Annotated in this window: 55 protein-coding genes and 1 tRNA gene (2 of these 56 running past the window's edge); 32 read left to right on the top strand and 24 right to left on the bottom strand. The window is 52.1% G+C overall.

Features of this window, described 5'->3' with window-relative positions:
- Together B9Z32_RS07300 and B9Z32_RS07305 are read left to right on the top strand one after the other, a co-directional pair.
- A protein-coding gene (locus B9Z32_RS07300) for an RsmB/NOP family class I SAM-dependent RNA methyltransferase (RefSeq protein WP_108420589.1) crosses the window boundary here: on the top strand, positions 1 to 655 show its 3' portion. Its footprint begins 602 nt before the window's first position; 655 of the gene's 1,257 nt are visible here — the last part of the coding sequence; the start codon falls outside the window, past its left edge; the stop codon is at positions 653 to 655.
- Positions 656 to 769: 114 nt separating this feature from the next.
- Positions 770 to 1,975: a fatty acid desaturase gene (locus B9Z32_RS07305; RefSeq protein ID WP_108420590.1), complete on the top strand. Its 1,206-nt coding sequence runs from the start codon at positions 770 to 772 to the stop codon at positions 1,973 to 1,975.
- 240 nt (positions 1,976 to 2,215) lie between these two features.
- Here the strand turns inward: B9Z32_RS07305 and rpmG are convergent, their stop codons facing one another.
- From rpmG to trxB, 3 genes are all read right to left on the bottom strand, one after another.
- The gene (rpmG, locus tag B9Z32_RS07310) at positions 2,216 to 2,386 is read right to left on the bottom strand and encodes a 50S ribosomal protein L33 (RefSeq protein ID WP_019425810.1); all 171 of its coding nucleotides are present in this window, start codon (positions 2,384 to 2,386) and stop codon (positions 2,216 to 2,218) included.
- 20 nt (positions 2,387 to 2,406) lie between these two features.
- A complete protein-coding gene (gene rpmB, locus B9Z32_RS07315) occupies positions 2,407 to 2,640 on the bottom strand; it encodes a 50S ribosomal protein L28 (RefSeq protein ID WP_055361356.1) in 234 nt (77 codons plus the stop codon).
- A gap of 232 nt (positions 2,641 to 2,872) precedes the next feature.
- Complete coding sequence (trxB, locus tag B9Z32_RS07320; protein WP_108420591.1) at positions 2,873 to 3,838, bottom strand: thioredoxin-disulfide reductase; 966 nt, start codon at positions 3,836 to 3,838, stop codon at positions 2,873 to 2,875.
- A 105-nt stretch (positions 3,839 to 3,943) separates the two neighbouring features.
- Between trxB and B9Z32_RS07325 the strand changes: the two genes are divergently transcribed.
- From B9Z32_RS07325 to B9Z32_RS07355, 7 genes are read left to right on the top strand one after another with little or no spacing between them, the layout of a single operon-like run.
- Entirely contained in the window at positions 3,944 to 6,370 is a 2,427-nt protein-coding gene (locus tag B9Z32_RS07325) for a DNA translocase FtsK (RefSeq protein ID WP_108420592.1), read from the top strand.
- A 25-nt stretch (positions 6,371 to 6,395) separates the two neighbouring features.
- Entirely contained in the window at positions 6,396 to 7,076 is a 681-nt protein-coding gene (gene lolA / locus B9Z32_RS07330; protein ID WP_108420593.1) for an outer membrane lipoprotein chaperone LolA, read from the top strand.
- Positions 7,073 to 8,377, top strand: a complete 1,305-nt coding sequence (locus B9Z32_RS07335; RefSeq protein ID WP_108420594.1) for a replication-associated recombination protein A — start codon at positions 7,073 to 7,075, stop codon at positions 8,375 to 8,377. The genes lolA and B9Z32_RS07335 overlap by 4 nt, the downstream gene beginning before the upstream one ends.
- A 9-nt stretch (positions 8,378 to 8,386) precedes the next feature.
- Positions 8,387 to 9,316 (top strand): branched-chain amino acid ABC transporter permease, encoded by a 930-nt coding sequence (locus tag B9Z32_RS07340; protein ID WP_108420595.1) that lies wholly within the window; start codon positions 8,387 to 8,389, stop codon positions 9,314 to 9,316.
- Between the two features lie 19 nt (positions 9,317 to 9,335).
- Positions 9,336 to 10,421, top strand: a complete 1,086-nt coding sequence (locus tag B9Z32_RS07345; protein ID WP_108420596.1) for an ABC transporter ATP-binding protein — start codon at positions 9,336 to 9,338, stop codon at positions 10,419 to 10,421.
- A 1-nt stretch (position 10,422) separates the two neighbouring features.
- The gene (locus B9Z32_RS07350) at positions 10,423 to 11,211 is read left to right on the top strand and encodes an ABC transporter ATP-binding protein (RefSeq protein ID WP_108420597.1); all 789 of its coding nucleotides are present in this window, start codon (positions 10,423 to 10,425) and stop codon (positions 11,209 to 11,211) included.
- 1 nt (position 11,212) lies between these two features.
- Positions 11,213 to 11,929 carry an ABC transporter ATP-binding protein gene (locus tag B9Z32_RS07355; protein ID WP_108420598.1) on the top strand — a complete coding sequence of 239 codons (717 nt, stop codon included), beginning with the start codon at positions 11,213 to 11,215 and terminating at the stop codon, positions 11,927 to 11,929.
- A gap of 49 nt (positions 11,930 to 11,978) precedes the next feature.
- On the opposite strand, the gene B9Z32_RS07360 is transcribed toward B9Z32_RS07355, so the two are convergent.
- Together B9Z32_RS07360 and B9Z32_RS07365 are read right to left on the bottom strand one after the other, a co-directional pair.
- Positions 11,979 to 12,974, bottom strand: a complete 996-nt coding sequence (locus B9Z32_RS07360; RefSeq protein ID WP_108420599.1) for a tripartite tricarboxylate transporter substrate binding protein — start codon at positions 12,972 to 12,974, stop codon at positions 11,979 to 11,981.
- A complete protein-coding gene (locus B9Z32_RS07365; protein ID WP_108420600.1) occupies positions 12,974 to 14,020 on the bottom strand; it encodes a CDP-6-deoxy-delta-3,4-glucoseen reductase in 1,047 nt (348 codons plus the stop codon). Before B9Z32_RS07365 ends, B9Z32_RS07360 begins: the two co-directional genes overlap by 1 nt.
- Positions 14,021 to 14,065: 45 nt before the next feature.
- Between B9Z32_RS07365 and B9Z32_RS07370 the strand changes: the two genes are divergently transcribed.
- A complete protein-coding gene (locus B9Z32_RS07370) occupies positions 14,066 to 15,019 on the top strand; it encodes an SDR family oxidoreductase (protein WP_108420601.1) in 954 nt (317 codons plus the stop codon).
- A gap of 10 nt (positions 15,020 to 15,029) precedes the next feature.
- On the opposite strand, the gene B9Z32_RS07375 is transcribed toward B9Z32_RS07370, so the two are convergent.
- From B9Z32_RS07375 to B9Z32_RS07385, 3 genes are all read right to left on the bottom strand, one after another.
- Positions 15,030 to 15,554 (bottom strand): hypothetical protein, encoded by a 525-nt coding sequence (locus B9Z32_RS07375; protein ID WP_158268188.1) that lies wholly within the window; start codon positions 15,552 to 15,554, stop codon positions 15,030 to 15,032.
- Between the two features lie 66 nt (positions 15,555 to 15,620).
- Positions 15,621 to 15,705 (bottom strand) — tRNA-Leu (locus tag B9Z32_RS07380).
- 60 nt (positions 15,706 to 15,765) lie between these two features.
- Positions 15,766 to 15,951 carry a hypothetical protein gene (locus B9Z32_RS07385; protein WP_146179469.1) on the bottom strand — a complete coding sequence of 62 codons (186 nt, stop codon included), beginning with the start codon at positions 15,949 to 15,951 and terminating at the stop codon, positions 15,766 to 15,768.
- Between the two features lie 89 nt (positions 15,952 to 16,040).
- Between B9Z32_RS07385 and B9Z32_RS07390 the strand changes: the two genes are divergently transcribed.
- Positions 16,041 to 17,804, top strand: a complete 1,764-nt coding sequence (locus tag B9Z32_RS07390; RefSeq protein WP_108420604.1) for a cation:proton antiporter — start codon at positions 16,041 to 16,043, stop codon at positions 17,802 to 17,804.
- A gap of 49 nt (positions 17,805 to 17,853) precedes the next feature.
- On the opposite strand, the gene B9Z32_RS07395 is transcribed toward B9Z32_RS07390, so the two are convergent.
- Both B9Z32_RS07395 and B9Z32_RS07400 read right to left on the bottom strand, forming a co-directional pair.
- Entirely contained in the window at positions 17,854 to 18,666 is an 813-nt protein-coding gene (locus B9Z32_RS07395; protein WP_108420605.1) for a DUF6671 family protein, read from the bottom strand.
- Between the two features lie 11 nt (positions 18,667 to 18,677).
- Positions 18,678 to 19,637, bottom strand: coding sequence for a sodium-dependent bicarbonate transport family permease (locus tag B9Z32_RS07400; RefSeq protein ID WP_108420606.1), 960 nt, complete (start codon positions 19,635 to 19,637; stop codon positions 18,678 to 18,680).
- A gap of 101 nt (positions 19,638 to 19,738) precedes the next feature.
- Here B9Z32_RS07400 and B9Z32_RS07405 point away from each other — a divergent pair, with 101 nt between their 5' ends.
- Positions 19,739 to 20,623: a LysR family transcriptional regulator gene (locus B9Z32_RS07405; protein WP_108420607.1), complete on the top strand. Its 885-nt coding sequence runs from the start codon at positions 19,739 to 19,741 to the stop codon at positions 20,621 to 20,623.
- 27 nt (positions 20,624 to 20,650) lie between these two features.
- Here B9Z32_RS07405 and B9Z32_RS07410 read toward each other — a convergent pair whose 3' ends face one another.
- Positions 20,651 to 21,607 (bottom strand): TerC family protein, encoded by a 957-nt coding sequence (locus B9Z32_RS07410; RefSeq protein ID WP_108420608.1) that lies wholly within the window; start codon positions 21,605 to 21,607, stop codon positions 20,651 to 20,653.
- A 279-nt stretch (positions 21,608 to 21,886) separates the two neighbouring features.
- On the opposite strand from B9Z32_RS07410, the gene B9Z32_RS07415 reads away from it, so the two are divergent.
- Positions 21,887 to 22,846, top strand: coding sequence for a hypothetical protein (locus B9Z32_RS07415; protein ID WP_108420609.1), 960 nt, complete (start codon positions 21,887 to 21,889; stop codon positions 22,844 to 22,846).
- 46 nt (positions 22,847 to 22,892) lie between these two features.
- Here B9Z32_RS07415 and B9Z32_RS07420 read toward each other — a convergent pair whose 3' ends face one another.
- The gene (locus B9Z32_RS07420) at positions 22,893 to 23,537 is read right to left on the bottom strand and encodes a hypothetical protein (RefSeq protein WP_108420610.1); all 645 of its coding nucleotides are present in this window, start codon (positions 23,535 to 23,537) and stop codon (positions 22,893 to 22,895) included.
- Positions 23,538 to 23,667: 130 nt separating this feature from the next.
- Between B9Z32_RS07420 and cysM the strand changes: the two genes are divergently transcribed.
- Genes cysM through B9Z32_RS07435 form a run of 3 tightly spaced genes read left to right on the top strand, consistent with a single transcriptional unit; the run spans position 23,668 to position 25,375 of the window.
- Entirely contained in the window at positions 23,668 to 24,570 is a 903-nt protein-coding gene (gene cysM / locus B9Z32_RS07425; RefSeq protein WP_108420611.1) for a cysteine synthase CysM, read from the top strand.
- Complete coding sequence (locus B9Z32_RS07430) at positions 24,567 to 25,112, top strand: NUDIX domain-containing protein (RefSeq protein WP_108420612.1); 546 nt, start codon at positions 24,567 to 24,569, stop codon at positions 25,110 to 25,112. The genes cysM and B9Z32_RS07430 overlap by 4 nt, the downstream gene beginning before the upstream one ends.
- A 35-nt stretch (positions 25,113 to 25,147) precedes the next feature.
- The gene (locus tag B9Z32_RS07435) at positions 25,148 to 25,375 is read left to right on the top strand and encodes a sulfurtransferase TusA family protein (RefSeq protein ID WP_199219975.1); all 228 of its coding nucleotides are present in this window, start codon (positions 25,148 to 25,150) and stop codon (positions 25,373 to 25,375) included.
- Positions 25,376 to 25,380: 5 nt separating this feature from the next.
- Here the strand turns inward: B9Z32_RS07435 and galU are convergent, their stop codons facing one another.
- From galU to B9Z32_RS07455, 4 genes are all read right to left on the bottom strand, one after another.
- On the bottom strand, positions 25,381 to 26,268 hold the full coding sequence (galU, locus tag B9Z32_RS07440; protein ID WP_108420614.1) for a UTP--glucose-1-phosphate uridylyltransferase GalU: 888 nt from the start codon (positions 26,266 to 26,268) through the stop codon (positions 25,381 to 25,383).
- 63 nt (positions 26,269 to 26,331) lie between these two features.
- Complete coding sequence (locus B9Z32_RS07445; RefSeq protein ID WP_108420615.1) at positions 26,332 to 29,298, bottom strand: valine--tRNA ligase; 2,967 nt, start codon at positions 29,296 to 29,298, stop codon at positions 26,332 to 26,334.
- 105 nt (positions 29,299 to 29,403) lie between these two features.
- A complete protein-coding gene (locus B9Z32_RS07450; RefSeq protein ID WP_108420616.1) occupies positions 29,404 to 29,586 on the bottom strand; it encodes a DUF2783 domain-containing protein in 183 nt (60 codons plus the stop codon).
- 17 nt (positions 29,587 to 29,603) lie between these two features.
- The gene (locus B9Z32_RS07455) at positions 29,604 to 31,313 is read right to left on the bottom strand and encodes an FAD-dependent monooxygenase (protein ID WP_108420617.1); all 1,710 of its coding nucleotides are present in this window, start codon (positions 31,311 to 31,313) and stop codon (positions 29,604 to 29,606) included.
- Between the two features lie 186 nt (positions 31,314 to 31,499).
- On the opposite strand from B9Z32_RS07455, the gene yaaA reads away from it, so the two are divergent.
- Both yaaA and queF read left to right on the top strand, forming a co-directional pair.
- Positions 31,500 to 32,282, top strand: coding sequence for a peroxide stress protein YaaA (yaaA, locus tag B9Z32_RS07460; protein ID WP_108420618.1), 783 nt, complete (start codon positions 31,500 to 31,502; stop codon positions 32,280 to 32,282).
- Positions 32,279 to 33,124: an NADPH-dependent 7-cyano-7-deazaguanine reductase QueF gene (gene queF / locus B9Z32_RS07465; RefSeq protein WP_108420619.1), complete on the top strand. Its 846-nt coding sequence runs from the start codon at positions 32,279 to 32,281 to the stop codon at positions 33,122 to 33,124. The genes yaaA and queF overlap by 4 nt, the downstream gene beginning before the upstream one ends.
- A gap of 23 nt (positions 33,125 to 33,147) precedes the next feature.
- Here the strand turns inward: queF and B9Z32_RS07470 are convergent, their stop codons facing one another.
- The 5 genes from B9Z32_RS07470 to argH form a co-directional block, all read right to left on the bottom strand.
- On the bottom strand, positions 33,148 to 33,990 hold the full coding sequence (locus B9Z32_RS07470) for an enoyl-CoA hydratase-related protein (protein ID WP_108420620.1): 843 nt from the start codon (positions 33,988 to 33,990) through the stop codon (positions 33,148 to 33,150).
- Complete coding sequence (gene dinB, locus B9Z32_RS07475; protein ID WP_108420621.1) at positions 33,953 to 35,197, bottom strand: DNA polymerase IV; 1,245 nt, start codon at positions 35,195 to 35,197, stop codon at positions 33,953 to 33,955. Before dinB ends, B9Z32_RS07470 begins: the two co-directional genes overlap by 38 nt.
- A gap of 69 nt (positions 35,198 to 35,266) precedes the next feature.
- The gene (locus tag B9Z32_RS07480; protein ID WP_108420622.1) at positions 35,267 to 36,421 is read right to left on the bottom strand and encodes an alpha-hydroxy acid oxidase; all 1,155 of its coding nucleotides are present in this window, start codon (positions 36,419 to 36,421) and stop codon (positions 35,267 to 35,269) included.
- Positions 36,422 to 36,472: 51 nt separating this feature from the next.
- Positions 36,473 to 36,988: a hemerythrin domain-containing protein gene (locus tag B9Z32_RS07485; protein ID WP_233248124.1), complete on the bottom strand. Its 516-nt coding sequence runs from the start codon at positions 36,986 to 36,988 to the stop codon at positions 36,473 to 36,475.
- 9 nt (positions 36,989 to 36,997) lie between these two features.
- Positions 36,998 to 38,452, bottom strand: coding sequence for an argininosuccinate lyase (gene argH / locus B9Z32_RS07490; RefSeq protein WP_108420624.1), 1,455 nt, complete (start codon positions 38,450 to 38,452; stop codon positions 36,998 to 37,000).
- 100 nt (positions 38,453 to 38,552) lie between these two features.
- On the opposite strand from argH, the gene hemC reads away from it, so the two are divergent.
- From hemC to B9Z32_RS07510, 4 genes are read left to right on the top strand one after another with little or no spacing between them, the layout of a single operon-like run.
- The gene (hemC, locus tag B9Z32_RS07495; RefSeq protein ID WP_108421072.1) at positions 38,553 to 39,470 is read left to right on the top strand and encodes a hydroxymethylbilane synthase; all 918 of its coding nucleotides are present in this window, start codon (positions 38,553 to 38,555) and stop codon (positions 39,468 to 39,470) included.
- 19 nt (positions 39,471 to 39,489) lie between these two features.
- Positions 39,490 to 40,272: a uroporphyrinogen-III synthase gene (locus tag B9Z32_RS07500; protein ID WP_158268189.1), complete on the top strand. Its 783-nt coding sequence runs from the start codon at positions 39,490 to 39,492 to the stop codon at positions 40,270 to 40,272.
- Entirely contained in the window at positions 40,269 to 41,360 is a 1,092-nt protein-coding gene (locus B9Z32_RS07505) for a uroporphyrinogen-III C-methyltransferase (protein ID WP_108420626.1), read from the top strand. Before B9Z32_RS07500 ends, B9Z32_RS07505 begins: the two co-directional genes overlap by 4 nt.
- A 6-nt stretch (positions 41,361 to 41,366) precedes the next feature.
- A complete protein-coding gene (locus tag B9Z32_RS07510) occupies positions 41,367 to 42,653 on the top strand; it encodes a heme biosynthesis protein HemY (protein ID WP_108420627.1) in 1,287 nt (428 codons plus the stop codon).
- Between the two features lie 51 nt (positions 42,654 to 42,704).
- Here B9Z32_RS07510 and B9Z32_RS07515 read toward each other — a convergent pair whose 3' ends face one another.
- Positions 42,705 to 45,596 carry an Rne/Rng family ribonuclease gene (locus tag B9Z32_RS07515; protein WP_108420628.1) on the bottom strand — a complete coding sequence of 964 codons (2,892 nt, stop codon included), beginning with the start codon at positions 45,594 to 45,596 and terminating at the stop codon, positions 42,705 to 42,707.
- Positions 45,597 to 46,124: 528 nt separating this feature from the next.
- Here B9Z32_RS07515 and B9Z32_RS07525 point away from each other — a divergent pair.
- From B9Z32_RS07525 to B9Z32_RS07540, 4 genes are read left to right on the top strand one after another with little or no spacing between them, the layout of a single operon-like run.
- Positions 46,125 to 47,144 (top strand): RluA family pseudouridine synthase, encoded by a 1,020-nt coding sequence (locus tag B9Z32_RS07525; protein WP_108420630.1) that lies wholly within the window; start codon positions 46,125 to 46,127, stop codon positions 47,142 to 47,144.
- Positions 47,110 to 47,784 carry an HAD family hydrolase gene (locus tag B9Z32_RS07530; RefSeq protein WP_108420631.1) on the top strand — a complete coding sequence of 225 codons (675 nt, stop codon included), beginning with the start codon at positions 47,110 to 47,112 and terminating at the stop codon, positions 47,782 to 47,784. Before B9Z32_RS07525 ends, B9Z32_RS07530 begins: the two co-directional genes overlap by 35 nt.
- Before the next feature lie 45 nt (positions 47,785 to 47,829).
- Complete coding sequence (locus B9Z32_RS07535) at positions 47,830 to 48,198, top strand: Rieske 2Fe-2S domain-containing protein (RefSeq protein WP_108420632.1); 369 nt, start codon at positions 47,830 to 47,832, stop codon at positions 48,196 to 48,198.
- On the top strand, positions 48,195 to 49,217 hold the full coding sequence (locus B9Z32_RS07540) for a S49 family peptidase (protein WP_108420633.1): 1,023 nt from the start codon (positions 48,195 to 48,197) through the stop codon (positions 49,215 to 49,217). The genes B9Z32_RS07535 and B9Z32_RS07540 overlap by 4 nt, the downstream gene beginning before the upstream one ends.
- Before the next feature lie 42 nt (positions 49,218 to 49,259).
- Here the strand turns inward: B9Z32_RS07540 and B9Z32_RS07545 are convergent, their stop codons facing one another.
- Both B9Z32_RS07545 and B9Z32_RS07550 read right to left on the bottom strand, forming a co-directional pair.
- Entirely contained in the window at positions 49,260 to 50,048 is a 789-nt protein-coding gene (locus B9Z32_RS07545) for an SAM-dependent methyltransferase (RefSeq protein WP_108420634.1), read from the bottom strand.
- A complete protein-coding gene (locus B9Z32_RS07550; protein ID WP_108420635.1) occupies positions 50,045 to 50,662 on the bottom strand; it encodes a nucleoside triphosphate pyrophosphatase in 618 nt (205 codons plus the stop codon). The genes B9Z32_RS07545 and B9Z32_RS07550 overlap by 4 nt, the downstream gene beginning before the upstream one ends.
- A gap of 25 nt (positions 50,663 to 50,687) precedes the next feature.
- On the opposite strand from B9Z32_RS07550, the gene B9Z32_RS07555 reads away from it, so the two are divergent.
- The 6 genes from B9Z32_RS07555 to fabG all read left to right on the top strand — a co-directional run.
- Positions 50,688 to 51,257, top strand: coding sequence for a DUF177 domain-containing protein (locus tag B9Z32_RS07555; protein ID WP_108420636.1), 570 nt, complete (start codon positions 50,688 to 50,690; stop codon positions 51,255 to 51,257).
- A 186-nt stretch (positions 51,258 to 51,443) separates the two neighbouring features.
- Positions 51,444 to 51,626, top strand: coding sequence for a 50S ribosomal protein L32 (gene rpmF, locus B9Z32_RS07560; protein WP_005794249.1), 183 nt, complete (start codon positions 51,444 to 51,446; stop codon positions 51,624 to 51,626).
- 74 nt (positions 51,627 to 51,700) lie between these two features.
- Positions 51,701 to 52,771, top strand: a complete 1,071-nt coding sequence (gene plsX / locus B9Z32_RS07565) for a phosphate acyltransferase PlsX (RefSeq protein ID WP_108420637.1) — start codon at positions 51,701 to 51,703, stop codon at positions 52,769 to 52,771.
- Positions 52,768 to 53,745 (top strand): beta-ketoacyl-ACP synthase III, encoded by a 978-nt coding sequence (locus B9Z32_RS07570; RefSeq protein WP_108420638.1) that lies wholly within the window; start codon positions 52,768 to 52,770, stop codon positions 53,743 to 53,745. Before plsX ends, B9Z32_RS07570 begins: the two co-directional genes overlap by 4 nt.
- A gap of 18 nt (positions 53,746 to 53,763) precedes the next feature.
- Positions 53,764 to 54,714 carry an ACP S-malonyltransferase gene (fabD, locus tag B9Z32_RS07575; RefSeq protein ID WP_108420639.1) on the top strand — a complete coding sequence of 317 codons (951 nt, stop codon included), beginning with the start codon at positions 53,764 to 53,766 and terminating at the stop codon, positions 54,712 to 54,714.
- Positions 54,711 to 55,255: the 5' portion of a 3-oxoacyl-ACP reductase FabG gene (fabG, locus tag B9Z32_RS07580; protein ID WP_108420640.1), read on the top strand. It continues 211 nt past the right edge of the window; the window shows 545 of its 756 coding nt (coding positions 1-545); it begins with the start codon at positions 54,711 to 54,713; its stop codon lies off the right edge, out of view. The genes fabD and fabG overlap by 4 nt, the downstream gene beginning before the upstream one ends.

Raw genomic sequence — 55,255 nt, forward strand, 5'->3', positions numbered from 1 at the left:
TGAAGTCCAAGACGAAGGCTCACAGTTGTTGGCACTTTTGCTCGACGCTCATCGCGGTGAAATGGTGGTCGATTTTTGCGCAGGCGCGGGCGGCAAAACACTGGCCATTGGGGCCTCGATGCGCAATACAGGCCGCCTCTATGCCATGGACACCTCGGCACATCGCTTGGATGCTTTAAAGCCTCGCTTGGCGCGAAGCCAGTTGTCCAATGTGCATCCTGCTGCCATTGCCCATGAGCGTGATGACCGGATCAAACGCTTGGCAGGGAAAATTGATCGGGTGTTGGTTGACGCCCCATGCTCTGGCTTGGGCACTCTGCGTCGCAACCCCGATTTGAAATGGCGGCAAAAGCCAGAGGGCATCGCCAGTGTGGCGGCTACTCAAACGGCTATTTTGGACAGCGCAGCACGCTTGCTTAAATCGGGTGGGCGCTTGGTTTACGCCACTTGCAGTGTGCTGCCACAAGAAAATGAAGACATTGCCAATGCGTTTTCAAATTCACACCCCGACTTCGTTGTCTTGCCTGTCATGGATGAACTCACTCGCTTGAAAGTAGCCAATGCTCAAAGCTTGTGCCAAGGCGATTTTTTGCGACTCTGGCCACATCGCCAAGGCACCGATGGATTCTTTGCCGCTGTATGGGTTCGAAAGTGAATTCTAAAGCGCTAACTTTTGACCTTATTCCATGAAATAACTGTCAATATCAACTCGAAAAACTTAAAATAACAGGATTGCCTGAAAGGGCATCCTCAATTAGAAAGCGACTGCATGTTGTTCATCGACTCGGCTGTATTTGACGCAACCATTGACTGGCTGGCCAATGGCCTTTTGGACTTTTCCGGCTGGCAAATTTTGTTTGTCATTTTGGGCCTGACGCACGTCACCATTGCCAGCGTGACCATTTTCCTGCACCGTCACCAGGCACACAGGTCTTTGGATTTGCACCCCATTGCATCGCACTTTTTCCGCTTTTGGCTTTGGATGACCACAGGACAAGTCACCAAAGAGTGGGCGGCCATTCACCGCAAGCACCACGCCAAGTGCGAACAAGCCGAAGACCCACACAGCCCGCATGTGCACGGCATCAGAACCGTGCTTTTCAAGGGTGCTGAGTTGTATCGAAAAGAATCCAAAAACAAAGAAACGCTCAGCCGCTACGGTCATGGCACGCCCGACGACTGGATGGAGCGCAATGTTTATTCGCGTTTTTCATGGCAAGGCGTGGCACTGATGTTGATCATCGATGTGGCCTTGTTTGGCGCTTTGGGCCTCACTGTGTGGGCTGTGCAAATGGCTTGGATTCCCATTACTGCGGCCGGCATCATCAATGGTGCTGCTCACTACTGGGGCTATCGCAATTTTGAAGCGCATGACGCCAGCGCAAACATTTCACCTTGGGGCATTCTCATTGGCGGCGAAGAGTTGCACAACAACCATCACACCTACCCAACATCGGCCAAGTTGTCGGTCAAGCCCTATGAGTTCGATCTGGGTTGGGTCTACATCTGCATCTTGCAATTCTTCGGCTTGGCCACTGTGAAAAAGAAGCCGCCTGTTTTGGCTTATGGCGAAGTTCGCCCCGTGGCCGATGAAAAAACCTTGGAAGCACTCATCGCCAACCGCTATGAAGTGATGGCCGGTTATGCCCGTCAAATGCGCACGGTGTTTCGTCAGGAAGTGGCCAACGCCAAGTTGGACGCCAGCATTTTGAAAGTCGCTTCACGTTGGATTCACCGCGATGGCGACAAGGTGCCAGCAGAAGCACAAGCGCCCTTGAGTGCTACTTTGGCGGCCTACCCTGTGCTCGACAAAATGTTGGCCATGCGTGAAGAGCTGCGTCAAATTTGGCTCAACACATCCCACAACCGCGAACAACTTGCCCTTGATTTGCAAGCATGGTGCAAACGCGCTGAAGACAGCGGCATTGCAGCGTTGCAAGAGTTCTCCACCAAACTTCGCGCTGCCCGCGCTTAATCGGTCGGGGTAGCTAATTTAATTGGGGTCAGATCAACATTAATTTCCATTTAAAGGGGATAAAGACTAAGGGGGGCTGAACGATTTCTGGTACTCCAGTATGAGGAAGCCCCCCTTAGTCTTTATCCCCTTTAAATGACCAAATTAATGTTGATCTGACCCCAATTAAATGACCCCAATTAAATTTCTCCAGCAACAAAAAAGCCCGCAACAGCGGGCTTTTTTATGGGTCAAACTGAATTACTTCAGTTTGATTTCCTTGTACTCAACGTGCTTGCGAGCTTTTGGGTCGAACTTCATGATCGACATTTTCTCGGGCATTGTTTTCTTGTTCTTGCTGGTTGTGTAAAAGTGACCAGTTCCAGCTGTAGATTCCAGCTTGATTTTTTCGCGTCCGCCTTTGCTTGCCATGATGGTGCTCCTGTGGGGGTTTAGGCTTGACCGCGTTCGCGCAGGTCTGCGAGAACGGCATCAATGCCATTTTTGTCGATCAGGCGCAAAGCAGCGCTGGAAACGCGCAGGCGCACCCAACGGTTTTCGCTTTCTACCCAGAAACGACGGTATTGCAGGTTCGGCAGGAACCGGCGCTTGGTTTTGTTGTTGGCGTGGGAAACATTGTTTCCGACCATGGGGCCTTTGCCCGTTACGTCGCAGACACGTGCCATGTGGACACTCCGATACTTTTATCAACAGCTGGTGCCTGATCAGCTTTGCGATAACAGCTTGATTTGATTCAATCTAAGCAGCGTGCAAAACTTAAGGCGCTCCAGCCTCACCTCGCCAGAAGGGTGGCGGTAACCCATTTTGTAGAGATCCCAAGAAGGAGTACTCGACAAAGCCTTGGATTATAGCCAGCTTTTTAGGAGCTGGCCAAGTCCAAATTGGTAAAAAGATGGTTTAAGCGCCTTCTTGTTCCAAAAAGCGCTGAGCATCCAAGGCCGCCATACAGCCCGTACCTGCGCTGGTAATGGCCTGACGGTAAACGTGATCTTGCACGTCACCGGCAGCAAATACGCCGGGCACGCTGGTCATGGTGGCAAAGCCCTTGAGGCCGCTTTGGGTCACGATGTACCCATTGTCCATGGTCAATTGGCCCTGGAAAATCTCGGTGTTGGGGGCATGGCCAATGGCAATGAAGCAGCCTTTGAGTTCCAAATCTTGCAAGGAGCCGTCTTTGGTGGACTTCAAACGCACGCCTGTGACGCCGGTGTTGTCGCCCAGCACTTCTTCCAAGGTTTGGAAGGTTTGCAACACAATTTTGCCTGCGGCCACTTTGTCCATCAATTTATCGACCAAGATGGGCTCCGCTTTGAACTTGTCGCGGCGGTGAATGAGGTACACCTTGCTGGCAATGTTGGACAGGTACAAAGCCTCTTCCACAGCGGTATTGCCACCGCCCACCACGCAGCAGACCTGCTCTTTGTAAAAGAAACCATCGCAAGTTGCGCAACCTGAGACACCGCGTCCCATGAAGGCCGTCTCGGAATCGATGCCAAGGTATTTGGCTGAGGCGCCGGTGGCAATGATGAGGGAATCACAGGTGTAAACACCGCTGTCACCTGTCAAGGTAAAGGGACGCTTGCTGAAGTCGACTTTGTTGATGTGGTCAAACACAATTTGGGTGTTGAAGCGCTCAGCATGCTCCAAAAAGCGTTGCATCAGGTCGGGGCCTTGCACGCCATGGACGTCGGCTGGCCAGTTGTCCACTTCCGTGGTGGTCATGAGTTGGCCGCCTTGAGCAATGCCGGTAATGAGCAAAGGTTTCAAGTTGGCGCGGGCAGCATACACAGCGGCGGTATAGCCGGCAGGCCCTGAACCTAGGATCAAAACTTTGGCATGTTGAGTGGGAACGAGATTGGACATATTGTGGAAACCTGATGAATTCGGGAAAACGCTAAAACGCCATTGTAAGAAGCTTGTGAAATGTCTGTTTGTGGAGGTCTATCGGGTAAGCTTGAGGGTTAGACCATGACCTACTCACTTCGCACCCTCACCAACCCAACCGGCAGCACCGAATCAGACTCCAAAGGCGAGTTCAACGGGGGCATTGGCTTGATGCGCTTTACTCAGGAAATCGTTCTTTTCTTGGGGGCGGCTGCCTTGTTGCTGTTGGTTTTGTCCATGTTCAGCTTCAGTCCCAAAGATCCTTCTTGGTCGGGTTCAGGTTTGGGTGGCCCTGTGCGCAACTGGATGGGGCTGGTGGGTGCCTGGTTGGCCGATGGCATGTACTTTTGCTTTGGTTACTCAGCGTGGTGGTTGGTGGCCATTCTGGGCCGTTTTTGGCTCATTGCGTGGGCCAATTGGTTGCGCACAGATGAGTCCGCTCAAAGTTCTTCATACAAGGAATCTGAGTCCAATTGGAAAACCCGTCTTATTTTTTGGGTGGGCTTGTTCGTGCTCATGTCGTCTAGCTGTGCTCTTGAGTGGGCGCGGCTCACGCGCTGGGACGCCATGTTGCCAGGCACCAGTGGTGGCGCCCTAGGGTATGCCGTGGGGCACTTCTCTTTGAAGTGGTTGGGCTTCAATGGTTCAAGCCTGATTGAAATTGTGTGCATTGCCTTGGGCATGGGTTGGGCCTTTGGTTTTTCTTGGGGGCAAGTGTGTGAATCATTGGGCGCCAAGATCGATGGCCTGATGCAATCACGTCAGGTTAAGCGCGAGATGGAGGAAGACTTGGCCATGGGCCAACAAGCTCTGCGCGAGCGTGAACAACTTCAATCTAAATTACCGGTTGAACCGCAACTGCATCCCTTCGGAAATGAATTCGAAGAGAAGCCTTTGTTTGCAGCAGCAGGCGTGGCTGCACCTGTATTTGCTGAACCTGTTGCACCGATGGTCATTGAGCCTACCGTGACAGCCGTGCCGCGCAGTGAACGTGTGGTCAAAGAACGCCAAAAACCTTTGTTCAATGAGTTGCCAGATAGCAAACTGCCACAAGTTGATTTGCTTGACAGCCTCACGCAGCGCCAAGAGGGTGTGGCACCAGAAACACTCGAAATGACCAGCCGCATGATTGAAAAGCGCCTGAAAGATTTTGGCGTTGAAGTGCGCGTGGTGGCCGCTGCGCCAGGCCCTGTCATTACCCGCTACGAGATTGAGCCTGCCACCGGTGTGAAGGGCTCGCAAGTGGTCAATTTGGCCAAAGACTTGGCACGCTCACTCAGCCTGATTTCTATTCGCGTGGTTGAAACCATACCGGGCAAAAACTACATGGCCTTGGAATTGCCCAATGCCAAGCGCCAGTCCATCAAGCTGAGCGAAATTTTGGGCTCGCAGGTTTACAACGAAGCCAAGTCAATGCTCACCATGGGTTTGGGCAAAGACATTGTGGGCAACCCCGTGGTGGCCGATTTGGCCAAGATGCCTCACGTGTTGGTAGCAGGTACCACGGGCTCTGGTAAGTCAGTGGGTATCAACGCCATGATTTTGTCTTTGCTTTACAAAGCCGAAGCGCGTGATGTTCGCTTGCTCATGATCGATCCCAAAATGCTTGAGATGTCGGTTTACGAAGGCATTCCGCATTTGCTGGCGCCTGTGGTCACCGACATGCGACAAGCCGCTCACGGCCTCAATTGGTGCGTGGGTGAAATGGAACGCCGTTACAAGTTGATGAGCAAAATGGGTGTGCGCAACTTGGCGGGTTACAACACCAAAATTGACGACGCCGCAGAACGTGAAGAGTTCATTTTGAATCCGTTCAGCCTGACACCCGATGACCCCGAGCCGCTCAAGCGTTTGCCGCACATCGTGGTGGTGATCGATGAATTGGCAGACTTGATGATGGTGGTGGGCAAGAAAATTGAAGAACTCATTGCGCGCTTGGCACAGAAAGCACGTGCGGCTGGCATCCATTTGATTTTGGCCACACAACGCCCTAGCGTAGATGTGATTACAGGCTTGATCAAAGCCAACATTCCGACGCGAATTGCTTTCCAAGTTTCTAGCAAAATTGATAGCCGAACTATTTTGGACCAGATGGGTGCAGAAGCATTGCTTGGTATGGGCGATATGCTTTACATGCCTTCAGGAACGGGTTTCCCCATTCGCGTGCACGGCGCCTTTGTGAGCGACGAAGAAGTTCACCGTGTGGTGAGTTATTTGAAAACGCAAGGTGAGCCAGACTACATTGAGGGCGTGCTGGAAGGTGGCACCACCGATGGCGAAGACACCGGTTATGGCGACAGTGCCGATACTGAAAAAGACCCCATGTACGACCAAGCCGTCGAGGTGGTTTTGAAAAATCGCAAAGCCAGTATTTCATTGGTGCAACGCCACTTGAAAATTGGCTACAACCGTGCTGCACGTCTGGTTGAAGAAATGGAAAAAGCAGGGCTGGTCAGTTCCATGAGCAGCAGTGGTCAGCGTGAAATATTGGTGCCAGCGCGCACCGAATAAACCTTCTATCCATTGCACCTGCAACATGAAACTCAAGTTTCAAATTCTTTGTATCTGCGTCGCATGGCTGGGCCATGCGTCTCTCGCATTTGCACAATCCAATGCAGATGCCATTGAGTCTCTCAGACAGTTTTTGCTGCTCACCAACAGTGGTCGCGCCCAATTTACGCAGGTGGTGAGCTCGCCCGCTAAAGCCGGTCAAACCCCACGCCTCAAAACTTCGTCTGGTACTTTTGAGTTTCAAAAACCGCAGCAGTTTCGCTTTGCTTATCAAAAACCATTTGTGCAAACCATAGTGGCAGATGGTCAATCGCTGTGGCTTTATGACGCCGATTTGAACCAAGTCACTGTGCGCAAACAAAGCCAAATGCTGGGGCAAACTCCCGCTGCATTGATTGCTTCATCGGGCGACTTGAAAGCCCTGCAGGCAGAGTTCAATTTAGCGGCAGACCCCGACGCCGAAGGCTTGCATTGGGTTCGGGCAACGCCCAAGCAATCGGACGGTGCTGTTCAATGGCTTCGCGTCGGACTTACCGCCGCCAATGCGGCCAGCCAGAACGTCCCTGTTTTGTCGGCCTTGGAAATTGTCGATGGCTTGGGCCAAACCTCTCGCTTGAATTTTCAGAAATTTGAAGTCAACGTGAAGTTAACTTCGGATACTTTTCAATTCAAAGTGCCGACAGGTGCGCAGGTGATTCGGCCATGAACGCCAGTGTTCATTTGCAGCAACCCTTGGCAGAGCGGTTGCGGCCCCGGCACTTGGGCGAAGTCATTGGCCAACAACACCTCATTGGTGAGGGCTTGGCGCTCAGGTTGGCGTTTGAATCGGGACAGCCGCACAGTTGTATTTTGTGGGGCCCGCCAGGGGTTGGTAAAACAACCATCGCACGGCTCATGGCCGATGCATTCGACGCCCAATTCATCAGTATCAGTGCGGTGCTGGGGGGCGTGAAAGACATTCGAGAAGCGGTTGAACAAGCGCAAGTGGCTTTGAATGGTTTGCAGCCCCAAAGAACCATTGTGTTTGTCGATGAGGTTCACCGTTTCAACAAAAGCCAACAAGATGCATTTTTGCCGCACGTCGAAAGTGGCTTGTTCACATTCATCGGCGCCACCACCGAAAACCCCTCTTTTGAAGTCAACTCTGCCTTGCTTTCTAGAGCTGCTGTGTATGTCTTACAGGCACTCAATGAAGAAGACTTGAAAAAAATTGTGCAACGTGCACATGCCATTGGCGCCATGCCTCCATTGGAAGCCGAAGCCGAGCAACGGCTCATTGCTTATGCAGATGGCGATGCCCGGCGCTTGCTCAATACTCTTGAAACCTTGTCGGTTGCCGCCCAACGCGAAAAACTCGAAAAGATTTCAGACACCTGGTTGTTGAAAGTGCTGGGTGAACGCATGCGCCGCTACGACAAAGGCGGCGAGCAGTTCTATGATTCCATCAGTGCGCTGCACAAATCTGTGAGGGGCTCAGACCCTGACGCAGCGTTGTATTGGTTCACGCGCATGTTGGACGGCGGCGCAGACCCTCGCTACATGGCCAGACGCCTCATTCGCATGGCTGCAGAAGACATTGGCCTGGCCGATCCTCGCGCGCTGCGCTTGGCGCTGGATGCGGCTGAGGTGTATGAGCGCTTGGGAAGTCCCGAAGGTGAATTGGCTTTGGCAGAGTGCGTCATTTATTTGGCTGTCGCCGCCAAATCCAATGCGGTTTACAAAGCTTTCAAAGAAGCCAAAGCCTTGATCAAGAAAGAGGGTACACGTCCTGTGCCCATGCACTTGCGCAATGCACCGACGCAACTCATGAAGAACTTGGATTACGGCAAAGACTATCGCTATGCCCATGACGAGGAGGGCGGCTTTGCAGCGGGCGAAAATTACTTGCCAGAAGGCATGCCGGCACCCGGGTTTTACCGACCCGTCGATCGGGGTTTAGAGCTCAAAATTGCAGAAAAAATGGCAAGCTTGCGAGCATTGAATCAAGCAAAAACTGCCAACAAATAGGAGTTTGTGATGGATGTCTTTCTTCAACAAGTCATCAACGGCTTGGTCCAAGGCAGCATGTATGCCCTGATCGCCTTGGGTTACACCATGGTGTATGGCATTATCAATTTGATCAACTTTGCCCATGGTGAAGTGCTCATGGTGGCCGCGCTTACCAGTTGGTCCATCATTGCGCTCATGCAAGACGCCACACCTGGGCTGCCAGGTTGGTTGATGCTGCTCATCTCCTTGGTCATTGCCAGTACCGTGGCTGCTTCACTCAATTTTGCAATTGAAAAGATTGCTTACAGGCCCCTGCGCAACAGCCCCAAGTTGGCCCCTCTCATCACGGCCATTGGCGTGAGCATCTTGCTGCAAACCTTGGCCATGATCATCTGGAAGCCAAACTACAAGCCATTTCCCACCTTGCTCTCGACAACCCCCATCAACGTGGGAGGCGCCGTTATTTCTAGCACCCAAATTATGATTTTGGGGGTCACTGCTGTTTCCTTGGCGGCCTTGATGTGGTTGGTCAATACCACCAAACTAGGGCGTGCCATGCGGGCCACCTCAGAGAACCCTCGCGTCGCTGCTTTGATGGGTGTGAAGCCCGACATGGTCATTTCAGCCACCTTCATCATTGGGGCCATCTTGGCCGCCATTGCCGGCGTTATGTTTGCCTCCAACTACGGCACAGTGCACCACAGCATGGGTTTCTTGCCTGGCTTGAAAGCGTTTACAGCGGCTGTGTTTGGCGGCATTGGCAACTTAACGGGTGCGGTAGTGGGCGGTATTTTGCTGGGCCTCATTGAGTCCATTGGCTCTGGCTATATCGGGATCCTCACAGGTGGCGTTTTAGGCAGTCACTATGCTGATATTTTTGCTTTCATTGTGCTCATCATTGTGCTCACTCTGCGGCCTTCAGGCCTGATGGGTGAGCGCATTGCCGATCGAGCTTGATCACTCTGGATGCGTCACCATGATCTACTCTAAAAATCACAAAACTCTGGCCATTGGTGTGGCCCTGCTCATCTTGCCTTTGGTGTTGCAGCAGTTTGGTAATGCATGGGTGCGCATTGCAGACATGGCTTTGCTGTATGTTTTATTGGCCATTGGCCTGAACATCGTGGTGGGCTATGCGGGCTTGCTTGATTTGGGTTACGTTGCGTTCTTCGCTGTGGGCGCCTACATGTATGGGCTTTTGGCATCGCCGCATTTGTTTGAAACGTTTCCAGCCATCGCGGCCATGTTCCCTGGCGGATTGCACATGCCGTTGTGGGTCATAGTGCCTTTGGCCGCCGCTTTGGCGGGCTTGTTTGGCATGCTGCTCGGTGCGCCCACTTTGAAATTGCGCGGCGACTACTTGGCCATTGTCACCTTGGGTTTTGGCGAAATCATTCGTGTGTTTTTGAACAACTTAGATCAACCCGTCAACATCACCAACGGCCCTAAAGGACTGAACCAAATAGATCCCATCCATGTCTTTGGCGTCAATCTTGGTAAAAAAATTGAATTTTTTGGCTTTGAAATTCCATCGGTGAGTCTTTACTACTATCTCTTTTTGTTTTTGGTGCTGGTCACTGTTTTGATTTCCCATCGCCTTGAAGTCTCTCGCATTGGCCGAGCATGGATGGCCATTCGGGAAGATGAAATAGCAGCCAAAGCCATGGGACTGAACACGCGCAATTTGAAGCTCATGGCTTTTGGCATGGGTGCTACGTTTGGCGGTGTTGCGGGTGCCATGTTTGCGGGCTTCCAAGGCTTTATTTCGCCAGAGTCGTTCAGCCTCATGGAGTCAGTCATGATTGTGGCTATGGTGGTGTTGGGAGGTTTGGGGCACTTGCCCGGTGTTGTATTGGGTGCTGTGCTCTTGTCTGCATTGCCCGAAATTTTGCGTTATGTGGCGGGCCCCTTGCAGTCCATGACCGATGGCCGCATTGACGCCGCCATTTTGCGCCAATTGCTCATTGCACTGGCCATGATTGTGATCATGCTCATGCGGCCACGCGGTTTGTGGCCATCGCGTGAGCATGGCAAGTCTCTTCAAGCCAAAGAGGGGGCCTGACATGGGCACACAACATCAAAGCCATGTTCCGGTTTTGAAAGTCGCTGGTATTTCCAAGCGCTTTGGTGGCCTGCAAGCCTTGTCTGATGTGGGCATGATCATTGAGCGTGGCCAAGTCTATGGTCTCATCGGGCCAAACGGCGCAGGCAAAACCACCTTCTTCAATGTGATCACAGGCCTTTACACGCCCGACAGCGGCAGCTTCGAATTGGCTGGCAAACCGTATCAACCCACAGCGGTTCACGAAGTGGCCAAAGCTGGCATTGCGCGAACCTTCCAAAACATTCGCTTGTTTGCCGAAATGACCGCGCTTGAAAACGTCATGGTGGGCCGCCACGTGCGCACTTCATCGGGCTTGTTGGGGGCTATTTTTAGAACAGACAATTTCAAGCAAGAGGAAGCCGAAATTACGCACCGTGCCCAAGAATTGTTGGACTATGTGGGCATTGGGAAATATGCCGACTACCGAGCGCGCACCTTGTCTTACGGCGATCAGCGCCGCTTAGAAATTGCACGTGCTTTGGCCACCGATCCCCAACTCATTGCGCTTGACGAGCCTGCAGCAGGCATGAACGCTACCGAAAAAATTCAATTGCGCGAGCTCATCGATCAGATCCGCAAAGATAACCGCACCATCTTGCTCATTGAGCACGATGTGAAGCTGGTCATGGGTTTGTGCGACCGCGTCACCGTGCTCGACTATGGCAAACAAATTGCCGAGGGAACACCGGCAGATGTCCAGAAAAATGAAAAAGTGATTGAAGCCTATTTGGGCACTGGAGGACATTGACATGGCGGCCACATTGTTGAAAGTCAAAGGTTTGCAAGTGGCCTATGGCGGCATTCAGGCTGTCAAGGGCATTGATTTTGAAGTGCATGAAGGTGAATTGGTGTCGCTCATTGGCTCTAACGGTGCAGGCAAAACCAGCACCATGAAAGCCATCACAGGCAGCTTGCCAATTCATGCGGGTGACATTGAATATTTGGGCAAAAGCATTGTGGGTCAGGGCCCTTGGGATTTGGTGAAGCAAGGCTTGGCCATGGTGCCCGAAGGTCGAGGTGTGTTTACGCGCATGTCCATCACTGAAAATTTGCTGATGGGTGCCTACATACGCAATGACAAAGCGGCTATTCAAGACGACATGGAAAAAGTGTTCCACACCTTTCCAAGATTGCGAGAACGCAAAGACCAATTGGCGGGCACGATGTCGGGTGGCGAGCAACAAATGTTGGCCATGGGCCGCGCACTCATGAGTCGGCCTAGGGTTTTGCTGTTGGATGAGCCCTCCATGGGTTTGTCCCCCATCATGGTGGACAAAATTTTTGAAGTGGTACGCGATGTCTTTGCGCAGGGCGTGACCGTTTTGCTGGTGGAGCAAAACGCCTCGCGAGCCTTGGCTTTGGCCAGTCGAGGCTATGTGATGGAGTCGGGGCTTATTTCAATGTCTGGGCCAGGCCAAGAGTTGTTGAACAATCCTAAAGTGAGAGCGGCTTACTTGGGCGAATAAAGCTGGGCTGGACCAAGGCTAAACAACCCCAAACAGCCTAGTAATAGTATCAATCGACCTTCGCTCCACTGGCTTTCACCACGGGCTCATACTTTGTCAATTCCCGTTTCATGAATGCAGCAAACTGATCGGGCGTGCTGCTGACAGGCTCAGCCATGAGCATGCCAAAACGGGCTTTGGTTTCCGGGGCTGCCAATGCTGCTGAAAATGCCTGATGCAAACGCGAGACCATGGCAGGCGGGGTATTGGCTGGTGCCACCAACCCCCACCACGTGTCTACCTCAAAGCCTTTGAGTGTTTCTGCCATGGCGGGAATGTCTGGCAAAGCGCTGGCGCGTTGTGCTGTGGTCACGGCCAAGGCTTTGAGCTTGCCCGCTTTGATATTGGGTGCTGCTGTGGCCAAGTTGTCGAAGTTGAAATCGACTTGGCCTGACAACAAAGCAAGCTGTGCAGGATTGCCGCCATTGAAGGGAATGTGCACTGCAAAAATGCCTGCATCGCGCTTGAAAATTTCTGCGGCCAAATGGCCTGCGCTGCCATTGCCGCCCGATCCAATATTGAGCTTGCCTGGGTTGGCTTTGCCATAGGCAATCAAGTCGCTCAATGTGTTGATTTTCAAACGCTGTGCGGTATCGGCATTCATGACCAACACATTGGGCACCCGCACCATTTGAGTGATGGGTGCGAAATCTGTAGCGGCATTAAAGGGTATCTTGCTAAAGAGCCAAGGATTGATGGCATGCGTGGCCACAGCGGCAATGCCGATGGTGTAACCATCGGCAGGGGCTTTGGCCACCAAGTCGACACCCAAGTTGCCACCGGCGCCAGGTTTGTTGTCAATGATGACAACGCCCAAGCTGTCTTTGACGCGCTCTGCCAATGCCCGGGCCGTGACATCAATGGGGCCACCAGGTGCGTAGGGCACTACCAAGCGAATGGGCTTGTCTAAGGGCTGTGCATGGGCAGTATGGATGCTTGACAAGGCTAGTACGGCGATAGCGGCATGCAACCATGATCGCTTCGTGAAAAAATAAACGCTGCGCATCAGTTGGACTCCTTGGCCTTGTCGGCTTCAGTGGTGAAAGAATCTGCAAAGAAAGCCTCATCGGGCAAGCCTGCTTTGCCCACGTAGTCTGCACGTGCAGAGTCGACCACAATGGGAGCGCCGCATGCATACACCTGAAAGTTGCTGAGTTGGGGGTGATCTTGCAACACAGCCTGATGGACAAAACCAGTTCTTCCAGTCCAGGCGTCCTCTGGCAAGGCATCCGATACGACGGGCACATAGCTGAGATTGGGCATTGCCTTGACTTGCGCTTCCACCCAATCGCTCATGTACAAATCGGCTGGGCGACGACCACCCCAATACAAGGTAGCGGGCCTGGTGATGCCTTTGTGTTGCATGTGCTCAATGATGGCTTTGATGGGCGCAAAGCCCGTACCGGATGCCAGCAAAATGATGGGTGCTTGGGAGTCTTCACGCAAATAGAAACTGCCGTAAGGGCCTTCAATGCGCAAGATGTCTTTTTCCTTCATGGTGCTGAACACCACATCGGTGAACTTGCCGCCCGGCATATGGCGAATGTGCAATTCCACTTTGGGCGCGCTTGGGTCTAGCGTGTGTGGCGCGTTGGCCATGCTGTAGCTGCGGCGGGCTCCATCGCGGAGCAAAAACTCAACATATTGCCCCGCATGAAACTGCATCACGTCGGTCGCGGGCAGTTGCATGACGACCGACATCACATCGTGTGATTTCTTTTGTAAACTCACAACACGAACAGGCATTTTTTTAATGGGGAAGCTGCCGGCCTGTGTCACTTGTCGTGATTCCAGCACCAGATCACTTTGCGCAGTAGAGCAGCAGGTCAAGATCAGGCCTTGTGCCTCTTCTTCAGCACTTAGGGCTTTGGCTTGATGGTTGCCATGAACCACTGTGCCTGAAATCTTTTTGCATTTGCAAGAACCACATGCGCCATCTTTGCAGCCATAGGGCAATCCAATGCCTTGGCGAATGCCTGCGGCCAACAAAGTTTCGCTGCTGTCTGCATTAAATGTGCGGCCACTGGGCTCGACGGTAATTTGGAAGCTCATGTTTTCGTTATCCTAGGGGGGTCTTAATTTCGCAACACCCCGATTTTGCCTTCAAACCAAACCCCTTTAGGCGCTTTGCCTTCCCGCTTTCGAAAAGAGCGTGTATTGATCATCGGATGTGGTGATGTAGGACAGCGTGCGGCCAAACAGTTGGTGGGGCGAACCAGGGTTGTAGCACTCACTTCCAGTCCAGAAAAGGCCGCCGGTTTAAGGACTCAAGGCATCACCCCAGTCCAGGGGAATTTGGACGATGCAAGCTCGTTGCAGCGTTTGTCGGGATGGGCTACGCGAGTGCTTCATTTGGCGCCGCCCCCCTCAGACCGCGTGGGTGAGTGGTCGACAGACTCACGCACCTTGAATTTGGTGCGGGGACTTAAGAAGAGAACATTGCCCCAAGCGCTGGTTTATGGCTCTACCAGCGGTGTGTATGGCGACTGCCAAGGGGAATGGGTTTCAGAATCTAGGCCGGTGCATCCGCACACTCCGAGAGCGGTACGCCGAGTTGATGCCGAAAACACCATTCGCTTTCTGGGGCGAACTGGTGTTCGCAGCACTATTTTGCGAATTCCGGGCATCTATGCCCCCAATCGCCCCAACGGCACTCCCCGTGAAAGACTGATCAAGGGCACCCCTGTGCTTTTGAGTGAAGACGATGTGTACACCAACCACATCCATTCAGATGATCTGGGCAGAGCCTGTGTGGCAGCGCTTTGGCGTGGCAAGCCGCAGCGAGTTTTTCATGTGAGCGACGACAGTCAAATGAAAATGGGAGACTATTTTGATTTGGCCGCAGACATCATGGGCTTAAAACGCCCTCCGCGTGTGCCCCGAAGCCAAGCCCAAGAATCATTGCCGCTGATGCTGCTGAGCTTCATGAGTGAATCTAGACGCTTAAGCAACCATCGCCTCAAAAAAGAGCTGCGGGTGCAATTGCATTACCCCACCATTTCACAAGGTTTGCATGAACTTAGCCCATCGGTGTGCGCTGTGTTGAAGTGACCCGATGGCCTCAGCCTTTGGGCTTTGAAGGGCCTGAAAAGTTAACGCCTTTTTTCTCAAGAAAATCAAGGCTGGCTTTCATCAAATAAGCGCCTAGCAAGGCACCATTCAAATCGCCTAAAAACATCCAAAAGACTGTCGTTAACTCAAGTGCCTCAGATTTTCCAATCAGAACCCAAGTAAAGTGGTGGATCACAGAATTGGAAACGCAATACAGAATGGTGAGGCTAGCCAAATCACGCAGTGATGTGATTTCAGGCTGTCGCTTCATGTAAATCCTAAAACAAAGCAATGCAATCAAGGGGCCCGCGCTTGAGCAGGCAATGTTGAGCAAACCCACTTCCAAGGGGTCGTCGAAATGACTCAACAGCAGCAAGCCGCCCAAAATGGTGGACACTGTTCCGAATGCAGGGCCCAAAACCAGCAAATTAAACAGGCGTAGGAATGCTGGCAGGTAAATCAACGAGATGTTGTCGGAGATGGTGGCAAAGTCAAACAGCCAACCATTAAGGATGTGTGTTGCGAGGTACAACACAGCTAATGCCAAAACCAAAACTATGTGCATTTCGCAAAAGAGTTTATTCGATTAATTGCAAATCGATGGTGCCCGAGGCCGGAATCGAACCGGCACGCCTTGCGGCGGGGGATTTTGAGTCCCCTGCGTCTACCAATTTCACCACCCGGGCGGATTGCGAAGAACGCGATTATGACATATTTTTTTCGGCTTTTTTGAAACCCAACACATCTCAAGCCAAGTTGCCAAACACTGCTAAAAGCAAGATCGTTCCAATTAAAAACAAAATCAATATCAGGCTTGATTTGTCCTTGGATTTGGATGGTTCGGGCGCACCTTCACCTGCTTGAGGTGGTGCAGGGAGTCGCAATTTGGACTTCATTTGCCGAAGGGCTGACTGAATCACAACTTGAAACATGGCAACTCCTTTTTTGGATTTTTTTTGGTGGAAAGCTAGACCATACTCCATCTTCCCATAAGTTTTATCAATTTGGCTACGATCAACGCATGAGTTCCTTGGAATTAACCCTGCTTTACTTGCTGGCCGCTGTGCTGGGGGTAGTGGGCTGCCGATTCCTCAAGTTGCCGCCCATGCTGGGTTACCTGGTAGTGGGCGTTGTGATTGGCCCAAACGCTTTGGCATTGGCCCAAAACTCAGAGGGCGTTCGCCACCTTGCTGAGTTTGGCGTTGTCTTTTTGATGTTTGTCATTGGCCTCGAATTCAATCTACCCAAGTTGAAGGCCATGCAGCGGTTTGTGTTTGGTTTGGGTTTATGGCAAGTGACCTTGACGGTAATTATTGTCACTGTCTTTTCCCTATTCCTCAGCATCATGGCCCCTAAACTTTGGGGCTTGAGCTGGCAAACCGCATTGACACTGGCTGCTGCTATGTCTATGAGTAGCACGGCCATCGTGATCAAACTCATGGCCGATCGCTTGGAGCTAGATTCAGAACATGGAAAACGAGTCTTAGGCGTCTTGTTGTTTCAGGATTTGGCAGTGGTTCCTTTCTTGGTCATGATCCCAGCCCTCAATGCGCCACCTGAACAACTCATGAGTGCCTTGGGTTTGGCAGTGCTCAAGGCTACGGTGCTCATCACATTGCTTCTGACGGGAGGCCAGCGATTGATGCGTTGGTGGTTGTTGTTGGTGGCACGCAGGCAGACCGAAGAATTGTTTGTATTGAATGTGTTGTTGGTCACATTGGGACTGGCATGGCTCACTGAGATTGCTGGATTGAGCTTGGCCTTGGGGGCCTTTGTTGCAGGCATGCTCATTTCTGAAACAGAATTCAAACACCGCGTTGAGTTGGATATCAAGCCCTTTCACGATGTCTTGTTGGGACTCTTCTTCATCACCATTGGCATGATGCTTGACTGGCGAATCATTATGGATCGCTGGGGCTTTGTATTGTTCTTGGTCAGCGTACCTATTGTTTTCAAATTTGTATTGGTTGCTGCTCTCGCTAGGCTAGGGGGGGCAAGCGAGGGTATTTCACTGCGAACAGGTCTGTATTTGGCTCAGGCAGGAGAGTTTGGTTTTGTTTTACTGACGCTCGGTAATCAACACAACTTGATACCTGCCGATTGGCTCAATCCGGTTCTGGCCAGTATGGTGCTTTCAATGATTGCCACGCCATTCATCATCATGCGGGCCAACCAGTGGGTGATGAAATGGTCATCCAGTGATTGGTTAGAGCAATCCCTTGAAATGACTCAATTGGCGCAAAAAAGCATCAATACTGAAAAGCACATCATCATTTGTGGTTACGGGCGCTGTGGTCAAAATCTGGCCAAGCTTTTTAAAACACAGCAGGTGGCCTACATCGCCTTAGATTTAGATCCAGATCGTGTCAATCGTGCCCTGGCCCAAGGCGATCGAGTTGCTTATGGCGATGCAGCCAGGTTGGAGTCCCTTATGTCTGCCGGCTTGGAGAGAGCCAGTGCTGTGGTGGTGACTTATTTAGACAGCGCATCTGCCTTCAGAGTATTGGCCTTGGCCAAGGAACATGCCCCCCATGTGCCTGTGGTGGTCAGAACCAAAGATGACCAAGACTTGGCCAAGTTTCAAACTGCAGGGGCTTCAGAGGTGGTGCCTGAAACCATCGAGGGATCTTTGATGCTGGCCACCCATGCTTTGGCATTGGTGGGCGTGCCCATGAAGCGTGTCATTCGCATGGTTCAAGTGCAGCGAAGTCAGCGCTATGAGTTGTTGCGAGAGGTCGATCCTGGCGATGAGGTCGAAGACAAATCAGCAGACCACAGACACTGAGGTTTGTCATGCATCTCGCTGATGCTCCTGAACATTCTCAAACCCAAGCTCAAGGATTGCATGAATCACAATTTTTGGCTGGCGCTACCTCATGCAGAGGATGCAACTCTGTGAAATCACATTTCAAGCAATTCCATTTCTCAGCGCGAGCTATGCGTGTGGGCGTAGCACATATTTCACAAGGTGCACCCTTGATCATTTCTGTGAGCCCGTAACCTGGCAAATGACATTGCGGGCAATTTGACAGCAACAAAGCTGAAAGCTTTTCAGTGGTATTTTGGATAGACCGCATTCTGCTGGGGTTCATGTGCGCCCGCATGTCAGTCTCTAGCCACACAGAAGGAGAAATGCGGAGGGCGGCTTCAACGCGTTCTTGAAATTCAGCGCTGCTGCCAATGCCCTTGGCAAAAAAACTGTCTGCAGGTGTGCCGAGTATGAGTGCGTGGCTTGGAAAACTCGACTTCGCAGCAAATGCCATTGCATTGTCTAAAGAGCTGACTTTTTCAGATGCAAAGTTGGTGTCTGAGGTGCCAAGGATGGCGTAGACAGCATGTTGTTCAAGCTGGTCCCACAAAGCCAACACTTCCAAGTTCCAAGGCAATAAATAAACCTGCGGGTGCGGTCCAAATGAGCCTTCACTGCCAAGTCCAAACCTGCACGATGTGAGCTCTGTGGCCAATTGCGCTTTTTTCAAGGCAGCCTGAACTTGGGTCAGGGTTCTGGGGGTTTCGCCCGTGAATGTGCCCAAAGTGTCGGTGTCAAAACTCGTTTCCACTCGAATCGCAAACCCTTGTTTTTCCAAGATGGGTGCGACGACAGTCTCTTTTTGATGGCAGGTTAAGAAGGCAATTTCATGGGTCATGAAACGGGATTTTAGATGGCCCAGTTGGCTAAATAGCTGTAGAAGGGAATTCCCAAAATAATATTCAATGGGAAAGTCAGGCCGAGTGAAAGTCCCAAGTACAAAGAGGGAGACGCTTCTGGAATGGCCAACTTCAGTGCGGCGGGCACTGCAATGTAGGAAGCACTGGAAGCCAAAACCATGAGCAAGATGCTGTCACCCAAAGACATGCCCAAGGCAAAGGCCAATCCCAACGCGAGCAGGCTGTGGGTGATAGGCCCCAATACGGCATAGGCAATGAGCAGCAAGGATTTGCCTTTGAGATAGTGAAAATTTCTGGACGCTGTAAGGCCCATGTCCAACAAGAAAAAGGCCAGCATGCCCTTGAACAGGTCAACCGAGAAGGGAGCCATCATGGTCTTGCCTTGTTCGCCAGACAGAATGCCCACCAGCATGGCACCCAATAAGAGCAACTGCGCCCCGTCGGTGAGGGATTCATGCAAGGTTTGTTTCAGAGTGTGGCTGTGTGAGGTGCCGCTTATTTTTTTTCTGATGCCATTAACCCAAAACACGGCCAACAAAATGGCAGGTGACTCCATCATCGCCATGGCTGCCGACATGTGTCCAGAGTAGGCAATCTTGTTGCCGTCGAGAAACTGAACCGCCGTCATGAATGTCACCGCACTCACTGAGCCGTAAGTGGCTGCAATGGCCGCTGCATCAAAAGGGCCGGTGATTCTTTTGAGAAGTTGATAGCCGATGGTAGGAATGAAAACCGCCAAGAAAACGGCGGCGCCCAAACCCTTGGCCACGTCGACATTCAAACCCGATTGCGAAAGTGCAAAACCACCCTTCAAGCCCAGTGCCATGAGCAAATAGAGGGATAAGAACTTAGAAATGGGTGGCGGGATTTCTAAGTTTGATCTGAGAAGACCAGCGCCAATACCAAAAAGAAAGAAGAGGATGGCTGGATCGAAGAAATTGTTGAACAAATCAGCCTAACTTTTTTAAACCTAAACCGCAGGATCTTATGGCATAGAGTAATATTGAAAAAGCAGATAATTTCTTATATAAATTCTCAATAAAACTGAATATGAGCATCCATTTTAATTACAAACATCTCTATTACTTTTGGGTGGTGGCCAAGGAGGGCGGCATTTCAAGGGCGGCAGAGAAATTGGACATGGCGGTGCAAACTGTGAGCGCCCAAGTCAGGGAGTTGGAAAAATCTTTGGGATGTTCCCTTCTCAAGCCTGCAGGTCGCGGCTTGGTTTTAACCGAAGCGGGCATTGTGGCCATGAAGCAGGCCGATCAAATTTTTCAATTGGGCGAGGCACTGCCTGGTCGTGTGAGAGATGCCGTGAGTGCACCCATGGTTCGTTTGACGGTTGGTATTTGCGACAGCCTTCCCAAGATGGTAGCCCATCGGCTTTTAATGCCCATCATCAAAATCAAAAATTTAAAACTCACTTGCTATGAGGGACAGTTAGACGATTTGTTGGGGGATTTGGCATTGCATCGGCTCGATGTTGTTTTGTCGGATAGGCCTGCGCCAGTTAACCCCAACATCAAGCTTTACAGCCACGGCTTAGGTGCCACCGACATTGCTTGGTATGGCAATGCCCAAATGGTGAAGTCAACACAAAAGAATTTTCCTCAAAGTCTGGGGTCTGTACCGATGCTTTTGCCAACGGCCCACACAGCCGTTCGCGATAGATTAGATCAGTGGTTTGAACAGCGGGGGATCACACCTCATATTGTTGGAGAGTTTGAGGACAGCGCCCTATTGAAAACATTTGGTGCCAATGGCATGGGCATTTTCCCTGCGGCCGAATGGGTGCATGAGGACCTCACCGCGCATTACGCCGTGCAGCGATTAGGAGCTTGCGAAGGTGTACGGGAACATTTTTTTGCCATTGGCACAGAAAGAAAAGTTCATCACCCCTTGGTTCAACAACTTCTCTTGCAGAAGTTGTGAACTGCGGGGGAAGGCTGGTAGCCAAGTTCACTTAGCTTCAGGCTTGGCTGTGCGAACACTCAACAGCATGGTGATGGCCAGAATGGCAACCACCACGCCTAAGGAGAAGTGCACTGGTATTTTGTAAATATCAATCAAACACATCTTGGTGCCAATGAAGATCAAAATCACTGCCAGTCCGTAGTTCAAAAGGTGGAACTTGCTGGCCACAGACGCCAGTAAGAAGTACATGGCGCGCAATCCCAAGATAGCAAACACATTGCTTGTGAGCACAATGAAAGGGTCGTTGGTGATGGCAAAGATGGCTGGGATGGAGTCAACCGCAAAAATGACATCGGTCAGCGCAATCAAGCAGATCACCATGAACAAAGGCGTAGCGACCTTCTTGCCATTTTCCATCGTCCAAAAATTTTCACCGTCGTAATCTTTGCTGACAGGAATTAATTTGCGCAGCAGTTCGAGTGCGGGGTTGTCATCCAGATTGGGTTCTTTGCCCGCAGCCCACCACATCTTGAGACCTGTCAGAACCAAAAATGCACCGAACAAATACAAGATCCAATGGAATTCGGCCAGCAACCATCCACCCACCAAAATCATGACGGTGCGCAAGACAATGGCACCAATGATGCCAATCATGAGAACCCTCTTTTGAAAATGAGAGGGCACCGCTAAGTAAGTAAAGATCAGCAAGAAGACAAAAATATTGTCAACAGCCAAAGATTTTTCAATCAAATAGCCCGTTAGAAATTCAAGCGACTTGGTGTTGGCCAATTCGGTTGATCCCGTCGTATCCTTGATCGCCCACCAGAACAGGCCATTGAACAAAAAGCTCAGTGCGATCCAGATCAACGACCAGTTCAAGGCTTCCTTCACCCCAATGTCTTGTGAGCCTTGTTTTCGAAGCACCACGAAGTCAATGAAGAGAGAAGCGAGGACGATGACGCCAAATGTGGCCCAAAGCCATAAAGGTGCAATTGTTTGCATGGAAACCTTGTGAAAAAATGTGAACGCCCTAAAGCTGGGCCAGTGAGGGAAAGTTTATTTAGAAATAATCAGTTTTTATCTGAATAAAATAGAACATAATTTCGTAAATAAAGGATTATTGGTGCTTGTGTCTGACTTCTCTAATGTGCTGCTGTTGTTCAAGTAATTCCCACAAATGTCGATTAAAGTCAGTTGGCAATTGATTGCGCATCGAAAGAACTTACTGTGCCGCTTCCTTTCTCTCAATTCCTTTGTTGGTTGACGGTTTGCTTTAGCTGTTTGTGCAGCTTTGGTTTAGCTCAAGCTCAAGCTCCAGCTCCAGCTCAAACCACAGCTGCGCCCAAACCCAAAAGGCCAGGCCAAGCTGTTGCGCCCGAGGCGGCCAGTGGCCCCTGTGTGATTGCAGAATTTCGCTTGATGGCGCTCACCACCCACGACCCCCAAGAGCGGCAAAATAAATCTATTGAGTGGCTTCAAAAAAATCATGCCAATTGCTCACCCATGCAATTGGCGATCCTTCACTCAAGCAAGGCTTCACTCTTGGGCACGGCAGACAGCATGGCACTTTCTGCGGTCTTTGACACCATCATGGAAAAGCGCATGGGCAACAATCCAGAGGCTTTGAGCAGGTATTACCGACCAGAAGTTCAAGGCCCAGGCCGACCCAGAACAGAATCTACAACGGCTGGCGCCGATACAGCCAAGCCTGCGGGTGGTGCGCCGCCAGTTGCCGTGGCAGCCGTAGGGGGTGTGATTGCGCCTACGCCAGCTTCAATACCGGGCGCCGCTGGGGTAGCTGCACCAAGCAGTCAGAATATCAACATCAACATGGGTGGCGCGAAGCCGCCTGAAGAGGACATGTCGCGGAAAATGCCGCTGCCGACTGAGCCATTGTTTGCTTTTCCGCAAGAACTCGGCACGCCTTTGCTGAATTACTTTGGCAAAATTCGACGGCAGTTTGCGCGGTCATTTTTCATGGAAACACTAACGCCTGGTAAATGCCCAGAGGGCATGTCTTGGCGCTCTGATCAGTGTGAAGTCAACATCAAGGTGGCTTGGCGGTTTGGCGAAAAAGTACCCCAAGGCGCCAAGACTTATCCTGTGGAGCCTAAGCTCCTTGAAAAACTCAATTTTGACGCAGGCTATACCTTTGTCAGACTGGGTAGCGATATCTTGGCCTTGGAAAAGGACACTGGAAAAATTGCAGATGCAATTTTGAACTTGGGCAAAGCCACCTAAGCTATTTGTAAATGCCCCCGCAGTGACGTGCCGTGTCTGGCATGTCTTATTGTGGAATCAAAGCAATCAGGCTGGCCAAATGCACCAGGGCCGCACTCAAGGTCAGCAACAGTGCTACCCACACTCGGGGTCTGATGGCAAGGCCCAAAACCACTTGGGATGGAAAAGAAAAAGTAGTGGCTGTGGCTGCAGTTTTCAAAATGTGAACATCCCTCACAGAAGGATCTAGGGCCAACTTCATCATGTCTCGGCGGCTCCTGTAGCGCATGCTGCCGGCAACGTGCCATCCGGGGTCAGGGGGTATGTTCCAAGAGTCAATGTAGCCACCCACTTTGCGCATCACCAAAACAGGATGCCCTCCATGTCTGACCAAAACCTTGACAAAACTGTTGCCATATTCTCGCAGCAGGTCGATGCCTTTGGTGGGCTTGCCTGTGTGGGGGTGCGCAAGCTCTCCAGTGTGAACACGAACCAAATTGACCATGACAAATTCTTTCCCATCGTCTGCCTCCAGAAAAGCTCTTAAATCTTTGGGATCGCTGTACTCACTCATTTTGAGATCGCTGACCTGATTCATGAAATCGTTCACTTCTTGAGGGCTCAGCGGACCTCGCCAGTTGTCGTACCAAAGACGAAAAACAATGTAGAGCGCTAAGGCGACAACCCAAATCCACCAAGCACCTAGTAGCATCGACTTCTCCTAAAATTGATATAAAGCTGTTCTCATGACAAGGACAGCATGTTCGAAGCATAATCCCTTAAAGCACCCTCATGTGTGCTTTTCAGTCTCCTGCAAAGACGAGTCTTGGTAAATAGAAAAAATGAATTATTTAACGCTTGAAGATGCCATTGGCAACACGCCCTTGATCAGGTTGCAGAGAATGGCAGCAGAAATCACGGGGCCCAAAGGCAATGTGCTTTTGGGAAAACTCGAAGGCAACAATCCTGCAGGGTCGGTCAAAGACAGGCCCGCACTCTCCATGATCAAAAGGGCTGAAGAGCGAGGCGAAATCAAGCCTGGCGACACCCTGATTGAAGCCACCTCGGGCAACACGGGCATTGCACTTGCCATGGGTGCGGCCATCAGGGGCTACCGAATGATTTTGATCATGCCGGAAGATTTGTCTATTGAGCGTGCGCAAACCATGAAGGCCTTTGGCGCCGAACTTATCTTGACGCCCAAAAGTGGGGGCATGGAATATGCCCGCGACCTGGCCGACAACATGGCGGCTCAAGGGAAAGGGCGCATCCTCGATCAATTCTCCAACCTCGACAACCCACGCATTCATTACGAGACAACGGGCCCAGAAATTTGGTCGCAAACAGAAGGGCGTGTCACGCACTTTGTGAGCTCCATGGGCACCACTGGCACCATCACTGGTGTGTCGCAATTTCTGAAAGAAAAGAATCCCAAAATTCAAATTGTGGGTGCGCAACCTACTGAGGGTTCGCGCATTCCTGGCATTCGCAAATGGCCAGAAGCCTACTTGCCCAAGATCTACAACCCTGCCAATGTGGATGAGCTGATTTATGTCAGCCAAGACGATGCGGAAGACACGTGCCGTCAAATGGCACGCGAAGAAGGCTTGTTTGCGGGCATTTCAGCGGCTGGCGCTTGTTGGGTGGCTCAACAAATTGCAGCCCGAGAAAAGAACGCCACCATCGTTTTCATTGTGTGCGATCGCGGCGATCGTTATCTTTCTACGGGAGTGTTCCCAGCATGATCGAATATCGCTTTTGTCCTTGCTGCGGTGCCGCGCTGTCTTGGCTGCAGCAAATGGAGGATGGCGGAGAAAAACTTCGCTTGCGTTGCTCCGAGTGCGACTTCACGCATTGGAACAATCCCACACCCGTCTTGGCAGGCATTGTGCAGGTAGGCAACCAAATTTTATTGGCGCGCAATGCGGCATGGGCAGGTCGGAAATTTGCGCTCATCACGGGTTTCATGGAGTCTGGTGAAACGCCTGAAGAAGGCATCACCCGTGAAATCAAGGAAGAAACCAATTTGCAAGTCAGTGCGCTTAAATTGATTGGTGTTTACGACTTTCAGCGCATGAACCAAGTGATCATTGCGTACCATGCTCTTGCCTCTGGCACGGTCAAGCTGTCCCCCGAATTGGCAGAGTACAAAATGTTCAACTTTGATGAATTGGTTTGTTGGCCTGCCGGTACAGGCTACGCATTGGGTGATTGGCTGCGCACTGAAGGGATTGAGCCCAAGTTCATGACTTGGGAAGAACGTGATGCGCAAGGTCGTTCTGCTTAATGGTCTATCAGAATTAATTTGGAGATGAAATGAGTTTGAGTTTTGACATTGAATTGGACACTTGCGGTCTCAATTGCCCCTTGCCTATTTTGAAGGCCAAAAAATCTCTCTCGGCCATGCAGCCGGGGCAGGTTCTCAAAATCATGTCGACCGACCCGGGCGCACTCAGAGACTTTGAAGCCTTTGCCAAACAAACAGGCAACGATTTGATGCTTCAAGAAACAGAGGGCGACAAGTTTTCAATTTGGCTTAAAAGACGTTGATCAGCTTAAAGGCTGAGTGACTTCAAGTACTGTCTGAACGAATCACCCACCTGTGGATGCTCCAGGGCAAGTTCTACAGTGGCTTCTAAGAAGCCTTCTTTGCTGCCACAGTCGTAGCGTTTGCCTTCATATTGAAAGGCGTACACAGCCTCGCGTGATTTCAACCTTGCAATGGCATCGGTGAGTTGAATTTCGCCGCCTACGCCAGTCGGTTGGTTTCTAATTTCATTGAAGATGCCTGGCGTGAGAATGTAGCGCCCCGCAACACCCATTTGAGAAGGTGCTTTTTCTGGGCTGGGCTTTTCAACAATTTGCTCAACGCGAATAAGTTGCTTGCCGGCTGATTCGCCCGCCACAATGCCATAGCGCTTAACGTGCTCTAAAGGCACTTCCTGAACGGCCAAAATAGAGCGGCCTTGCTGCTCGTAGGCTTTGACCATTTGCGCCAGTACGGAAGGGCCACCTTTGAGGCCGACCATCAGGTCGTCTGCAAGCAAAACGGCAAAGGGCTCTTGCCCCACCATGGCCTCAGCGCACAAAACGGCGTGCCCCAAACCCAAAGAGCGGGGTTGCCTGACGTATGCACACACCATGTCGTCTGGCTGAACCGATCGCACCAATTTCAACAACTCTTCTTTGTGCGCACTTTCAAGCTCTGTTTCTAGCTCGTAAGCTGTATCAAAGTGATCTTCAATGGCGCGCTTGCTGCGGCCAGTGACAAAAATCATGTGCCGCACGCCAGCAGAGTAGGCTTCTTCTACGGCATATTGAATGAGCGGTTTGTCTACCACAGGCAACATTTCTTTGGGTGCTGCTTTGGTGGCGGGTAAAAACCGGGTGCCAAGTCCTGCGACGGGGAAAACGGCTTTTCTGATACTGGGCTGGGCGCTCATAAGAGATTTCTCGCAGAGTTCAATTCATTCTAGAAAATAACACAGTTGCTGGGCTGTTGTGTGTCAGGATTTTTGCGGCTTTGCATCGAGTTGAGCCAATTGAGCTTTCATTTTGCTCAGTGTGGCTTCAAAGTCGGCCACCCGCTTGCGCTCTTGCTCAATTACGGCGGGTGGTGCTTTGGCTACAAAGGCTTCGTTGCTCAGCTTGCCATTGGCTTTGCCAATTTCGCCCTCTAAGCGGGCTACTTCTTTGCTGAGGCGAATCTTTTCTGCGGCCACGTCCACTTCCATGAACAAGCACAGGCGCGCTTCACCCACCACGGCCACAGGGGCCGCGGCAGCAGCCTTCGTCCACTCGGCCTCATTGTCAAAGACTTTTACTTCGTTTAACTTGGCCAAGGCTTGTAACACAGGACCTGCTGCCTTCATGAAATCTGAATCACCCAATACATACAAAGGCAATTTGGTGGCCGGCGACACACTCATCTCGCCGCGCAAATTGCGGCAAGCATCGACCAAGGTTTTGAGCTTGGCCACATGGGCTTCGGCTTTTTCGTCAACTCGGTCCAGTTGTGCGACAGGGTAGGCTGCAATGCTGACCGAAGGACCGGCACGGCCAGCCACAGGCGCAACTTTTTGCCACAACTCTTCCGAGATGAAAGGCGTGATGGGGTGAACCAAACGCAAAATGGTTTCTAAGCTGCGAATGAGTGTGCGGCGTGTGGCGCGTTGCTGTGAGGCATCACCGGTGTTGATTTGTACCTTGGCAATTTCCAAATACCAATCGCAAAACTCGTTCCACACAAAATCGTAAATGGCATTGGCCACATTGTCCAAGCGGTACTCTGCAAAGCCTTTGGCCACGTCGGCTTCGACGCGTTGAATTTTGGAAGAGATCCAACGGTCGGCTTGGCTGAAAGTCAAATACCCATGCGCAGGACCACCCACGACGCATTCTGCCTTGGTGTGTTCCTTCAGACCGCAGTCTTGGCCTTCACAATTCATCAGCACAAAGCGTGTAGCGTTCCAAAGCTTGTTGCAGAAGTTGCGATAACCTTCGCAGCGCTTGCTGTCAAAGTTGATGCTGCGTCCCAATGAGGCCAAAGCTGCAAAGGTAAAGCGCAGTGCGTCTGCGCCGTAGGCTGGAATGCCTTCGGGGAATTCTTTTTGTGTGTTCTTGCGCACTTGAGGCGCGGTCTCGGGCTTGCGCAAACCTTGTGAGCGCTTTTCCAGCAAGGGCTCTAGTGCAATGCCGTCGATCAAATCGACAGGGTCAAGCACGTTGCCTTCAGACTTGCTCATCTTTTTGCCCTGTGCATCGCGCACCAAGCCATGGATGTAGACGTGTTTGAATGGCACGCGTCCCGTAAAGTGCGTGGTCATCATGATCATTCTGGCCACCCAGAAGAAGATGATGTCGTAGCCTGTGACCAACACGGAGGATGGCAAGTACAAGTCGTAGTCTTGTGTTTTGCTCGAGCCGCTTGTTTCTAAAGCGTCTGGCCAACCCATGGTGGAGAAGGGCACCAGCGCGGAGGAATACCAGGTGTCGAGTACGTCTTCATCGCGCTTGAGCTTCTTGCCTGCCCCTGCTTGCGCTTGCGCTTGTGCCTCTGAGTTGGCCACATACACATTGCCTTCTTCGTCGTACCAGGCGGGAATTTGATGGCCCCACCACAACTGGCGAGAAATGCACCAGTCTTGGATGTTGTTCATCCACTGGTCGTAGGTGTTGACCCAATTCTCGGGCACAAAACTAACTTGGCCAGAGTGAACTGCATCAATGGCCTTTTGTGCAATGCTCTTGCCAGTGGAGTCAAGCGGGCTGACTTTGTTGACAGCCACAAACCACTGGTCTGTGAGCATGGGCTCGACCACTTGGCCAGTACGCGCACAGATGGGCAGCATCAGTTTGTGCGCCTTGATTTCAATCAGCAGGCCTTGTGCTTCCAAGTCTTTGATCACGGCTTTGCGCGCCACAAAGCGGTCCATGCCTTGATAGGCTTTGGGGCCGTTTTCGTTGACAGTGGCCGTCAAGGTGAAGATGGTGATCAATGGCAAGTTGTGACGCATTGAGCATGCGTAGTCGTTGGCATCGTGGGCGCCAGTGATCTTCACGCAACCCGATCCAAATTCGCGATCGACAAAGTCGTCTGCAATGATGGGGATCTGACGATCGCACAAAGGCAAGTCGACTTTTTTGCCGACCAAATGTTTGTAGCGCTCGTCTTCTGGGTGAACCGCCAATGCGCCGTCGGCCATCATGGTTTCGGGACGCGTGGTGGCAATGGTCATGCCCTTTTGCATCACGCCGTCAATGAGTTGAGGGCCGTCTGCAAACGGATACAAGATGTAATGCATCTTGCCATCGGCTTCGGTGTTTTCTACTTCAAGGTCGGACACCGCGCTTTGAAGCACAGGGTCCCAGCTGACCAAGCGTTTGCCGCGATAAATGAGGCCCTGCTCGTAAAGCTTCACAAATGTTTCGGACACCACTTTGGACAGCTTGTCGTCCATGGTGAAGTACTCGCGCGTCCAGTCTACGCTGTCGCCCATGCGGCGCATTTGCTGCGTGATGGTGTTGCCCGATTGCTCTTTCCATTCCCACACTTTGGACACAAAGTTTTTGCGCGCTTCGGCGGGCGTTGGGCCCATGTCGTGGCGGCTGATGCCTTGGCCTTGAAGCTGGCGCTCCACCACAATTTGCGTAGCAATGCCGGCGTGGTCGGTGCCTGGAATCCAAGCGGTGTTGAAACCCATCATGCGGTGATAACGCGTAAGGCTGTCCATGATGGTTTGGTTGAACGCATGGCCCATGTGCAGGGTGCCAGTCACATTGGGAGGCGGCAACTGGATGGCAAAGTTGGGGGCGTCAGCATTTGGCACTTGGCTACCGCGATGGCCCGCGATGCCATAACCGCGCTTTTCCCACTCGGGGCCCCAATGGGCTTCAAGGGCAGCAGGCTCAAAAGACTTGGACAGGCTCTCAAGGCCGGGTTGCTGAATGGCGGGGGTGGTCTCGTTGCTCATGGGCTAGGTATTGAGTGATTGCTCAGAGGCAATGTCAAGAATGGTCTAAAGCCATGATTTTACTGGGCTAGCGCCTGGTTTTCGAGGGCCCGTCAAGGATCTGGTTCAGTTCTTGGCCGATTCAATGCAATCTCTGAGCACAGACGCGTCCCCCACCTGATTGGCCAGCAGCAAAATCAAGCGCATATTGAGCTGTTCTGATTGTTCTGTGGTTAACCCCTCATGGGCATTCAGCAATTGCTCATAGAAGCCATCGGCGTCTTGCAGGTTCAGTTCTGTTTTCATCATGGTCAGTCCGAATTGAATCAAAGGCACAAAGAAGTGGCTACCGCCGCTATCAAGTTGCCATTCACACTTTTGCCGGTGTCGGCCAAATAGCCATCAGGTCGAATCACGGCCCAACCGCCAGCAGGCACTGAAACACAGGCCCTTTGCAAATGGCCTTGCAGGTCCCAAATGTGTTCGCGGGCTTGTGCGCTGTCGCCTTTGGAAAGGACTTGAACACATCGAACGGGCAGGCCTGATGCACTGAGCTCTTGAAGTCGTTTGATCGACGCCTTGGACTGCTGACCAAAAACCAAAATGAGCAAACGGCCATCAGCCCATTGAAGCAAGTCATTCAGTGCGCCGGTTTTGCCGGGCCGCCATTGAATCTTGACATTTTGTACAGATGTTCCGCCAGTTTCGCCGCAAGCGCGCGAGCCACGATAGGTATTGGCAACAGCCATGCGCCCGGTGTTGATCAGTGATCGTGCGAAAGGAAACTGCTTTGCCAAGCTGATGGTGGCTTTTCGGAAGGCGCGTTCTACGCCATCTGCTGGCCGCAAAAATCGGGCTGTGCGTCGCGTCACTTTGACGTTTTCTTGTGCAGCTTCTAGCCGCTCGTCGTTGTAACTCTCAAGCAGCGCTTCGTCTGCATGACCGCGCAGCACGGCCGCCAGTTTCCAAGCCAAATTGTCTGCATCGGCCACGCCGGTGTTGCCACCCCGCGCGCCAAAGGGGTTCACAATTTTGGCCGTGTCGCCCATGAAAAACACCCGACCCATGCGCAAGGTGGTGAGGCATTGGCTCTTGTAGGCGTAAGGGCCTACCCACACAATGTCAACTTTCACTTTCTTGCCAAACTGACGCTCTAAGCGCTCGCGAACCACATCTTCGCGGCTGATGTAAGCGGCATCGGCGTTGGGTGCCATTTGGTAATCAATGCGCCAGACATCGTCGGCCATCAGGTGCTGCCAGACTGCACGGTTTTCATTGAAGGGGGCCTCAATCCAAGTATGGCGCTCAGTAGGCGGGTGTGTGTCAAAGCGCACATCGGCAATGCACCAACGGTCATCGCCTTTTTTGCTTTCCATGCTAACGCCAGTCCAAGCGTGAAATGGGGTGTGCGATCCCGTTGCATCGATCACATGGTCGGCTTGAAGTTGGTAAGAGCCTTCGGGGGTCTCAACGCTGAGGGTTGCGAAGTCTTTGTTTTGCTTAAAGGCCGTAACACGTGATTGCCAGCGCAAATCGACACAGCCCAATTCTTGAATACGCTCTACCAAGTAGCCTTCAATGTAGAACTGCTGGATGTTGATAAAAGCGGGTTGCTGTGAAAGGCTGAAATTGCTTTGTTGTTTGAGGTCGAAGTTGTAGACCTCATCATTGCCTGCAAATGTTCGCCCTACGCTCCACTGAATGCCTTTTTTAGCAATGCGATCGAATATGCCCAACTTTTGAAAAATTTCTAGTGATTTTTGGGTGTAACAAATGCCGCGCGAGGAGGCGCCTTTGACCCCCACGGTGTTGTCTTCGTCCAAGAGAACCGCCCTGATGCCCAAGTTGGCCAAGCCGCAAGCCAATGTCAGACCCGAGATGCCGCCCCCGACAATGACCACCGCATGTCGCAAAGTTTTGTTTTGAATCAATTCGGGTGGTTTGACAAAGGGATATTCAGGCAGGGTGTAGCCTGTTCCTTGTGTGAACTCATAGCCGTTGGTGAACTGAACGTCTTGAAAGTGAGGGGTATTCATAGCATCAACGCATTCCTATTTTCACATTGCCAAAAACCGATTGTGCTTCACGAGGCAAGCAGCGCCAGTACTGTTCACTGGCTTGTACCACGCCGCCCAATTTGGCAGCCGCTTGCTAAGGCTAATTCCTTTGCCTGCAAAGTACGGTCACCTGCAAGATAATTGAGGCATTAAAGGATTTTGCACATGTTGCTTCTATTGTCTCCTGCTAAATCGTTGGATTACGACTCACCAGTCGAGGGGGTGCCTCATACCTTGCCCCAATTCGTTCCACAGTCTGCCGAATTGATAGAAGTATTGAAACATAAAACCCCAGCTCAAATTTCTGAACTGATGGATTTGAGCGACAACTTGGCAGCCTTGAATGTGGCCAGATATGAAGCGTGGCGCCCTAAATTTACAGTTAAAAATTCAAAACAAGCGGTATTGGCTTTCAACGGAGACGTCTATGACGGCTTGGACGCCAAATCTTTAAAGCCCAAGGACCTTGAGTGGGCGCAAGACCACGTGTGTATTTTGAGTGGCTTGTATGGGGTATTGCGCCCCCTAGATTGGATGCAGCCTTATCGCTTGGAAATGGGAACAGCCCTGACCAATTTGCGCGGCAAAAATTTGTATCAGTTTTGGGGCTCGAGCATTGCGCAGCATCTCAATGCGCAGTTGGCCAAAGACAAATCACCGGTTGTCATCAATTTGGCATCGCAAGAGTACTTCAAGGCAGTTGATCAAAAGGTCTTGAAGGCGCGAGTCATTGAGTGCGTGTTTGAGGATTACAAAGGCGGCAAGTACAAAGTGATCAGTTTCTTTGCCAAGCGTGCGCGTGGTTTGCTGGCGCGTTATGCCATTCAAAAACACATTCAAAATCCAGAAAAGTTGAAGGACTTTAACCTTGATGGCTATGCCTATGAGGACTCTGTTTCTGATGTCAATCGTTGGGTTTTCCGTCGACGCGAAAAGGGCGCGGTATGAACCAGCCAGAGCAATCGCAGCTGGGCAAAAACAGCGCCTATGTTGACCAATACGATGCGTCCTTGTTGTTTCCAATTCCCCGTGCTGTGAAGCGCGAAGAGTTAGGGATTAGCGATGCGCCTATCTTCTTTGGCGCAGATTTGTGGACGGCGTTTGAACTCTCGTGGCTGAACCTAAAAGGCAAGCCTCAAGTGGCCATTGCCCACATCACCGTCCCTGCAGAAAGCACACACATCATTGAGAGCAAGTCTTTCAAGCTGTACTTGAACAGTTTCAATGCCTCGCGCTTTGTCGATGTGCAAGCGGTGCGGGATTGCATGCGAGACGACCTAGATACAGCTTTGTGGCATGGCGGCAAAATTCTGGCTCGGTGTGGCGTCAAAATTATTCTGGCGGAAGACTTTGACAAGGAGCCTGTGCATGAATTGGATGGCCTGAATTTGGATCGCATGGACATTGAATGCAAGCACTATCAGCCTGCACCAGAATTGCTCAATGCACAAAAAGATGAGGCGCCCGTCACAGAGACTTTGGTGAGTCACTTGCTGAAAAGCAATTGTTTGGTCACTGGGCAACCCGATTGGGGCAGTGTTCAAATTTCATACACGGGCGATCAAATTGATCAGGCCGGCTTGCTGCAATACATTGTGAGTTTTCGAAATCACAATGAGTTTCATGAGCAATGCGTGGAGCGCATCTTCATGGACATTTGGACGCGCTGCAAACCTTTGAAGTTGTCTGTTTATGCCCGCTATACCAGGCGCGGTGGCTTGGACATTAACCCTTGGCGAACCAGCCATCCGCAATCGCCGCCTCCCAACATTCGCACGGCGCGCCAATAATTCCTTGGCGCAGTTGGCACGCCTTAGCCCAGAGTTTTAAAGCCTTTGAGTGGGCTCAGAGGCGGAAATTTGGCAGGCCTTTTTTCTTTGGCCGCCACAATGGCTTCACGGATGTGCGGCGTAGTCCAGATTGCGCCTTGTAACCAACCCATTTGGCGCAGACTGTCTTCTACACCGTGATCACGTGCATAGTTGAGTGCTTGCTTGGTACCCCAAATGGCCACCGGTGGTTTGCTGGCCATTTCTTGGGCGCAAGCCAGGGCGCCCGCTACCAAGGCCTCTTGCGTTTCAAACACTTGCGTTACCAAGCCGTATTTCATGGCGTTGTCAGCACTCAAGCGTCGGCCGGTATAGGCCAATTCTTTGACCAAACCCATGGGTAACAATTTTGGGAGACGTTGCAGCGTACCCACATCGGCCACCATGCCGATGTTGATTTCTTGGATGCAGAAAAAAGCGTCTTGCGTGGCATAGCGAACACAGCAAGCTGTGACCATGTCAACGGCGCCGCCAATGCAACCGCCATGAATGGCGGCAATGACCGGAATGCGCATGCTCTCTAGCAAAGTGAAGGTCGATTGCATGTCGGTGAGCGAGTCATAAATTGCCGCGCGACCTTCAGGACTGTCGGCGTCCATGGCGATGGCACTCGAAAATGTGTCTAGTGCCATGCCTGCTGAAAAATGCTTGCCAGTGCTCGAAATCACCAGTGCACGTGCCTCACCTGCTTCATTGAGGTGGCGCAATACCATGTCAAGCTCACGCCAAAATGTGGGGTGCATGGTGTTCAGCGATACGGGCTTGTTCAGCACCAAATGCGCTACATGGTCATTCGTCGTCAGAGAAAAGCAATTGAGTTTGTCCATTGGGGCTGACCTCGTTGAGTGCAGAGATAGAAGTTGAATCAGAACTGTAACGGGCGATGCCTTCAGGCACTGTCCCATGTTTGACCAGAGAGCCGACTCGGACGCCCAGAAGCCGCAGTTTTCGACTCAGGTCGACACGCTTCAAGCACAGCCCGGCAAACTTGCGTATTTCTTTGGCATCCTGCGTGTAAAAAGTCAGGGTTTGATCGCGCGTTACGCTTTTGAAGTTGTCGTAGCGTAGCTTGATGCCGATGGTTTTGCCGTCATAACCTTTGCGCTTTAAATCGGCCGCCAATTGTTGACAAAGCCTGGTGAAAACTTTGCCCAATTCTTCCTTGTCACGCACAGCATGCAAGTCCGTTTCAAAGGTGGTTTCACGGCTGATGCTGACAGGTTCGCTCTCGGTGCTAATGGGCCGATCGTCTTTGCCCCAAGATGCTGCATGCAGCCATGCGCCATAGACTTTGCCAAAATGATTTTGCAGCCAAGGCAGCTCACAAGCGGCCAATTGGCCAATGGTTTCAATACCGTGCTGTTTGAGTTTTTCATCGGCCTTAGGTCCAACGCCATTGATCTTGCGGCAACTCAAAGGCCAGATGGCTGTTTGCAAATCTTCTTCGTGCACGATGGAAATACCGTTGGGCTTATTGAACTCGCTGGCCATCTTGGCAATCAGTTTGTTGGGTGCAACGCCCACTGAGCAGGTGAGGCCGGTGGCCTCAAAAATACATTTCTGAATGAGCCTGGCCAAGACTCTGCCGCCTTCGCGTTGGCCTCCTGGCACTTCGGTGAAATCGATGTACACCTCGTCCACACCGCGGTCTTCCATGACGGGCGCTATGTCGGTGATGATGCTTTTGAAAACTCTAGAGTAGTGGCGGTATTGGTCAAAGTCGACGGGCAACAAAATGGCTTGGGGGCACAACTTGGCCGCTTTCATAAGGCCCATGGCCGAGCCAATGCCAAACTGGCGTGCCGCATAGGTAGCAGTTGTGATGACCCCACGGCCTGTATAACCTTCAATGCGAGGGAAAAAATCCAAAGGAATTTCAGACAGGTTATCGGCTGACCATTCGCAGTCTGGGTGGGCTTCGCGCAGTCGCCCCAGCAAGTCATCTTCTTTGCGCCTGCCGCCGCCAATGACCACCGGCAAGCCCTTGAGTTGGGGGTAGCGCAACAACTCGACTGACGCGTAAAACGCGTCCATATCGAGGTGGGCAATTCTTCTTTTGAGTGATGTGTTGGGCGTCACAAACTCAAATTGGAAGTGTGCGTGTTATTGAGGAAATGTGCCCGGCAACAAGATGCTCTTGTCGACCGTGTCCATTTGCGTGCGACCACAAAATGCCATGGTCAAATCAAGCTCGTTGTGAATGATTTGCAAGGCCTTCTCAACGCCAGGTTGACCCATGGCACCAAGGCCGTACAAGAATGCGCGGCCAATGTAGGTGCCTTGTGCGCCCAATGCGCGGGCTTTGAGCACATCCTGACCGCTGCGAATGCCGCCGTCCATGTGCACTTCAATTTGCTTGCCCACGGCGTCCACAATGGCGGGCAGGGCTTCAATGCTGCTTTGGGCGCCATCGAGTTGGCGGCCACCGTGGTTGCTCACAATCATGGCATCGGCGCCGCTCTCAACAGCCAAACGAGCGTCTTCCACATCTTGAATGCCCTTCAAGATGATCTTGCCGCCCCAGCGTTTTTTGATCCACTCCACATCACCCCAATTCAGTCGGGGATCAAATTGTTGAGCCGTCCAAGCCGACAAAGAACCCATGTTCTCAACGCCCTTCACGTGGCCCACAATGTTGCCAAACTCTCTGCGCGATGTGCCCAGCATGCCCAATGCCCAACGAGGCTTGCTGGCAATGTTGATGATGTTGGGAATGGTAAGTTTGGGTGGTGCAGACAAACCATTTTTCAAGTCTTTGTGTCGCTGTCCCAAAATTTGCAAATCCAAAGTAATGACCAAGGCAGAGCAGTTGGCAGCGCGTGCGCGCTCAATCAAGCGCTCAATGAAATCGCGATCGCGCATGACATAGAGCTGAAACCAGAAGGGATGGCCATCGGTACCCTTGGACACATCTTCAATGGAGCAAATGCTCATGGTCGACAGGGTAAAAGGAACGCCAAATTTCTTGGCTGCGCGAGCCGCCAAAATTTCGCCATCGGCGTGTTGCATGCCAGTGAGACCTGTGGGTGCAATGGCCACAGGCATGGCCACCTTCTGACCAATCATGGTGCTGGCCGTGCTGCGGCCCTCCATGTTGACGGCCACCCGCTGGCGTAACTTGATTTTTTGAAAATCGCTTTGGTTGGCGCGGTAAGTGCTTTCTGTCCAAGAGCCGCTGTCTGCATAGTCATAGAACATGCGAGGCACACGTTTTTGGGCCAGGATGCGCAATTCTTCGATGGTGGTAATCACGGACATATTAGATTTCCAATTTGGATTGAAGCTTAGAAGGCTGGTCTTTGAATTTGATCAGGTGCAACTTACGCTGCCACAACCCGACATGGTGACGTTTTTGACGATGGCAGGGTCGGCCAGCGTTTCGGTTTCGCTGTCAAAGTTGACCGATTTCAAATGCTGTGCCAATCCGGCGTCCATGGTGGCAGCGTGCTGAGGAAACCATTCGGCCAAGGCTTCAGCCATGCGAGAAATGATTTCTGTGTCGCCTTGCACATAATGTGTTTCGACAGCGCGCATGGTTTCCAAAATGGTGGCGTGTTGGCCCGCATGGCAGTTGTCTTCGCTAAAACCAGTGGCTACCATCCAGCGGTCTTCTTGCGCAAAATGTTCCACCGTGTGATTGAGAAATTCGCGGTACAACTTGAGCTGCTCGGTTTGAGGTGTGAGCAGCAATGCATTCAGCATGGTCACAAACTCTTCGTGTGTGTCATCCATGCGGCCATCGCCGGTGTGCAGTTCTGCTGTCCAATTCAGGCCTGCAGCAAAGGGGGACACAGTGCGTTGCTCGGTTTGAGTGGCTTCCATCATAAAACCCTTTTAAAAATCTAGGCGCGCATGGTGACGCGCAATTTGCTGGCGAACTTGGCTGGGCGCAGTGCCGCCCAATGTATTGCGAGCGTTCAAAGAACCCACCAAGCTGAGGCATTCAAACACATCGGCTTGAATGGCGGGGTTGAATTGTTGCAGGGTGGCCAAAGGCAATTCACTCAAGTCCAAATTTTGAGTTTGCGCCGTTTTGACAGCATGCGCCACCACCTCGTGGGCATCGCGGAAGGGCAGGCCTTTTTTGACCAAATAATCGGCCAAATCGGTGGCCGTGGCATAACCTTTTTTGGTGGCAGCTTCCATGGCTTGGGCATTGACCGTGATGCCGCCTTCTTTCTGGCCAGTCTGTGAATTGACCTGGCCGCCAATCATTTCGCTGAAGATGCGCAAGGTGTCTTTGAGTGTGTCAACTGTGTCAAACAGAGGCTCTTTGTCTTCTTGGTTGTCTTTGTTGTAGGCCAAGGGTTGGCCTTTCATCAAAGTGATGAGACCCATCAAGTGGCCCACCACGCGGCCGGTTTTGCCACGCGCCAGCTCGGGCACATCGGGATTTTTCTTCTGCGGCATGATGGAACTGCCCGTGGTGAAACGGTCGGCAATTTTCACAAAGCCAAAGTTTTGACTCATCCACAAAATGAGTTCTTCGCTCAAGCGGCTGATATGCACCATGCACAAAGATGCCGCTGCCGTGAATTCAATGGCAAAGTCTCGATCGCTCACGCCATCCAAACTGTTTTGACTGACGCAGGCATTGCCGTGCAGGTCTACCATGCCCAAGCTTTTGGCTACTCGTTCGCGGTCGAGCGGGTAGGTGGTGCCAGCCAATGCCGCTGAGCCTAAAGGCAAACGATTGGTGCGACGGCGTACATCGGTCATGCGCTCGGTATCGCGTGCAAACATTTCGACATAAGCCAATAAGTGATGCGCAAAGCTGACGGGTTGTGCCACTTGCAAATGTGTGAAGCCTGGCAAGATCACATCCACATTTTGTTCTGCCACTTCGATCAATGATTTTTGGAGGTCATTGAGCAAACCCACAATCAGGTCAATTTCGCTAACCAACCAGAGGCGCACATCTGTGGCCACTTGATCATTGCGGCTTCTGCCTGTGTGCAGGCGCTTGCCTGCATCGCCTACGATTTGAGTCAGGCGGGCTTCGATGTTGAGATGCACATCTTCCAAGTCCAGCTTCCACTCAAACTGACCTTTTGTAATCTCTTCTGTAATTTGCGCCATGCCGCGCTGAATGTCAGCAAAATCTTGGGTGCTGATGATTTTTTGGGCCGCCAGCATTTCGGCGTGCGCCAGGCTTCCCTGAATGTCCGATTGCCAGAGTCGCTTGTCGAAGAAGACGCTGGAGGTGTAGCGCTTCACCAGGTCACTCATGGGCTCAGAAAACAAGGCCGACCAGGCCTGGGACTTTTGATCGAGTTGGTTTTTTGACATGCCCAGATTTTATCGGGTTTGCAGATACCATGATCTGCACTCGTGCTAGCATTTGACGAGCTTGAACAATTACCATCACATCACTGGTTTGACCCCTTTTATGCCATCCAATTTAAAGCGCCCCATTGTGATTGCAACGCGTGAAAGCCGATTGGCCATGTGGCAGGCAGAGCATGTGAAAGCTATTTTGCAGTCGCTTGGGCACACCGTACAGCTTCTGGGCATGACCACTCAGGGCGATCAAATTTTGGACCGCAGCCTGAGCAAAGTGGGTGGCAAAGGTCTGTTTGTGAAGGAGTTGGAGGTGGCTTTGTCGGAGGGGCGAGCCGATATCGCTGTGCACTCTTTGAAAGATGTGCCAATGGACATGCCCGAAGGATTTGAATTGGCCTGTGTCATGGAACGTGAAGATCCCAGAGACGCTTGGGTTTCAGCCCAATATTCAACACTCATGGATTTACCCCAAGGCGCTGTGGTGGGCACCTCCAGCCTGAGGCGTACTGTTTTGCTGCGTGCCCTCCGACCCGATTTGAAAATTGAGCCTCTGCGTGGCAATTTGGACACACGTTTGCGCAAATTGGATGAGGGCCACTATGCAGGCATTGTTTTGGCGGCAGCTGGGCTGAAACGCTTGGCACTGACTGACCGAATTCGCCATAATTTTGAAACCGACCAAATGTTGCCAGCGGCAGGTCAAGGTGCATTGGGCATTGAAATTTGCACTGGCCGCACCGATTTGCTTGAGGCCTTGAAGCCCTTGGTTCATTCAAGGTCATGGCTGGCTGTGGCGGCTGAGCGGGCTGTCAGTCGTGCCATGGGGGGCAGTTGCTCCATGCCCTTGGCAGCGCATGCCACTTTATCCGGACAAGTTCTAAGTTTGCGCGCCGCATGGGGCAACCCCGAAGGAGAACCCAGTTTGGTCACAGCGCACATTTCTGGCCAGGTCAATGACCTCCAGCAAGCTGAAGCTTTGGGAAATCAAGTGGCTGCAGATCTCAAGCGTGGTGGTGCCCATTGATGCTAATTTGCAAATAGCCATGCCTCAAGTTGTTGTAACCCGGCCAAAGCAAGATGCAAACTCTTGGGTTCAAGCATTGAGCGATGCAGGTTATCAGGCCATTGAATTCCCGCTGCTTGAGCTCTCTGAGTTTTTAAATGCTCAAACAGCAGATGAGGCTCTCATTCAAATCAAGCGCAGTCATGCGGTCATGTTCGTCAGTGCCAATGCGGTTCGTTTTTTGGCGCAAGCACTTCAAAGTAGGTCAGAGTGGGTGGCGCATTTCAAAATTGGCGCTCGCGCTTGGTGCACCGGCCCAGGTACAGCGGCTGCATTGATACAGATTGGGGTGCCTTTGGAACAAATCGATCAACCAGCTTTGCAAGCCAAGCAGCTCGATTCCGAGGCGCTTTGGGAGGTGGTATCACCCCAAGTGACAACCGACATGAACGTCTTGTTTGTGAGGGGCGCGGATGAATCTGGCGCTGCAGCGGGCCGCGACTGGCTAGCCCAAAAACTCGAGAAATCACAAGTCCGGGTGGGCACCATTGCGGCATATCAGCGAAGCGCTGCTCAATTGACGAGCTTTCAAAAAGAGCGAGTCCATCAATTGATTGCGGAGGGTGCCGTTTGGCTGTTTAGCAGCTCGGCGGCTTTGCAAAACCTGATGGCGCAATGTCCAGAGGCCAATTGGGCGGATGCCAAAGCCACGGTCACTCATCCCAGAATGGCAGACTTGGCGCAAAAAAAGGGGTGGGGATTTGTTTCAATTGCCCCGCCAGGCATCCATTCAATGCTGGCATCTATAAAATCTCTCACATGAGCTCCGAAACTACCAACGACATCAATGGCCCGGCGACAGCTGCTCCAGCACAAGCAACCCCGCCCGGGCCTGCGCCTGCGCCTGCTCAGCCTGAAGCATCGCCGCGCAGGCCGCTGACATTTTGGTTGCCAATTTTGTTGGCCGTGGTGGCTGTCGTTTTTAGTGGTTTACTTTGGGAGAAGCTCTCTCGCATTCAAGGCCAGTTGGCCCGGCAAAGTGCTGATGCGGGCCAGCAATCCTTGGAAGCCAAAGCTTGGGCCAAGCAAGCTCAAGACAGCGTCAAAGACAGCGCATCCCGAATGGCCTTGGTTGAGTCCAGATTGGGCGAAGCTGCATTGCAGCGTGCTCAATTGGAGGACTTGATTCAATCTTTGTCGCGTTCGCGGGATGAAAATTTGGTCTTGGACATTGAGTCTTCACTGCGATTGGCGCAGCAGCAAGCTCAATTAACGAGCAGTTTAGAGCCTCTTTTGGGCGCTCTGAAAACAGCCCAGTCGCGGCTTCAAAGGGCCTCCAACCCACGCCTGATTACCGTTCAAAGGGCCATCGATCGAGACCTTGAGTTGGTCAAGTCGGTTCAAATTACAGATCTGCCTGGCATGCTTTTGGTGCTGGACGAAATTGTGGCTTTGGCCGATGAAATTCCCCTTGCCAACGAATTGAACCGACCTACCGTCAATTCATCTAAGCCCGCAGACACTGAAAACGCTGGAGCTGCCAACACCGCTTGGTGGAAGCCCATGATTGACAGAGTTTTGACGGAAGCCAGAGGCTTGTTGCGAGTTAGCCGAATCGATAGCCCTGAAGCTGCTTTGCTTGCCCCTGAACAAGGTTTTTTCCTGCGCGAGAATTTAAAACTCAAATTGCTCAATGCGCGGCTCGGTTTGTTGGCGCGTCAAAACGATGCGGCGCGCGCTGACTTGCAAGCGGTCTCGACCGTCTTGAAAAAATACTTTGATCCTGGCGCACGTAAAACTCAACAAGCCCTTCAATTGTTGGACAAGGCGCAAGCCCTGAGCAAAGGCAGTCCCATTCCCCGACTCGATGCGTCTTTGGCTGCCTTGGCCACAGCGTCCTCTGGAAAGTAAAAATTCATGCGCGCAGCACTTTGGCTCGTGAGTTTGTTTGCAGTGGCGGTTGCTACTGCCTTGTTGGCGTCTAACAACGTCGGCACCGTTTCCATCTTCTGGGCGCCCTATCGCTTAGATTTGTCGCTGAATTTGGTGCTGTTTGCGCTGGTCATTATTTTGCTAACGGTGCATTGGGCTCAGCGTGCACTCACCGCTTTGTTTGAGCTGCCCAAGCAGGCCAAGCGCTGGCGATTGCAACAAAAGGAGCGGGCCACCCATGCTGCATTGCTGGACAGTTTGGCGCAGTTCATGGAAGGCAGATTTTTGCGAGCACGCAAATCTGCCGAGTTGGTTTTGGCCAGGGAAAAATCTTTGTCTGATGCGGGTGAAGTGCTGGATCATGCGGGTGCTTTGAGGTGTGTTGCACACATCTTGGCTGCTGAGTCGGCGCATGCGCTAAACGACAAAACAACTCGTCAATCGCATCTCAATCAGGCCTTGCAGGAACCTTCTGCCGGCACTTCCAATGTGCGTCAATCCTTGGTGGAGGGCAGTATGCTGCGTGCTGCGCGCTGGGCATTGGACGACAGAGATGCCTCTGAAAGCTTGCTGTGGTTAGATCGTTTGCCGCAAGGTGTCGCTAGGCGAACATTGGCCATGCGTTTAAGGTTGAAGGCAGCGCGTCTGGCCGGAGAGTCTTCTTTGGCTTTAGACACCGCTTTGTTGTTGATCAAGCATCGCGCGTTCACTTCTGAAGCCTCAGAAAGCATGATTCGCAGCTTGGTTTTTGACCTCATTGCCAAAACGCATGAGCAGGGACAAATGCAGCGACTCTGGGCGCGTTTGGGCGAGCCCCAGCGTCAATCGACAGATTTGGCCATTCAAGCAGCGCAGCATTGGTTAAGCTTGGGCGGTGATCCAGTGGTCGCCAGAGCTTGGTTAAATCCAATTTGGAACAGATGGCAAACAACGCCTCAAAACCTTTCTGCGACTCAGCAATTGAAGTTAACCCAAGTGATGGATCGCAGTTTGACGGGACAAGATACGGCACAAGAGCGTGAATGGTTGGGATCGATTGAAACTGCTCAAAAAGCCAACCCGCGCGAACCCCTCTTGCAGTATTTGGCGGGTCGCTTGTGCCAAAAACGACAACTTTGGGGCAAGGCCCAAGTATTGCTCGCACAAGCAGCCCCTGTATTAGCCGACCCTGGTTTAAGAAGGCAGGCTTGGCGTTCCTTGGCTGAACTGGCAGAGCAGAGGGAGGATCTGCAGGCCGCGGTGAACGCTTTGAAGAAAGCTGCAATGGAATGAAAAAAGGACCCGAAGGTCCTTTTTTTTGAGCCATTGGCTGTGGACGCTACCTTAAAAAGGCAGTTTCATGTCGCTTAAGTCTTTGCGAGTTTCCACCAAAACCAAAGGACCTTCGTCCAAAACCACAGCCGGTGGTCTTTCGCGCGGCACATGAACAGGCTTAGGTTCAGCAGCGATGGCAGCTTGAACTTGTGCAATTTTGTCTGGATCAGAATTGACCCACTGCAAACCAGAGCCTTCAGCAACTTGAATCAGGCTGGCAATAGGCAACTCAAAGGCTTGAACTTTGGGCAAGCCTGCTGCGGGTGCCTTGGCTGCAGATTTTGATTCAGGAACAGATGCAGATGCAGGTACTGACTGAGCCGAGGAGCCGGCTTGGGCAGTATCAGAAACAGAATTTGAAGCCGATGAAACAGGTGTTGCAGAGCCTGCTGCGCGATCAAAGTAGGAGCGCGTGACGGGCGCCTCGTCTTGTGATTGACCAGTACTGGCACTGACTTCGGCTTGTGATTTCTCGCCAGTGGCTGAGTCTGTGTTGTTGTCAGTATTGGCATTGCGTTCTCTGCGGTCACGCCCATAACGGTCGCGCGAGCGGCGCTCTCTGCGTTCTGGTGCGCCATTGCTTTCATCTTGACGTTCTTTGTCCTGCGCAGTGGCCTCTGTTTGCGCATTGGTTTGGCTGTCGTTGTTGTCATACAGATCAGCTTGAGCTGGGCCCTGACCTTCAGGATTTGGGCTGCGGCGCTCACCGCGTTCGCGGCGCCCTTCGCCTCGCTCGCGTCGCCCCTCACCGCGTGGCGCTCTCTCTGTACGACTTGCCGAGCGCTGCTCAGCCGAGTTGGTGTCCAGTCCTTCGGCACTGACATTTTGGGTATCGGTGGCCGAGTTGTTGCCATTTGCATTTTCTCTGCGCTCGCCGCGCTCGGCTCTGTCACCCCGCTGGCCTGAACGGTCGTTGCGACGGTTGCCGCCGTTTTCGCGTGGTGCCCTGGTTTCGGTGTTCTCGTTGCGCTCGGTTTTTTCAGTGCGATCAGTGCGATCAGTGCCTACCGCCTCGCCGCGTTCATTGCGATCACCACGACGTCCGCCTCGGCCGCCGCGACGTCGATCGCCATTCCTCTCGCCGCGTTCGGTGCGATCACCCTCTTTGCTGGTACGGTCGCCGCGTTTGCCCACATTCTTGGCTGGTTCGGCTTGTGCTTCAGGCGCAGGTTCGCTGCCTAACAATTTTTTCAACCAACCAAAGAAACCACCGCTGCTTTGTGGCTTGACAGCAGGTTGAACGGCCTCAGCTTTGCTTGGCTTGATAACTTCTGATTTAGGCAGGGCTGCTGGCGCTGGCGCGTCTGGCAAAACGCCCTTGATCACGGGTGTTTGGCGATTGGTTGGTTCTTGCGAACGACGTGTCACCGTGGTCGGGTCTTCTATTTCCTCGGCCATGGTGTAGCTGGCTTCAATGTGGTCCAAGCGAGGGTCATCGTGTTTCAGACGCTCGAGTTTGTAGTGAGGTGTTTCCAATGACTTATTGGGGACCAACAATACATTGATGCGTTGCTTCAATTCAATTTTGGCAATTTCGGGACGCTTTTCGTTCAACAAGAAAGAAGCCACTTCGACAGGCACTTGGGCGTGCACTGCGGCGGTGTTGTCCTTCATGGACTCTTCTTGGATGATGCGCAAAATTTGCAAAGCCGAGCTCTCTGTGTCGCGCACGTGGCCAGAGCCACCGCAACGAGGGCAGGGGATTGAAGAGCCTTCAGACAAGGCGGGCTTCAAACGCTGGCGGCTCATTTCTAAGAGGCCGAATTTGCTGATGGCGCCAAACTGCACGCGAGCACGGTCTTGACGCAGGGCATCGCGCAGACGGTTTTCAACGTCGCGGCGGTTGCGTGATTCTTCCATGTCAATGAAGTCGATGACGATCAGGCCACCCAAATCACGCAAACGCATTTGGCGAGCTACTTCGTCGGCGGCTTCAATATTGGTGCGCGTAGCGGTTTCTTCAATGTCGCCGCCTTTGATGGCACGTGCAGAGTTGACGTCAACCGACACCAAGGCTTCGGTGTGGTCAATCACGATGGCGCCGCCACTTGGCAATTGCACAGTGCGTGCATAGGCCGATTCAATTTGGTGCTCAATTTGGAAGCGGCTGAACAAAGGTGCATCGTCGCGGTAGCGCTTCACACGGGGTGCGAACTCGGGCATCACGTGGCTCATGAATTGCTGAGCCTGCTCGTAGATGTCATCGGTGTCGATCAGGATGTCGCCAATGTCGCTGTTGAAGTAATCGCGAATGGCGCGAATGACCAAGCTAGACTCTTGGTAAATCAGGAAGGCGCCTTTGGCACCTTTTGTAGCGCCATCAATGGCAGACCACAACTTAAGCAAGTAGTTCAAGTCCCACTGCAATTCGGGTGCGCTGCGACCAATGCCGGCGGTGCGGGCAATGATGGACATCCCTTTGGGATATTCCAATTGGTCCAAGGCTTCTTTGAGTTCTGCGCGGTCGTCACCTTCAATGCGACGGCTTACACCACCCCCCCGGGGGTTGTTGGGCATCAAAACCACATAGCGGCCAGCCAAGCTGATGAAGGTGGTGAGGGCTGCACCCTTGTTGCCACGCTCTTCTTTTTCCACTTGCACCAAGAGTTCTTGGCCTTCGCGAATCACATCGTTGATGCGCGCTTGGCTAACGGGAACACCCTCGGCGAAGTATTGGCGGGAGATTTCTTTGAAGGGCAAAAAGCCGTGACGTTCTTCGCCGTAGTCGACGAAACAGGCTTCAAGAGATGGCTCTACACGTGTAACAACTGCTTTGTAGATGTTGCCTTTGCGCTGTTCGCGGCCTTCAATTTCAATTTCGTAATCGAGAAGTTTTTGTCCGTCGACGATGGCCAAGCGGCGTTCCTCAGCCTGTGTGGCATTGATCAGCATCCGTTTCATGATGCGTCCCTTCTTTTCAAAATGTCAGTAAAACAAGCCCCGCCAAATGTGGCATTGGGGCTGGATCACCTGTTTAACAACCAGCTCTCAATGAGCCAACGGTGCCGAGACTGACGTTCGAAACGAAGGGAATTGCCAAAAGAATCCGACATTCATGGGCGCAAATGTGTCGCAGGAATGTGGATAGGGGCGCGTGGAAGAGTCGAGGCTGTGGGTGAGCGCAGGCGATGGTGCCTTGAGTGGCGCAAACAGCCACTGCAAAAAAGACAGCAAAGATCCAAACAACACACTCATTTCGATTCAGTCCGTTCAACAGCTGTAGAGCTGCCAAAAAAATATTCCGTATCTGGGTTTCAAAGCATCGGTCCAACCAACAAGGTGGTCTGCCACTGTTGGCCCTGGCCTTCAGTCTGCAGATTTCGCTCATGGCGGCATCGAACTTACGGCGCTTGTTGGTGGAGAGTGAACTAAACTCCTGTCATCAGGAATTCATTTCCATTCAAATCAACCACTTACAGCACAACGCCGGTGAACCGCATTATAGGGCCCGAAGCCACAAAAACGGCTACCACTTCCACCACAAATTCAGGTTTGGAGGTGAAATGGCTCACGGTTGATGAGGAGTCTGCCGGCCAGCGCTTAGACAATTTCCTCATTCGCCACCTGAAGGGTGTCCCCAAAACCCACGTCTACCGAATCATTCGAAGTGGTGAAGTGAGGGTCAACAAGGGGCGAGCGTCTGCTGATACCCGCATTGAATCGGGCGATGTGGTCCGACTTCCACCTGTGAGAATTTCTGACAAAGTGGCAGAGAAAGCGGCCAGACCGGCTCCGGGTCGAGAGTTTCCGCTGTTGCTAGAAGACGACGCTTTGATGGCCATCGACAAACCCGCTGGTGTTGCCGTCCATGGTGGATCGGGTGTTAGTTTTGGTGTGATCGAACAACTTCGACAGGCAAGGCCATTGGCAAAGCTGCTTGAATTGGTTCACCGGCTCGACCGCGAAACCAGCGGAATTTTATTGGTTGCTAAAAAAAGAAGTGCCCTGAAGCATGTTCAAGACCAGTTCAGGGAGCGAGAAACAGGTAAGACCTATTTGGCCCTTGTGCAAGGTCAGTGGCCAGAAAAATTGAAGGTGATTGACAGCGCGCTGCATAAATTCTTGTTGCCCGATGGCGAGCGCCGAGTCCGGGTTACGTCCAATGAAGATCCTGATGGCATGCGGTCGATCACCTTGGTCAAAGTAGCAGAGCGTTGGGATACTTGCACTTTGTTGGAGGTCACCATCAAGACTGGGCGAACCCATCAAATTAGAGTGCACCTGGCTTCGCAAGGACACCCCATTGCTGGAGATGACAAATACGGCGATTTCGAATGGAACAAAGCGCTTCAAAAACAAGGGCTCAAGCGCATGTTTTTGCACGCATGGCGCCTTCAATTCACGCACCCTGCCACGGGAAAGCGTGTCGAGCTCATGTCCAATCTACCCCCTGAATTGCAACTTTACGTCAACCATGTCAAATCCAAGTCTACGCCCCCGCCAGTTTGACCTGATCGCCTTCGATTGGGATGGCACCCTCTTTGACTCAACGGCCGTCATCACGCGGTGTATTCAGCGTGCCATCGTGGATGTGGGTGGCCAAGAGCCTACGCGTGAAGCTGCCGCCTATGTGATTGGCTTGGGATTGATGCAAGCACTGGCCCATGCTGCGCCAGATGTGCCCGTTGAGAAATACCCAGAACTGGGTCAGCGTTACCGCCATCACTACATGGCCCACCAAAACGACATCATTCTCTTTGATGGGGTATTGCCCATGCTGGCAGATCTGAAGGCGCGCCATCACTGGTTGAGTGTGGCAACCGGGAAGAGCCGAGCAGGCTTGAACGAAGCTTTGCATGACGTTAACTTGAAGGGCATGTTTGATGCTTCCAGAACAGCGGATGAAACCGCAGGCAAGCCCAGCCCCCTGATGTTGCAGGAACTCATGCGGGAAATGGGGGTTGAGCCAGAGCGAACCTTGATGATTGGCGACACCACCCACGATTTGCAAATGGCCTTGAATGCAGGGTGTGCCAGTGTGGGGGTGAGTTATGGGGCCCACGAGCCTTCAGCGTTTCATGCCTTGCAGCCACGCTTTGTTGCTCATTCTGTGAGTGAATTGCGCAGTTGGTTAAATGACAATGCCTAACAGACTGGCCGTGCCAAGGCGACTTTAAAATTTGGAGGTGGTGACATGAGCGAAGCAATTCCTTTGTGCAATTCAAATGATTTGACAGACGGGGGTTTGGCGGTCCCTTTTGATGTCATTTATGGCGGACAAACCTGTCGTGCATTTGCCATTCGCTTCAAGGGCACGGTGCATGCTTATCTCAACCGCTGCAGTCATGTTGCGATGGAAATGGATTTTCAGCCAAACCGTTTCTTTGACACCACCGGACAATTCCTAATTTGCTCGACACACGGTGCCTTGTATCGACCAGAGTCTGGTGCTTGCGCAGGCGGCCCGTGTCATGGCGGATTGATCCCAATCACCTTGTCAGAACAAGGCGGTGTCGTTCACTGGCATACTGAGTTCAATTTAAAACCTTTTGATTTCACATGAGTTCTGAAAATACTGAATCATCCCTCACTGATAGCAACCACACGGGCAGCAAAGCCACGACTGCTGAAGCCTCCGGACATCAACAAAATGCAGGATCAAATTGGGAGCGCCAAGTGCTCTCTGATTTGGTCACTGGCAATTTGAAGGAGCAGCGAGCCGCCAGACGTTGGAAAGTCGGTTTGCGATTGGGCTGGTTGTGTTTTTGGGTGGTGGTCATGTGGCAAGTTTTGGCTCACAACCAAACTTCAACCACCATCTCGACCCCCCATACTGCACTGGTCAATATCAAGGGTGAAATTGCGGATGGTGGTGATGCCAGTGCAGAAAATGTGGTGGCTTCCATGAGAGCGGCTTTGGAAGACTCGGGGTCACAGGGCTTGATCTTGCTCATCAATTCGCCAGGTGGCAGTCCTGTTCAGGCCGGCATCATCAGTGATGAAATTTTGCGTTTGAAAGCGATTCATCAAAAACCTATCTATGCGGTTGTTGAAGAGTCTTGTGCGTCTGCTGCCTATTACATCGCTGCTTCCGCAGACAAAATTTATGTCGACAAGGCCAGCATTGTTGGCAGCATTGGCGTGCTCATGGACGGCTTTGGCTTCACAGGGCTGATGGACAAGCTCGGTGTTGAAAGAAGGTTGATGACAGCGGGTGAAAACAAAGGATTTCTAGATCCGTTTAGCCCTCAAACAGAGGCCCAGAAAAAACATGCACAAACCATGTTGAACCACATCCACTCGCAGTTTATAGCGGTGGTCAAAAAAGGCCGTGGCGATCGTTTGAAAGAAACCCCCGATATGTTCAGCGGCTTGTTTTGGACAGGTCAACAAGCGGTTGAGCTGGGTTTGGCAGACGATTTTGGCAGCATCGATCAAGTGGCGCGCGACGTGGTGAAAGCACAAGAATTGGTTGACTATTCGCGTCAAGACAATGTTGCAGAGCGCCTGGTGAAGCGCTTTGGCGCAGCCATGGGCGAGGGTGCCTGGAAAGCCATGCGCTCAACCGCTGTGATTCGCTAATCTGCGCTTGGGAAAATCGCTTCAAATGGCTTGAGCAAAAGTTCAAGCGCCAATGGCAAACACGGCAGGTGTCTGGTTGTTCAAACCTTCAGGCATCGCTCCTGAATTGAACTGACGCCATTGCTGTGTGGTTCTGCATTGGGTGAGGGCGCTTGGCAAGGTCAGCCCACTGCTGATGGCCAGTCGGCTGCCGTTTTGCAAGCTTTGCAGCAGCGCCGCCCAAAGCGCCGCATTGCGGTAAGGGGTCTCAATGAAGAGTTGAGTTTGCCCTGTCTTGAGCGCCAATTGCTCCAATTCTTTAATTCTCCGCGCCCGATCTTGAGGCTCCTGGGGCAAGTAGCCTACAAACGCAAAATTTTGACCATTGAGGCCGCTGCTGGCCAATGCCAACAAAAGCGAAACTGGTCCAACCAATGCAATGACTGGAATGCCAAGTTCGTGTGCGGCACGAACAACAGAGCTGCCAGGGTCGGCAACGGCGGGCATGCCCGCTTCGCTCACCAGCCCCATGTCTTCACCTGCCAATGCCATGGCCAACAAGGGCTTGGCATCAAAGCCGCCCAGATGATCGCCTTTTTTATGAACTTGCCTTGGCAACTCGGTGATGGTTTGCGTTTGAATGCTGGCTTTCAATGGCGAGCAGGCATCAATTCGTTTTAAGTAGGCGCGGGTGGTTTTAGCATTCTCGCAAATCCAATGCGTGATACCGGCTGCCGCTGCGATGGTGCCTGTTGGCATGACTTGGTTCAAGTCAATTTCTTGGCCGCAGCCAAAGTCAAGGGGGGCTGGAACCAAAAACAGTCGGCCCATTTTGGCGTTGGCATGGGTCATAGGATGTTGACTCCAGCCTCTCGCAGCATGAGGCAGGTGCGGATCAGCGGCAGACCAATCAAGGCGGTGGGATCATCGCTCTCTATGCTTTCCAAAAGTGCAATGCCCATCCCTTCACTTTTGGCGCTGCCTGCACAGTCGTAGGGCTCTTCTGCGAGAAGGTAAGACTCAATTTCTGAATCGCTCAAGTCTCGAAATTTAACTTTGACTGCAGCCAAATCTGTTTTTTCAAAACGGGTGGTCAAACAAACCACAGACAAAGCCGTTTGAAAAATCACGGTTTTGCCTCGCATCCTTTGTAACTGAAGAGTGGCATTGGCGTGATTGCCTGGTTTGCCCAGCGGCTCGCCTTCTAAATCAGCTACCTGGTCAGAGCCAATCACCACGGCTTGCGGATTCTTGAGAGCAACTGCGTGAGCCTTGGCAAGTGCCAATCTCATGGCCAGGTCTTTGGGTGACTCATTGGGGTGTGGGGTTTCGTCGACATCGGGCGCGGCAGTGTCAAACGGAATTTGCAACCGAGACAGCAATTCTTTGCGGTAGCGCGAGGTCGAACCCAAGATGACTGGGCGACCGGAATAGGGCGGATGGCGGTGTTGAGCGTCTTTGGACATCCCTCAATTCTCTTACACTGAAGGCATGCACAAAAATTTTGATTTGAATCGCCTCAATGTCAAGGCCTTTGCCAGGGAAAAAATTAGCTTGGAAGGCTCGCAAGACCTGTCTCAATTTGCACGATTGCTCGACCTAGAGGCCAAATTAGGCCCAGCTTCCCAAGAGGAATTGCCTATATCAACCCAAGTTTCATGGGCAATCCAAGGTGAGTTGGTGCCTGTTTCGGGCGGAGGCGAGCAAATTTGGCTTCACTTGAAGGCTGAGCTTCATTTGCCCATGCAATGCCAGAGGTGCATGGGCGCCGTCAGAGTTTTGGTGAGCTCAGACCAGTCATTTCGCTTTGTGGCAGATGAGGCAACTGCAGAGGCTGAGGACGAGGCCTCAGAAGAGGATTTGTTGGTCCTCACCCCCGAATTGAATGTCTGGGAGCTCATAGAAGACGAGCTCATCATGTCGGCGCCCATCGTGCCTAAACACGATGTTTGCCCCACTTTGGTGCCAATGTCCGCTGTAGATGATGCTTTTGAGGACGCTCTTGATGCGCGACCCAACCCGTTTGCAGCACTGGCTCAATTGAAGAAAAAACCAAATTAAAGGCTTGGTTTGAACTAAAACTTTGGGCTATAATCAGCGGCTTCGCGCCTTGCAAGGCGTGTTAGTCCATTTACTGTTTAACCCAAAGCTGCGTTGCGCTTTTATAGCGCTTGGGCTGAAAAGGGCAATCACACCGATTGCCCCAATCTTCAAAAACGCTGCTTTCAACGCATCCAAGGAGCCATCATGGCTGTTCAACAAAATAAAAAGTCACCTTCTAAGCGTGGCATGCATCGTTCACACAATGCGCTGAATGTGCCTGGTATCGCTGTCGAGCCAACCACTGGCGAAACGCACTTGCGTCACCACATCAGCCCTAACGGTTTTTACCGTGGCCGTCAAGTTCTGAAGAACAAATCAGAAGCCTAATTGACGCTTGAAATACGGGCCCGATGCTACTTTCTACGTAGCCTCGGGCCTTTGTATTTTTGGTGATTGAAACCATGTCCTCCAAAGAATTTTTCACCCTTGCTGTCGATTGCATGGGGGGTGATCACGGGCCAAGCGTCACTCTGCCTGCTTGCCGTCATTTTCTTGAAACGCATCCTGATGCTCGCTTGCGTTTGGTCGGAAGGGCTGCTGATTTGGCTTCTTTTCGCCATGAGCGGGCGGAGGTGGTTGTGGCCACTGAAGTGGTTGGGATGGATGACGCAGTGGAAGTGGCCCTGCGTAAGAAAAAAGATTCCTCCATGCGCATTGCCATTGAATTGGTGAAGTCCGGCGAAGCCGATGCAGCAGTTTCTGCCGGCAATACGGGTGCATTGATGGCAATTGCCCGCTACGTCTTAAAAACCATGGATGGCATTGATCGTCCGGCCATTGCTGGCCAAATGCCCAATTTCAAGGGCGGCGGCACCACCATGCTTGACTTGGGTGCCAATGTCGATTGCTCACCAGAGCACCTTTTGCAGTTTGCCGTCATGGGTTCCGCTTTGGTCTCTGTGTTGCAAGACAATGAAAGCCCCAGTGTGGGCCTGCTGAATATTGGCGAGGAAGCCATTAAAGGCAACGAAATCATCAAAAAGACAGGCGAATTGTTGCGATCTGCTGGTAACTCCGGCGATTTGAACTTTTACGGCAATGTAGAAGGCAACGATATTTTCAAAGGAACAGTAGACATTGTGGTGTGCGATGGTTTTGTGGGTAATGTGGCTTTGAAGGCCAGCGAAGGCTTGGCAACCATGATGGGCGGATTCCTCAAGTCTGAGTTTTCTCGCAGCATCTTCACCAAAATTGCAGCTATCTTTGCTTATCCGGTTTTAAATTCCTTTAAAAACAGAGTTGATCATCGCCGTTACAACGGTGCCGCTTTGTTGGGTTTGCGCGGCTTGGTTTTTAAAAGTCATGGCTCGGCCGACGAACTGGCGTTTGGAACGGCCCTGAACCGAGCGTATGATGCGGCCAGACATGAACTGCTTAGCCGTGTTGCTGCTCGAATTGCCCATGCTGCTCCTTTGTTGAATGCACAAATGGGGGCCCCAGACAATTCAGCCAACTCGGCCGCTATCGAATGACCATCTACTCTCGAATTTCTGGCACGGGCAGCTACTTGCCCCCAAGAAGACTGACCAATGCAGACCTGGTTGCAGAACTGGCCGCTCAAGGCATTGAGAGCTCTGACGAATGGATTGTTGAAAGAACGGGCATTCGAGCACGTCATTTTGTAGAGGCTGGTGTTGGCAGCAGTGACTTGGGTGCGGAAGCCGCCAAGCGCGCCATACAAGCTGCTGGTTGCCAAGCTTCAGACATCGATTTGATCATTGTGGCCACCTCAACGCCAGACATGGTGTTTCCATCCACTGCCGCTTTGCTCCAGAACAAGCTTGGTATTGTGGGTTGTCCTGTTTTTGATGTGCAAGCCGTTTGCAGTGGCTTTGTTTATGCCATGACTGTGGCAGATGCCATGATTAAAACGGGCACGGCCAAGCGAGCATTGGTTATAGGCGCCGAAGTTTTCAGCCGCATACTCGATTTCAAAGATCGCACCACTTGCGTTTTGTTTGGTGATGGTGCTGGCGCTGTGGTTTTAGAGGCTTCCAGCACGCCTGGTATTTTGGCCACCGACATTCACGCCGATGGCAAATATGCAGACATTCTTTGCGTGCCAGGGCATGTTTCGGGCGGTGCTATTTTGGGCGATCCCGTTCTGAAAATGGATGGTCAGGCGGTGTTTAAATTGGCAGTTGGCGTGCTTGAAGAAACAGCTCGCGCCTCCCTGAGCAAGGCTGGTTTGAATGACACGGATATCGATTGGCTCATCCCTCACCAAGCCAATATTCGCATCATGCAAAGCACTGCGCGCAAACTCAAAATGCCGATGGAAAAAGTCATTGTGACTGTAGACCAGCATGGCAATACCTCGGCTGCATCAATCCCATTGGCACTAGATCATGGCATTCGCTCAGGCCAAATCCACAAAGGCCAGACCTTGATGTTAGAAGGCGTTGGCGGCGGCTTCACGTGGGGCTCAGTCCTTTTAAAATATTGAAAATTTGCAACTGAAATCATGACTGCAATTGCCATTGTTTTCCCAGGCCAAGGTTCCCAATCTGTGGGCATGTTGGATGCTTGGGGTGATCACCCTGCGGTGCTAGAGACCCTGAAAGAGGCGTCCGATGCCATGGGCGAAAACTTATCTGCCCTGATTCATGAAGGGCCCAAAGAAGCCTTGGCCTTGACCACCAATACACAACCCGTGATGTTGGTTGCTGCCATTGCCGCCTACCGCGCATGGTTGGCCGAGGGCGGTGTTCAGCCAGCCGCGGTGGCAGGGCATTCCTTGGGTGAGTATTCGGCTTTGGTTGCTTCGGGAGTTTTAAGTTTGGCGCAAGCCGCACCCTTGGTCAGATTTCGTGCTGCTGCCATGCAAGATGCGGTGGCCGTAGGCGCTGGCGCAATGGCTGCTGTTTTGGGCATGGAAGCGGCCAAAGTGATTGAAGGCTGCGCACAAGCCCAGGCCACATTCCCTGCAGACAGCGGTGAAGTCGTTGAGGCGGTGAACTTCAATGACCCGAGTCAAACCGTCATTGCGGGTAGCAAGGCGGCTGTCGAGAAGGCTTGCGAATTGCTCAAAGCCATGGGGGCCAAGCGTGCTTTGAACTTGCCCGTGTCAGCGCCTTTTCATTCCAGCTTGATGAAGCCTGCCGCTGAAAAATTGAAAGAAAAACTTGCCAACACCAGTTTTGCAACCCCACTGATTCCCGTCGTCAACAACATTGATGTGTCGGTTGAAACCAATGCCGATCGCATTCGCGATGCACTCTATCGACAGGCCTTTGGTCCCGTGCGATGGGTGGAATGTGTCCAAGCCATCAAGTCGCGTGGTATCAACACCTTGGTTGAGTGCGGTCCTGGCAAAGTACTGGCGGGCATGGTCAAACGAATTGATGCGGACATGACGGGATTGCCTTTGTTCGACCCTGCCTCATTGGCCGAAGTGAAAGGGGCTCTGGCATGAGCGAGTCAAACACAGAAAACAAAGGGCAAGTGGCTTTGGTCACGGGTGCCTCAAGGGGCATTGGCGCAGCCATTGCTTTGGAAATGGCCAAACAAGGCTTTCAAGTCATTGGGACAGCGACCACAGACGAAGGTGCAGAGCGCATTTCGGCAGCTTTGTCGGCTTATTCAGGCTGCCGAGGTGCCAATTTGAATGTCAATGATGCTGCAGCAGGTGAGGCGCTCATCGATCAAATTGTGAAGTCACAAGGCGGCCTTCATGTGCTGGTCAACAATGCCGGCATTACGCGCGATACCTTGGCCATGCGCATGAAAGATGACGATTGGGATGCCGTTTTGGATACCAATTTAAAGGCGGTATTTCGCATGAGCCGAGCGGCCATTCGTCCCATGATGAAGCAGCGATATGGCCGAATCATCAGCATTACCAGTGTGGTGGGGGCCTCTGGCAACCCAGGACAGGCCAATTACGCAGCAGCCAAGGCCGGCGTGGCCGGAATGACTCGGGCTTTGGCTCGCGAGTTGGGAAGTCGAAATATCAC

It is taken from the genome of Limnohabitans sp. MMS-10A-178, assembly GCF_003063375.1.
Classification (GTDB): Bacteria; Pseudomonadota; Gammaproteobacteria; order Burkholderiales; family Burkholderiaceae_C; genus Limnohabitans_A.

Excerpts from the sequence above, each read along its gene's own strand:
- B9Z32_RS07350 (WP_108420597.1), top strand. The coding sequence starts at position 10,423 with ATGGGCACACAACATCAAAGCCATGTTCCGGTTTTGAAAGTCGCTGGT.
- yaaA (WP_108420618.1), top strand. The coding sequence starts at position 31,500 with ATGTTGCTTCTATTGTCTCCTGCTAAATCGTTGGATTACGACTCACCA.
- B9Z32_RS07545 (WP_108420634.1), bottom strand. The coding sequence starts at position 50,048 with ATGACCCATGCCAACGCCAAAATGGGCCGACTGTTTTTGGTTCCAGCC.
- B9Z32_RS07355 (WP_108420598.1), top strand. The coding sequence starts at position 11,213 with ATGGCGGCCACATTGTTGAAAGTCAAAGGTTTGCAAGTGGCCTATGGC.
- B9Z32_RS07450 (WP_108420616.1), bottom strand. The coding sequence starts at position 29,586 with ATGATGAAAACAGAACTGAACCTGCAAGACGCCGATGGCTTCTATGAG.
- B9Z32_RS07455 (WP_108420617.1), bottom strand. The coding sequence starts at position 31,313 with ATGAATACCCCTCACTTTCAAGACGTTCAGTTCACCAACGGCTATGAG.
- B9Z32_RS07395 (WP_108420605.1), bottom strand. The coding sequence starts at position 18,666 with ATGACCCATGAAATTGCCTTCTTAACCTGCCATCAAAAAGAGACTGTC.
- B9Z32_RS07390 (WP_108420604.1), top strand. The coding sequence starts at position 16,041 with ATGAGTTCCTTGGAATTAACCCTGCTTTACTTGCTGGCCGCTGTGCTG.
- B9Z32_RS07305 (WP_108420590.1), top strand. The coding sequence starts at position 770 with ATGTTGTTCATCGACTCGGCTGTATTTGACGCAACCATTGACTGGCTG.
- B9Z32_RS07445 (WP_108420615.1), bottom strand. The coding sequence starts at position 29,298 with ATGAGCAACGAGACCACCCCCGCCATTCAGCAACCCGGCCTTGAGAGC.
- B9Z32_RS07480 (WP_108420622.1), bottom strand. The coding sequence starts at position 36,421 with ATGTCCGTGATTACCACCATCGAAGAATTGCGCATCCTGGCCCAAAAA.
- B9Z32_RS07385 (WP_146179469.1), bottom strand. The coding sequence starts at position 15,951 with ATGTTTCAAGTTGTGATTCAGTCAGCCCTTCGGCAAATGAAGTCCAAA.
- B9Z32_RS07510 (WP_108420627.1), top strand. The coding sequence starts at position 41,367 with ATGCGCGCAGCACTTTGGCTCGTGAGTTTGTTTGCAGTGGCGGTTGCT.
- B9Z32_RS07420 (WP_108420610.1), bottom strand. The coding sequence starts at position 23,537 with ATGCTACTAGGTGCTTGGTGGATTTGGGTTGTCGCCTTAGCGCTCTAC.
- B9Z32_RS07540 (WP_108420633.1), top strand. The coding sequence starts at position 48,195 with ATGAGTTCTGAAAATACTGAATCATCCCTCACTGATAGCAACCACACG.
- hemC (WP_108421072.1), top strand. The coding sequence starts at position 38,553 with ATGCCATCCAATTTAAAGCGCCCCATTGTGATTGCAACGCGTGAAAGC.
- B9Z32_RS07325 (WP_108420592.1), top strand. The coding sequence starts at position 3,944 with ATGACCTACTCACTTCGCACCCTCACCAACCCAACCGGCAGCACCGAA.
- B9Z32_RS07345 (WP_108420596.1), top strand. The coding sequence starts at position 9,336 with ATGATCTACTCTAAAAATCACAAAACTCTGGCCATTGGTGTGGCCCTG.
- lolA (WP_108420593.1), top strand. The coding sequence starts at position 6,396 with ATGAAACTCAAGTTTCAAATTCTTTGTATCTGCGTCGCATGGCTGGGC.
- B9Z32_RS07485 (WP_233248124.1), bottom strand. The coding sequence starts at position 36,988 with ATGATGGAAGCCACTCAAACCGAGCAACGCACTGTGTCCCCCTTTGCT.
- cysM (WP_108420611.1), top strand. The coding sequence starts at position 23,668 with ATGAATTATTTAACGCTTGAAGATGCCATTGGCAACACGCCCTTGATC.
- B9Z32_RS07360 (WP_108420599.1), bottom strand. The coding sequence starts at position 12,974 with ATGCGCAGCGTTTATTTTTTCACGAAGCGATCATGGTTGCATGCCGCT.
- dinB (WP_108420621.1), bottom strand. The coding sequence starts at position 35,197 with ATGGACGCGTTTTACGCGTCAGTCGAGTTGTTGCGCTACCCCCAACTC.
- B9Z32_RS07505 (WP_108420626.1), top strand. The coding sequence starts at position 40,269 with ATGAGCTCCGAAACTACCAACGACATCAATGGCCCGGCGACAGCTGCT.
- queF (WP_108420619.1), top strand. The coding sequence starts at position 32,279 with ATGAACCAGCCAGAGCAATCGCAGCTGGGCAAAAACAGCGCCTATGTT.
- plsX (WP_108420637.1), top strand. The coding sequence starts at position 51,701 with ATGTCCTCCAAAGAATTTTTCACCCTTGCTGTCGATTGCATGGGGGGT.
- B9Z32_RS07515 (WP_108420628.1), bottom strand. The coding sequence starts at position 45,596 with ATGAAACGGATGCTGATCAATGCCACACAGGCTGAGGAACGCCGCTTG.
- B9Z32_RS07335 (WP_108420594.1), top strand. The coding sequence starts at position 7,073 with ATGAACGCCAGTGTTCATTTGCAGCAACCCTTGGCAGAGCGGTTGCGG.
- B9Z32_RS07550 (WP_108420635.1), bottom strand. The coding sequence starts at position 50,662 with ATGTCCAAAGACGCTCAACACCGCCATCCGCCCTATTCCGGTCGCCCA.
- trxB (WP_108420591.1), bottom strand. The coding sequence starts at position 3,838 with ATGTCCAATCTCGTTCCCACTCAACATGCCAAAGTTTTGATCCTAGGT.
- fabD (WP_108420639.1), top strand. The coding sequence starts at position 53,764 with ATGACTGCAATTGCCATTGTTTTCCCAGGCCAAGGTTCCCAATCTGTG.
- B9Z32_RS07530 (WP_108420631.1), top strand. The coding sequence starts at position 47,110 with ATGTCAAATCCAAGTCTACGCCCCCGCCAGTTTGACCTGATCGCCTTC.
- argH (WP_108420624.1), bottom strand. The coding sequence starts at position 38,452 with ATGTCAAAAAACCAACTCGATCAAAAGTCCCAGGCCTGGTCGGCCTTG.
- B9Z32_RS07340 (WP_108420595.1), top strand. The coding sequence starts at position 8,387 with ATGGATGTCTTTCTTCAACAAGTCATCAACGGCTTGGTCCAAGGCAGC.
- B9Z32_RS07555 (WP_108420636.1), top strand. The coding sequence starts at position 50,688 with ATGCACAAAAATTTTGATTTGAATCGCCTCAATGTCAAGGCCTTTGCC.
- B9Z32_RS07410 (WP_108420608.1), bottom strand. The coding sequence starts at position 21,607 with ATGCAAACAATTGCACCTTTATGGCTTTGGGCCACATTTGGCGTCATC.
- B9Z32_RS07405 (WP_108420607.1), top strand. The coding sequence starts at position 19,739 with ATGAGCATCCATTTTAATTACAAACATCTCTATTACTTTTGGGTGGTG.
- B9Z32_RS07535 (WP_108420632.1), top strand. The coding sequence starts at position 47,830 with ATGAGCGAAGCAATTCCTTTGTGCAATTCAAATGATTTGACAGACGGG.
- B9Z32_RS07500 (WP_158268189.1), top strand. The coding sequence starts at position 39,490 with ATGCCTCAAGTTGTTGTAACCCGGCCAAAGCAAGATGCAAACTCTTGG.
- B9Z32_RS07470 (WP_108420620.1), bottom strand. The coding sequence starts at position 33,990 with ATGGACAAACTCAATTGCTTTTCTCTGACGACGAATGACCATGTAGCG.
- B9Z32_RS07570 (WP_108420638.1), top strand. The coding sequence starts at position 52,768 with ATGACCATCTACTCTCGAATTTCTGGCACGGGCAGCTACTTGCCCCCA.
- B9Z32_RS07430 (WP_108420612.1), top strand. The coding sequence starts at position 24,567 with ATGATCGAATATCGCTTTTGTCCTTGCTGCGGTGCCGCGCTGTCTTGG.
- B9Z32_RS07365 (WP_108420600.1), bottom strand. The coding sequence starts at position 14,020 with ATGAGCTTCCAAATTACCGTCGAGCCCAGTGGCCGCACATTTAATGCA.
- rpmF (WP_005794249.1), top strand. The coding sequence starts at position 51,444 with ATGGCTGTTCAACAAAATAAAAAGTCACCTTCTAAGCGTGGCATGCAT.
- galU (WP_108420614.1), bottom strand. The coding sequence starts at position 26,268 with ATGAGCGCCCAGCCCAGTATCAGAAAAGCCGTTTTCCCCGTCGCAGGA.
- rpmB (WP_055361356.1), bottom strand. The coding sequence starts at position 2,640 with ATGGCACGTGTCTGCGACGTAACGGGCAAAGGCCCCATGGTCGGAAAC.
- rpmG (WP_019425810.1), bottom strand. The coding sequence starts at position 2,386 with ATGGCAAGCAAAGGCGGACGCGAAAAAATCAAGCTGGAATCTACAGCT.